At 69.5% G+C, this 56330-nt stretch carries 51 protein-coding genes, 3 tRNA genes and 3 pseudogenes (1 of these 57 running past the window's edge); 22 read left to right on the forward strand and 35 right to left on the reverse strand.

Going from position 1 to position 56330, the window contains the following annotated elements:
- A pseudogene (locus GSI01S_RS14945) lies at positions 1 to 538 on the reverse strand (polysaccharide biosynthesis protein); the annotation flags it as partial.
- A 41-nt stretch (positions 539 to 579) separates the two neighbouring features.
- Between GSI01S_RS14945 and GSI01S_RS14950 the strand changes: the two are divergent.
- From GSI01S_RS14950 to GSI01S_RS14960, 3 genes are all read left to right on the forward strand, one after another.
- The gene (locus GSI01S_RS14950) at positions 580 to 1494 is read left to right on the forward strand and encodes an HpcH/HpaI aldolase/citrate lyase family protein (RefSeq protein ID WP_006897435.1); all 915 of its coding nucleotides are present in this window, start codon (positions 580 to 582) and stop codon (positions 1492 to 1494) included.
- Positions 1495 to 1509: 15 nt separating this feature from the next.
- Positions 1510 to 3246, forward strand: a complete 1737-nt coding sequence (locus GSI01S_RS14955; RefSeq protein ID WP_006897436.1) for an MmpA family trehalose lipid delivery protein — start codon at positions 1510 to 1512, stop codon at positions 3244 to 3246.
- 302 nt (positions 3247 to 3548) lie between these two features.
- The gene (locus GSI01S_RS14960) at positions 3549 to 4199 is read left to right on the forward strand and encodes a ScbR family autoregulator-binding transcription factor (protein WP_006897438.1); all 651 of its coding nucleotides are present in this window, start codon (positions 3549 to 3551) and stop codon (positions 4197 to 4199) included.
- Position 4200: 1 nt separating this feature from the next.
- Here GSI01S_RS14960 and GSI01S_RS14965 read toward each other — a convergent pair whose 3' ends face one another.
- Complete coding sequence (locus GSI01S_RS14965) at positions 4201 to 5331, reverse strand: glycosyltransferase family 4 protein (protein ID WP_039867800.1); 1131 nt, start codon at positions 5329 to 5331, stop codon at positions 4201 to 4203.
- A gap of 28 nt (positions 5332 to 5359) precedes the next feature.
- On the opposite strand from GSI01S_RS14965, the gene GSI01S_RS14970 reads away from it, so the two are divergent.
- The gene (locus tag GSI01S_RS14970; protein ID WP_006897440.1) at positions 5360 to 6127 is read left to right on the forward strand and encodes a class I SAM-dependent methyltransferase; all 768 of its coding nucleotides are present in this window, start codon (positions 5360 to 5362) and stop codon (positions 6125 to 6127) included.
- A gap of 198 nt (positions 6128 to 6325) precedes the next feature.
- Here GSI01S_RS14970 and GSI01S_RS14975 read toward each other — a convergent pair whose 3' ends face one another.
- From GSI01S_RS14975 to tgt, 4 genes are all read right to left on the reverse strand, one after another.
- Positions 6326 to 6820 (reverse strand): hypothetical protein, encoded by a 495-nt coding sequence (locus tag GSI01S_RS14975; protein ID WP_006897441.1) that lies wholly within the window; start codon positions 6818 to 6820, stop codon positions 6326 to 6328.
- A 33-nt stretch (positions 6821 to 6853) separates the two neighbouring features.
- Complete coding sequence (locus tag GSI01S_RS14980) at positions 6854 to 9436, reverse strand: ABC transporter permease (RefSeq protein WP_006897442.1); 2583 nt, start codon at positions 9434 to 9436, stop codon at positions 6854 to 6856.
- Between the two features lie 4 nt (positions 9437 to 9440).
- Positions 9441 to 10259: an ABC transporter ATP-binding protein gene (locus GSI01S_RS14985; protein ID WP_051999670.1), complete on the reverse strand. Its 819-nt coding sequence runs from the start codon at positions 10257 to 10259 to the stop codon at positions 9441 to 9443.
- A gap of 90 nt (positions 10260 to 10349) precedes the next feature.
- Positions 10350 to 11615, reverse strand: coding sequence for a tRNA guanosine(34) transglycosylase Tgt (gene tgt / locus GSI01S_RS14990; protein WP_006897444.1), 1266 nt, complete (start codon positions 11613 to 11615; stop codon positions 10350 to 10352).
- Between the two features lie 44 nt (positions 11616 to 11659).
- On the opposite strand from tgt, the gene GSI01S_RS14995 reads away from it, so the two are divergent.
- Positions 11660 to 12118 carry a hypothetical protein gene (locus tag GSI01S_RS14995; RefSeq protein WP_006897445.1) on the forward strand — a complete coding sequence of 153 codons (459 nt, stop codon included), beginning with the start codon at positions 11660 to 11662 and terminating at the stop codon, positions 12116 to 12118.
- A gap of 137 nt (positions 12119 to 12255) precedes the next feature.
- Here the strand turns inward: GSI01S_RS14995 and GSI01S_RS15000 are convergent, their stop codons facing one another.
- Entirely contained in the window at positions 12256 to 13572 is a 1317-nt protein-coding gene (locus tag GSI01S_RS15000; RefSeq protein WP_006897446.1) for a UDP-N-acetylmuramoyl-tripeptide--D-alanyl-D-alanine ligase, read from the reverse strand.
- A 39-nt stretch (positions 13573 to 13611) separates the two neighbouring features.
- On the opposite strand from GSI01S_RS15000, the gene GSI01S_RS15005 reads away from it, so the two are divergent.
- On the forward strand, positions 13612 to 14685 hold the full coding sequence (locus GSI01S_RS15005; protein ID WP_006897447.1) for a D-alanine--D-alanine ligase family protein: 1074 nt from the start codon (positions 13612 to 13614) through the stop codon (positions 14683 to 14685).
- A gap of 3 nt (positions 14686 to 14688) precedes the next feature.
- Here GSI01S_RS15005 and GSI01S_RS15010 read toward each other — a convergent pair whose 3' ends face one another.
- From GSI01S_RS15010 to GSI01S_RS15030, 5 genes are all read right to left on the reverse strand, one after another.
- Positions 14689 to 15315, reverse strand: coding sequence for a PepSY domain-containing protein (locus GSI01S_RS15010; protein ID WP_006897448.1), 627 nt, complete (start codon positions 15313 to 15315; stop codon positions 14689 to 14691).
- Positions 15316 to 15428: 113 nt separating this feature from the next.
- Positions 15429 to 15516 (reverse strand) — tRNA-Ser (locus GSI01S_RS15015).
- A 67-nt stretch (positions 15517 to 15583) separates the two neighbouring features.
- Positions 15584 to 15913, reverse strand: coding sequence for a hypothetical protein (locus GSI01S_RS15020; RefSeq protein WP_006897449.1), 330 nt, complete (start codon positions 15911 to 15913; stop codon positions 15584 to 15586).
- Between the two features lie 103 nt (positions 15914 to 16016).
- Positions 16017 to 16520 carry a nucleoside deaminase gene (locus tag GSI01S_RS15025; RefSeq protein WP_006897450.1) on the reverse strand — a complete coding sequence of 168 codons (504 nt, stop codon included), beginning with the start codon at positions 16518 to 16520 and terminating at the stop codon, positions 16017 to 16019.
- 8 nt (positions 16521 to 16528) lie between these two features.
- Entirely contained in the window at positions 16529 to 17050 is a 522-nt protein-coding gene (locus GSI01S_RS15030; protein ID WP_006897451.1) for a tRNA adenosine deaminase-associated protein, read from the reverse strand.
- 69 nt (positions 17051 to 17119) lie between these two features.
- Between GSI01S_RS15030 and GSI01S_RS15035 the strand changes: the two genes are divergently transcribed.
- Complete coding sequence (locus tag GSI01S_RS15035; protein ID WP_006897452.1) at positions 17120 to 18073, forward strand: prephenate dehydrogenase; 954 nt, start codon at positions 17120 to 17122, stop codon at positions 18071 to 18073.
- Between the two features lie 10 nt (positions 18074 to 18083).
- Here GSI01S_RS15035 and GSI01S_RS15040 read toward each other — a convergent pair whose 3' ends face one another.
- From GSI01S_RS15040 to GSI01S_RS15065, 6 genes are all read right to left on the reverse strand, one after another.
- Entirely contained in the window at positions 18084 to 18680 is a 597-nt protein-coding gene (locus GSI01S_RS15040) for a putative glycolipid-binding domain-containing protein (protein WP_006897453.1), read from the reverse strand.
- Between the two features lie 15 nt (positions 18681 to 18695).
- A complete protein-coding gene (locus tag GSI01S_RS15045; protein ID WP_006897454.1) occupies positions 18696 to 19388 on the reverse strand; it encodes a hypothetical protein in 693 nt (230 codons plus the stop codon).
- Between the two features lie 111 nt (positions 19389 to 19499).
- Positions 19500 to 19781 (reverse strand): muconolactone Delta-isomerase, encoded by a 282-nt coding sequence (gene catC, locus GSI01S_RS15050; protein WP_006897455.1) that lies wholly within the window; start codon positions 19779 to 19781, stop codon positions 19500 to 19502.
- A 4-nt stretch (positions 19782 to 19785) separates the two neighbouring features.
- Positions 19786 to 20643 carry a catechol 1,2-dioxygenase gene (gene catA, locus GSI01S_RS15055; protein WP_006897456.1) on the reverse strand — a complete coding sequence of 286 codons (858 nt, stop codon included), beginning with the start codon at positions 20641 to 20643 and terminating at the stop codon, positions 19786 to 19788.
- 58 nt (positions 20644 to 20701) lie between these two features.
- Positions 20702 to 21805, reverse strand: coding sequence for a mandelate racemase/muconate lactonizing enzyme family protein (locus GSI01S_RS15060; RefSeq protein WP_006897457.1), 1104 nt, complete (start codon positions 21803 to 21805; stop codon positions 20702 to 20704).
- Positions 21802 to 22725, reverse strand: coding sequence for a LysR family transcriptional regulator (locus GSI01S_RS15065; protein ID WP_006897458.1), 924 nt, complete (start codon positions 22723 to 22725; stop codon positions 21802 to 21804). Before GSI01S_RS15065 ends, GSI01S_RS15060 begins: the two co-directional genes overlap by 4 nt.
- 246 nt (positions 22726 to 22971) lie before the next feature.
- Between GSI01S_RS15065 and benA the strand changes: the two genes are divergently transcribed.
- The 4 genes and pseudogenes from benA to GSI01S_RS15080 all read left to right on the forward strand — a co-directional run bounded on the left by benA (position 22972) and on the right by GSI01S_RS15080 (position 30427).
- Positions 22972 to 24390, forward strand: a complete 1419-nt coding sequence (benA, locus tag GSI01S_RS15070) for a benzoate 1,2-dioxygenase large subunit (RefSeq protein WP_006897459.1) — start codon at positions 22972 to 22974, stop codon at positions 24388 to 24390.
- A 44-nt stretch (positions 24391 to 24434) separates the two neighbouring features.
- Positions 24435 to 24969 (forward strand): annotated as a pseudogene (gene benB, locus GSI01S_RS19860) (benzoate 1,2-dioxygenase small subunit).
- A gap of 9 nt (positions 24970 to 24978) precedes the next feature.
- Positions 24979 to 27771, forward strand: a complete 2793-nt coding sequence (benC, locus tag GSI01S_RS15075; protein ID WP_006897460.1) for a benzoate 1,2-dioxygenase electron transfer component BenC — start codon at positions 24979 to 24981, stop codon at positions 27769 to 27771.
- An 82-nt stretch (positions 27772 to 27853) separates the two neighbouring features.
- Positions 27854 to 30427 carry a helix-turn-helix transcriptional regulator gene (locus GSI01S_RS15080; protein WP_006897461.1) on the forward strand — a complete coding sequence of 858 codons (2574 nt, stop codon included), beginning with the start codon at positions 27854 to 27856 and terminating at the stop codon, positions 30425 to 30427.
- Between the two features lie 12 nt (positions 30428 to 30439).
- On the opposite strand, the gene pcaD is transcribed toward GSI01S_RS15080, so the two are convergent.
- Positions 30440 to 31210: a 3-oxoadipate enol-lactonase gene (pcaD, locus tag GSI01S_RS15085; RefSeq protein ID WP_006897462.1), complete on the reverse strand. Its 771-nt coding sequence runs from the start codon at positions 31208 to 31210 to the stop codon at positions 30440 to 30442.
- Complete coding sequence (locus tag GSI01S_RS15090) at positions 31207 to 32448, reverse strand: acetyl-CoA C-acetyltransferase (protein ID WP_006897463.1); 1242 nt, start codon at positions 32446 to 32448, stop codon at positions 31207 to 31209. Before GSI01S_RS15090 ends, pcaD begins: the two co-directional genes overlap by 4 nt.
- Positions 32449 to 32525: 77 nt before the next feature.
- Here GSI01S_RS15090 and GSI01S_RS15095 point away from each other — a divergent pair, with 77 nt between their 5' ends.
- Positions 32526 to 33410, forward strand: coding sequence for a LysR substrate-binding domain-containing protein (locus GSI01S_RS15095; protein ID WP_006897464.1), 885 nt, complete (start codon positions 32526 to 32528; stop codon positions 33408 to 33410).
- A 117-nt stretch (positions 33411 to 33527) separates the two neighbouring features.
- Here GSI01S_RS15095 and GSI01S_RS15100 read toward each other — a convergent pair.
- Together GSI01S_RS15100 and GSI01S_RS15105 are read right to left on the reverse strand one after the other, a co-directional pair.
- Positions 33528 to 33600 (reverse strand) — tRNA-Arg (locus tag GSI01S_RS15100).
- A gap of 57 nt (positions 33601 to 33657) precedes the next feature.
- Positions 33658 to 33746 (reverse strand) — tRNA-Ser (locus tag GSI01S_RS15105).
- A 112-nt stretch (positions 33747 to 33858) separates the two neighbouring features.
- On the opposite strand from GSI01S_RS15105, the gene hisC reads away from it, so the two are divergent.
- Positions 33859 to 34929, forward strand: a complete 1071-nt coding sequence (gene hisC / locus GSI01S_RS15110; protein WP_039867811.1) for a histidinol-phosphate transaminase — start codon at positions 33859 to 33861, stop codon at positions 34927 to 34929.
- On the opposite strand, the gene GSI01S_RS15115 is transcribed toward hisC, so the two are convergent.
- Positions 34921 to 35901 carry an alpha/beta hydrolase gene (locus tag GSI01S_RS15115; RefSeq protein WP_006897466.1) on the reverse strand — a complete coding sequence of 327 codons (981 nt, stop codon included), beginning with the start codon at positions 35899 to 35901 and terminating at the stop codon, positions 34921 to 34923. The two genes, hisC and GSI01S_RS15115, sit on opposite strands and share 9 nt — an antisense overlap.
- Positions 35902 to 36001: 100 nt before the next feature.
- Here GSI01S_RS15115 and GSI01S_RS15120 point away from each other — a divergent pair, with 100 nt between their 5' ends.
- Positions 36002 to 36451, forward strand: a complete 450-nt coding sequence (locus tag GSI01S_RS15120; protein WP_006897467.1) for an acyl-CoA thioesterase — start codon at positions 36002 to 36004, stop codon at positions 36449 to 36451.
- Positions 36452 to 36454: 3 nt separating this feature from the next.
- Here the strand turns inward: GSI01S_RS15120 and GSI01S_RS15125 are convergent, their stop codons facing one another.
- From GSI01S_RS15125 to GSI01S_RS15150, 6 genes are read right to left on the reverse strand one after another with little or no spacing between them, the layout of a single operon-like run.
- A complete protein-coding gene (locus tag GSI01S_RS15125) occupies positions 36455 to 37657 on the reverse strand; it encodes a hypothetical protein (protein WP_006897468.1) in 1203 nt (400 codons plus the stop codon).
- 10 nt (positions 37658 to 37667) lie between these two features.
- Positions 37668 to 38795, reverse strand: coding sequence for an acyltransferase family protein (locus GSI01S_RS15130; RefSeq protein ID WP_006897469.1), 1128 nt, complete (start codon positions 38793 to 38795; stop codon positions 37668 to 37670).
- Positions 38796 to 38800: 5 nt separating this feature from the next.
- Positions 38801 to 39412 carry a response regulator transcription factor gene (locus GSI01S_RS15135; protein ID WP_006897470.1) on the reverse strand — a complete coding sequence of 204 codons (612 nt, stop codon included), beginning with the start codon at positions 39410 to 39412 and terminating at the stop codon, positions 38801 to 38803.
- 23 nt (positions 39413 to 39435) lie between these two features.
- Positions 39436 to 40548, reverse strand: coding sequence for a sensor histidine kinase (locus GSI01S_RS15140; protein ID WP_006897471.1), 1113 nt, complete (start codon positions 40546 to 40548; stop codon positions 39436 to 39438).
- A gap of 34 nt (positions 40549 to 40582) precedes the next feature.
- Entirely contained in the window at positions 40583 to 41359 is a 777-nt protein-coding gene (locus tag GSI01S_RS15145) for an ABC transporter permease (protein WP_006897472.1), read from the reverse strand.
- A 26-nt stretch (positions 41360 to 41385) separates the two neighbouring features.
- A complete protein-coding gene (locus GSI01S_RS15150) occupies positions 41386 to 42324 on the reverse strand; it encodes an ABC transporter ATP-binding protein (RefSeq protein WP_006897473.1) in 939 nt (312 codons plus the stop codon).
- 210 nt (positions 42325 to 42534) lie between these two features.
- Here GSI01S_RS15150 and GSI01S_RS15155 point away from each other — a divergent pair, with 210 nt between their 5' ends.
- The 3 genes from GSI01S_RS15155 (at position 42535) to GSI01S_RS15165 (ending at position 45880) form a co-directional block, all read left to right on the forward strand.
- Positions 42535 to 43812 (forward strand): sigma-54-dependent transcriptional regulator family protein, encoded by a 1278-nt coding sequence (locus GSI01S_RS15155; RefSeq protein ID WP_006897474.1) that lies wholly within the window; start codon positions 42535 to 42537, stop codon positions 43810 to 43812.
- Between the two features lie 110 nt (positions 43813 to 43922).
- Complete coding sequence (exaC, locus tag GSI01S_RS15160; RefSeq protein WP_006897475.1) at positions 43923 to 45446, forward strand: acetaldehyde dehydrogenase ExaC; 1524 nt, start codon at positions 43923 to 43925, stop codon at positions 45444 to 45446.
- Positions 45447 to 45457: 11 nt separating this feature from the next.
- Positions 45458 to 45880 carry a DUF779 domain-containing protein gene (locus tag GSI01S_RS15165; RefSeq protein ID WP_006897476.1) on the forward strand — a complete coding sequence of 141 codons (423 nt, stop codon included), beginning with the start codon at positions 45458 to 45460 and terminating at the stop codon, positions 45878 to 45880.
- 77 nt (positions 45881 to 45957) lie between these two features.
- Here GSI01S_RS15165 and GSI01S_RS15170 read toward each other — a convergent pair whose 3' ends face one another.
- Together GSI01S_RS15170 and GSI01S_RS15175 are read right to left on the reverse strand one after the other, a co-directional pair.
- Positions 45958 to 46980, reverse strand: coding sequence for a YeiH family protein (locus GSI01S_RS15170; RefSeq protein WP_006897477.1), 1023 nt, complete (start codon positions 46978 to 46980; stop codon positions 45958 to 45960).
- A gap of 94 nt (positions 46981 to 47074) precedes the next feature.
- Entirely contained in the window at positions 47075 to 47710 is a 636-nt protein-coding gene (locus tag GSI01S_RS15175) for a TetR/AcrR family transcriptional regulator (protein ID WP_231650119.1), read from the reverse strand.
- Between the two features lie 69 nt (positions 47711 to 47779).
- Between GSI01S_RS15175 and GSI01S_RS15180 the strand changes: the two genes are divergently transcribed.
- Genes GSI01S_RS15180 through GSI01S_RS15195 form a run of 4 tightly spaced genes read left to right on the forward strand, consistent with a single transcriptional unit; the run spans position 47780 to position 52302 of the window.
- A complete protein-coding gene (locus GSI01S_RS15180; protein ID WP_006897479.1) occupies positions 47780 to 49096 on the forward strand; it encodes an oxygenase MpaB family protein in 1317 nt (438 codons plus the stop codon).
- Positions 49097 to 49137: 41 nt separating this feature from the next.
- Positions 49138 to 50037: a LysR family transcriptional regulator gene (locus tag GSI01S_RS15185; RefSeq protein WP_006897480.1), complete on the forward strand. Its 900-nt coding sequence runs from the start codon at positions 49138 to 49140 to the stop codon at positions 50035 to 50037.
- Positions 50038 to 50041: 4 nt separating this feature from the next.
- Positions 50042 to 50659 carry a class I SAM-dependent DNA methyltransferase gene (locus GSI01S_RS15190; RefSeq protein ID WP_006897481.1) on the forward strand — a complete coding sequence of 206 codons (618 nt, stop codon included), beginning with the start codon at positions 50042 to 50044 and terminating at the stop codon, positions 50657 to 50659.
- On the forward strand, positions 50656 to 52302 hold the full coding sequence (locus GSI01S_RS15195) for an FUSC family protein (protein ID WP_006897482.1): 1647 nt from the start codon (positions 50656 to 50658) through the stop codon (positions 52300 to 52302). The genes GSI01S_RS15190 and GSI01S_RS15195 overlap by 4 nt, the downstream gene beginning before the upstream one ends.
- A 182-nt stretch (positions 52303 to 52484) precedes the next feature.
- On the opposite strand, the gene GSI01S_RS15200 is transcribed toward GSI01S_RS15195, so the two are convergent.
- Complete coding sequence (locus tag GSI01S_RS15200) at positions 52485 to 53387, reverse strand: D-isomer specific 2-hydroxyacid dehydrogenase family protein (protein ID WP_039867826.1); 903 nt, start codon at positions 53385 to 53387, stop codon at positions 52485 to 52487.
- A gap of 133 nt (positions 53388 to 53520) precedes the next feature.
- On the opposite strand from GSI01S_RS15200, the gene GSI01S_RS15205 reads away from it, so the two are divergent.
- Complete coding sequence (locus GSI01S_RS15205; protein WP_006897484.1) at positions 53521 to 54933, forward strand: serine/threonine protein kinase; 1413 nt, start codon at positions 53521 to 53523, stop codon at positions 54931 to 54933.
- Positions 54934 to 54949: 16 nt separating this feature from the next.
- On the opposite strand, the gene GSI01S_RS15210 is transcribed toward GSI01S_RS15205, so the two are convergent.
- The 3 genes and pseudogenes from GSI01S_RS15210 to GSI01S_RS20545 all read right to left on the reverse strand — a co-directional run.
- Positions 54950 to 55705: a LysR family transcriptional regulator substrate-binding protein gene (locus tag GSI01S_RS15210; RefSeq protein WP_006897485.1), complete on the reverse strand. Its 756-nt coding sequence runs from the start codon at positions 55703 to 55705 to the stop codon at positions 54950 to 54952.
- A 26-nt stretch (positions 55706 to 55731) separates the two neighbouring features.
- The gene (locus GSI01S_RS20540; protein ID WP_439644241.1) at positions 55732 to 56298 is read right to left on the reverse strand and encodes a TIGR03086 family metal-binding protein; all 567 of its coding nucleotides are present in this window, start codon (positions 56296 to 56298) and stop codon (positions 55732 to 55734) included.
- A pseudogene (locus GSI01S_RS20545) lies at positions 56278 to 56330 on the reverse strand (cysteine hydrolase family protein) (its annotated part continues 577 nt past the right edge of the window); the annotation flags it as partial. The gene GSI01S_RS20540 and the pseudogene GSI01S_RS20545, both read right to left, overlap by 21 nt.

A 56330-nucleotide genomic window follows, 5' to 3' on the forward strand; every position in this document is an offset into this window, starting at 1 on the left:
CCGCGTACACCGCGCCCACCACGGGCACCGACCGCAGGAGCCCGACGCCGGCGAGCACCGCGCCGAGCAACCGGAACCGCCCCGCCCCCTGAAGCAGCCCCTGGCCGCCAGAGACAACCGCGAGCGGTGCGGCACCGGCGAGCGCTGCCGCGGTGGGTCCGAGATCGGTGTGCGCGATCCGCATCATCGCGGCCACCGCGAACACCGACACCAGGGCGACGACGCCGAAGACCACGCCGATCAGCGCCCACAGCCGCCGCGACGGCGTCCCCCGCACCACCTCGCGCGCCACCACCGCCTGCAGAGCCAGCGCCGGCACCGAGGCGATGAGCATGGCCGCGTTGAGAACCGAGAACTCGCCGAAGGCGTCCGGCCCCAGCACCCGGCTCGCCGGAACCTGCACCACGTACGCCAGCAGATTGGCCAGGAGAGAACCCGCGGTGACCCAGCCGACCGACCGCACGGTGGACCCGCGGCGGGGCGTGGCGGCGTCGACCATGCTGACCAGTGTGCCCGGCCGCTGCGCGATAGACTGCATCGGCAGTATCCGTAGCTGATCGAGACGAGCGCTAAGAGTCGATGTACGACACCGAACCATTCAACGAGCCCGACCCCTCCGATGTCGGGTCCCGCATCGACCCGGTACTGGCCCGCAGTTGGCTCCTGGTGAACGGGGCGCAGTACGACCGGTTCGAGGCCGCCTCGCGCTCCCGCGCCGACATCGTCATCCTCGACATCGAGGACGCCGTCGCACCGAAAGACAAGGACTCCGCCCGCGACAACGTGGTCCGCTGGCTCGCCGACGGTCACTCCGACTGGGTTCGCATCAACGGCTTCGGAACCCCGTGGTGGGCGGCGGATCTCGCCGCGCTGGCCGGGACGTCCATCGGCGGGATCATGCTGGCGATGGTGGAATCGGTCGATCACGTGACCGAGACGGCCCAGCGTGTCCCGGGCGTGCCGATCGTCGCGCTGGTCGAGACCGCCCGGGGCCTGGAACGGATCAACGAGATCGCCTCGGCCAAGGGCACCTTCCGCCTGGCGTTCGGCATCGGCGACTTCCGCCGCGACACCGGTTTCGGTGAGCAGCCGACCACGCTGGCCTATGCGCGGTCACGGTTCACCATCGCGGCCAAGGCCGCCAACCTGCCGTCGGCCATCGACGGCCCGACCGTCGGTTCCAGCGCCCTGAAGCTGTCGGAGGCGACGGCCGTCAGCGCGGAGTTCGGGATGACGGGCAAGATCTGCCTCACCCCCGACCAGTGCGCGTCGGTCAACGAGGGGCTGTCGCCGTCGCACGACGAGATCAAGTGGGCGCGTGAGTTCTTCACCGAGTTCGAGGCGGACGGCGGCGAGATCCGCAACGGCTCCGACCTGCCTCGGATCGCCCGTGCCACCAAGATTCTGGAACTGGCCCGCGCATACGAGATCGTCCCGAGCGACTACGGGATCAACGACCACATGCCCGCACCGACCGACACGTACCACTTCTGATCCGACGGCAGTGCGGTGACCGCCACCTCCACGCGCACGCCCGCGCAGACCGGGGCGGCGGTCTACGCGGTCAGCGCTCTGCTCACCGCCCTGATCTGCGCGCCCCTGGTCGGGAACCACCTGCTCTACCGGGACGCGGTCGCGACTCCGCAGTCGCCGCTGACGGCCGCCGCGCTCGGCATCGACGGCACGGCGCCGCGAGCGGTCCCGCAGGACGCGCTGCTCGCCCTCGGCTCGCGTCTCGTGGACGGCGGCCTCCTGGTGGCCGGCCTGACGATCCTGGCCGTCTTCGCGGCCGGAGCGGGCTACGGGCGGCTGGCCCGCAGGCTCGTCCCGCGCGCCGCCACCGCCGGTGCGGTGGCCGCCGCCGTCGTCGGGATCTGGAATCCCTACGTGGCAGAGCGCCTGCTGCAAGGGCATTGGAGTCTGCTGGCCGGCTACGCCGCCCTCGGGTGGACGGTGTGCGCGGTGCTCGACCTGGCCGACGGCCGGCGGTCGTGGCGCCAATGGGCCGGTCTCGCCGGGATATTCGCGGCAGCCGGCCTGACGCCCACCGGTTCGCTTCTGGCCGGGATCGTGGCGGTGGCCACCGCGGCGGCGGTGCGGCTGCCGATCCGGACGGCGGGACTCGCCGCGGGATGCTGGCTCATCACCGCCTCTCCCTGGCTGGTGGCCTCCGCGGTCGCGTCGGACGTCGGGTCCTCCGGCGGCGCCGCGGTGTTCGCGCTGCGTGCCGAGCCGGGGCTCGGGCTGCTCGGCACCGCCCTCGGGCTCGGCGGCATCTGGAACGCCGACGCCGTCCCCGCCAGCCGCACCACCCCCTGGGCCCTGGTCGCGACACTGATGCTGCTGGCGGTGGTGGCGGTCGGCACCGGCGCCCTGGTCCGGATGCGCCGGGAACTGAGCCCCGCGGTCGCCGGGCAGGCACTCCTGGCGGCGGTCGCGATCGCGGCGGTGGTGGTCGCTGCGACACCGCCCGGACTGGCGGTGATGGACGTCCTGTTGGCGCATGTGCCCGGTGCCGGGCTGCTGCGCGACACGCAGAAATACCTCGCGCTCGCCGTCCCGTTCGTCGCGGTCGCGGCGGCGGCCGCCGTGACCGCACTGCGCGCACTCGTACCGGCCGGCTTCGCCGCAGCGGCGGTGATCGCACTGATCGTGGCACCGCTCCCCGACCTCGCCTGGGGTGTGGGCGGCAAGATCCGGCCGGTGATCTACCCCGACGACTATGCCCGGGTGACGGCGCTCGTCGGCCACGACACGGACGGCGCCCGCGGCTCAGTGGCCCTGTGGCCCGGCGACGCCGTGCGACGGCTGTCGTGGGCCCGGGGGCCGTCGCTGTCTCCGCTCCCGCGCATGCTGGACGCACCGGTGATCGGTTCGGGCGAATTGACCGTGGACGGGACGACGGTGGACTCCCCCACCGGCCGGACGGCGCAGGTCCTCGACGTTCTCCGAGACGGAGGCGACCCGCAGCGGTTGGCACGGCTCGGCGTCGGCTGGGTGGTGGCCGAGGAGTCGGACCCGCCCGCCCGGCTGGCCGCAACCGCTCCGGCCTACTCGGGCGAGCATCTGACCGTGTACCGGATTCCCGGTGCCGTGGCCGCGCCCGTTCCGGCGACCGCCGCGCGGGCGGCGGCATTCGCGGCCCTGGTCCTCTGGATCTGTTCGGTGGCCGCCGGTCTCGCCGCGGCCGTCGTCCGTCGAAGGGCCCCGGAGACCGAGGAAGACGAAGCGGCTCAACGGAAGTGACGCGGCGAGCACGCCGCAGAAACACGCCAGTGCGCCACCCTCGCGTTCGGATCGAGCGCGGGGGTCGCGCACTGGCGTCGGTGCACCCGGTCCGGCACGTCGCTGAAGCACCCCTCGGTCAGTCGGCGGAAATCCTCCGTGTCCCAGCCGATGTCGCAGCTCCAGTTGTCGTGTCCGGCTAAACCGGTCCACCGGTATGTAACCGTATACTCTGAAGTAATATCGCGCAAGCGCGCTCGGTTACCATATGTGCCGAATACGACCACATCAGAGCGCATTTCTCATACACCGAGGGGGCGGCGATGGCCCAGCAGGCCAGGGCTGTGGAGACACGTCGTCAGATCGTGGTCGCCGCCGCGAATCTCTTCAGTCGCGTCGGCTACGAACGGGCGCGACTGAACGACATCGTCGGCGAATCCGGCCTCACCCGCGGCGCGATCTACTTCCACTTCCAGTCGAAGGACGACCTCGCGGCGATCGTCGTCGACGAATTCCAGGCCACCTCGATGAGGGCGGTCGGAACCATCGCGCAGACCGACACCTACGGCATGCGACAGCTCGTGATGCTGTGCCGGGAGATGGGCCGCCTGCTGGTGGACGACCCGGTGGTCCGCGCGGGCATCCGCCTCATCATCGAACTGCATTCCGGCGAGGCCCCGATCCCCGTGTACCTCGCGTGGATCGAAGCGATCAAGTACTTCGTCACGAAGGCCGTCGAAGACGGCGACGTGCCGCCGGACACCGACGCCGAGGAGGCCGCCGTATTCGTCACCGAGTCGTTCGTCGGCGCCCACGTCCTCTCCTACGCTGTGTCGGGCCACGACGATCTGCCCGCACGCATCGACCGGCTCGCCGACTACCTGGTGACGGCGCTGATGCCCGACGAACGCATCGCCGCGCGCTCCGATCTGCTCGGGGCACGCTGGACTCCGCAGACCGAACCCGGCGCCTGAGTCAGCCGCACACCTCGTCGAAGACCGCCGCGAACCCGTCCGCGGTTCCCGCCCAGGAGAACTGCTCTGCACGGTCCCGTGCGGCCTCCCCCAACGCGCGCCGCCGATCCGGGTCGGCCGCGAGGGCCGCGGCGGCCCGGGCGAGTTGGACGGCGTCGTCCACCAACACGCCGGTGACCCCGTCGACGATGGAGTCGGCCAGCCCCGCCGAACTGCGATAGCCGATCGTCGGAACCGCGTGCTGTGCGGCTTCGATCACCGCCAGCCCCCATCCCTCCTTCCGCGACGGCATCAGATGGACGTCGGCGGCGGCGAGCAACTCGTGCTTGCGCCGATCGCTCACGTGCCCGTGAAAGCTGACCTGGTCGACGACTCCCAGAGACTGCGCCTGCGCGCGCAGCCGGCCCGCCCACCATCCGTCCCCGACGACGTCCAGGTGCACGTCCGCGCCCGCGGCGGACAGCGTGGCCACCACCTCGAGCGCGTCCTCGATCTGCTTGTGCGGCACCAGCCTCGAGACGGCGATCAGGCGGAGACCGCCCGACCGCCCGGTCACATCGATACCGTTCGGCACCGGGTCGACTCCGCCGCGCACGACGGTGATGCGGTGCCGGTCCACACCGAGACCGGTGAGTTCGGTCGCGGATGGTTCGGAGACCGTGATGTAGCGGTTCCGGCGGTGGATCCGCGGCGCGATCCTCGACTCGATCCACCAACCCACCCGGGCCAGGACCGGCCCCGCCACCGGCCACTGCTCCCGATGACAGTGGTGGACCAGGACCACGGTCGGCGCGGGAGCGACGAGGCGCGCGAAGAAGGGAACGCCGTTCTGGGTGTCGACGACGACGTCGGGCCGATACCCGGCCAGCCGTCCCCGTCCCCAGCGGGCCGCGGCGACGGTGGCCAGAGCCCGCGGGTACACGGTGAGCCGACCGCCCGCGCGGACGATGCGCACCCCGTCGACCGTCTGCTTCCTCGCAGCACCGGGATAGTGGGCGGTGAGCAGGGTGACGCGCGAACCCCGGGCGGCGAACTCGGCGCCCACGCGTTCGAGGTAGCGTTCGCTGCCCCCGCCCTGGGGATGGCCGGTGTCACGCCAGCACAGCAGCAGGACATCGGTCGGGACGCTCATTCGTTCCAGCGTATGCGAACCTGGCTGCATGCCGCGTTCCCGGTTCCCCGCTCCCGCCGCCGCCTTCGGTCGGCACGCCACGATCCGTCGTTCGGTGCGGCTCCTCGACGCCTTCCGGTACGAGCAGTCCGACCCGGCCCGGTTCTATTCGGCGCTCGCACACGACACCGCCGTGATGATCGACTCTCTCCACCCCGGCCCGCTGCGGGGCGCCACCGTGCTCGACGTCGGGGGCGGGCCCGGGTTCTTCGCCGACGCCTTCCGCGATCGCGGTGCCGCCTATCTGTCGGTGGAACCGGACGCGGGAGAGATGGCGGCCGCCGGGATCGACCAACGGTCGGCGGTCCGCGCGCAGGGCGAGCATCTCCCGTTCCGGACCGGAAGCGTCGATGTCTGCTACTCGTCGAACGTCGCCGAGCACACTCGGACCCCGTGGGCGATGGCCGACGAGATGGTCCGGGTCACCCGGCCGGGCGGAACGATCGTCCTCAGCTACACCCTCTGGTGGGGTCCGTTCGGCGGCCACGAGATGGGACTGACTCACTACCTCGGCGGCCACCGCGCCGCGCGCTGGTACACGCGGCGCACCGGTCACCTGCCGAAGAACCTCTACGGAGTGTCGCTGTTTCCGATCACCGCTGCCGCGGGACTGCGCTGGGCACGATCCACAGCCGACGCCGAACTGCTGGCCGCCATTCCGCGCTATCTCCCCAGGTTCGCATGGCCAGTTGTGCACATCCCCGTGGTCCGCGAGGCGGCAGCGACCAACCTGGTCCTCGTGCTCCGGAAAAACTGAGGTCAGGGGCGGTTTCGGGACACGCTTCCCACACCTGAATCCATCCACAATGTGGAAATTACATGTGTGTAATTCATGCACATTGTGGATGAAGGTTGTGGATAACTGTGGATAACATATCCCGAACAGGTGTTTGAGCACAATACGAAACGAGGCACGCCGCGTAACGCGGCGTGCCTCGCAGGCAGACGGACCGGTCTAGCGCGGCAACCGTCCCGCGCAGCGGAGCGGACCGCCGCGGCTGGTGCTCGACGAGATCATGTCGTCGCCCTGCAGAATCGTGCACGTGACCGGACCGCGCACCACGATCGCTGTCATCTCGACCTCGCGGTCGGGCACGACCGTCTTGGCCGACCACGGAGTCCCCGTCGCGGCGACCACCACCCGACCGCCGGAATCGCGATAGGCCAGAGCCACCACGTCGCCGTCTCCGGTGAGCTGATAGGTGACCGAGCCGGGCTCCACCCGCGGGGTGGTCCGGGTCGGCGTCGGCTTCGGCGACGAGATCGTCTCACTCTCCTCGCTGGTGGTCGTGACGGTGGTCGGCGTCGCCGAGGGCCGGTCGGTTCCCGAGTTCGGCGAACCCGACCGGAACACGAGGAAACCGACGGCCGCCAGGACGATCACCGCGAGGACGACGATCAACGACAGGACCACCGTGCGGCCGCGGCCCGAGGGCGAGGGGCTAGTCATGCCGACCACCGTATACCCGGTGCGAGAAGCCCCTCATTCTGCGGTGATGGCCTCGAGCGGGCGGGTGCGAGCGGCGGTCACCGCAGGCCACAGCGCTGCGATCACCCCGACCACCGCGGCTCCGACCAGCGTCCCGCCGATCAGCGCCCACGGGATCACCACGCCTTCCAGACCCCAGTACGCCAGCGTCCGCACCAGCGGGATGCCGATCGCGAGACCCAGCACGGTGCCCAGCAGCGCCCCGAACACCGCGATGTACGTCGACTCGAGGTAGATCGTGCGGCGCACCTGCGCCCGGCTCATGCCCACCGCACGCAGCATGCCGATCTCCTGTCTGCGCTCCACCACCGACAGCGCGAGCGTGTTCACGATGCCGAGCACCGCGATCACCAGTGACAGGGCCAGCAGCGCGTACAGCGTCGCCATCATCTGGTCGATCTGCGAGGAGATCGAGTTCTTGAACTGATCGCGATCCTGCACCTGGGCGGTGAGGTACTCAGCGGTGGCGTCCTCGAGTTGCTTACGCAGGTCGGCCGCCCTCACCCCGGGCTTCGCGGTCACCAGCACCGGGCCCGCGATCCGCTTCATCGCGACCGGCATGAGCTGCTCGTACGTCGGCCAGCCCACCATCGACGACGCGATCGCCTGGTTGTCCTCGAAGATCCCCGTCACCTCGGTGGCGACCTCGTCGCCGGTACCGCTGGTGAAGGTGACCGTCTGCCCCAGTTTCCAACCGTTGTCGCGCGCTTGCGAGGAACTGATGAGGAGCCCGTCGTCCGGCAGATCCAGGCTGCCCTCGAGCACGTTGATGGACGCGACGTCACCGATCGAACCACCGTACGGGGAGGTCACGTAGGTGTCCTTCCCGTCGTAGCGGGCCTCGCCGTATGCCTGCGCGACCACCTTGTCCGCTCCCGGAGCCTCCTTGACCGCGTCCACCACCGAGAGCGGCAGCGGCATGTTGTTGGTGCCGGTGACGATGAAGTCGGCGCGGATGCCCTTGTCGACCGACGAGTCGACGGTGCCCTTGAACGACCATCCGAGAGTGCCGATCACCACCACGAGCATCAGGCCGAGGGTGAGTGCGAACGCGGTGGCCGCGGTACGCCGGGGGTTGCGGACCGCGTTGGTCCTGGCCAGTTTGCCGACGGTGCCGAAGGGCTTCTGGAAGAGGGCGCCGAACGCGCCCACGACGGGCTGGGAGATGGCGGGTGCCCCCAGCACCACGGCGATCACCGCAAGGAGCGCCCCGATTCCGACGATGGTGGCCGAGCCGGCCCCCTCCCCGAGTCCGCCGATCACCAGCGCGATGACGCCGAGGACACCGAAGACGGCCGCCAGCAGGGTCCGGACGCGGAGCGAGCCGGCGCCGGGTTCCACGGTGCTCTCGCGCATGGCCTCCACCGGCGGGATGCGCGAGGCTCGGCGTGCCGGAATCCATGCGCTGAGCAGGGTGACGACGACTCCGACGAACACCGCGGAGATGATCGCGGCCGCGCCGACCTGGATGCCGTTGGACGGCAGGCCCTGCGATTGGGTGTACGCGAGCAGGCCTGCGGCGATCGCGACACCCAGCGCCAGACCGATCAGCCCGCCGATGACGCCGACGATCAGCGCTTCGAGCAGCACCGACCGGGAGACGTTCTCCCGGCTCGCGCCGATCGCGCGCAGCAGCGCGAGCTCACGGTTCCGCTGGGCGACGATCATCGAGAAGGTGTTGTAGATGATGAAGGTGCCGACCAGCAGGCCGATCGCGGCGAAAGCCAGCAGGATGGCCCGGAAGATCGTCAGGAACTGCTGGATGCTCTCCTTCTGGTCCTCGCGCACCTGTTCGCCGGTGCGGACCTTGTACAGCTGATCGAAGTCGGTCTTCCCCGATCGGGCGACCACGTCGGCCAGATGGGCGTGGACGGCGTCGCGCAGTTGGTCGTCGGACACCCCGGGACGGGCCGCGAGGTCGACGGTCGAGACGTACTTGCCATCCGAGAACAGCTTGGCGGCGGTCGCCTGGTCGAAGAGCACCCCGACATAACCGCCGGTGGACGACGGCATGTCGGTGAGACCGACCACGGTGACGTCCATCGGCGGGGCCAGCCCGGCTCCGACGACCACCTTCGTCCGGCTCCCGACCTTGAGCCCGCCCTTGTCGGCGGCCTGGGAGTTGACCGCGATCTCATCGGACTTCTCCGGTGCGCGGCCCTCGCTGAACTTCATGTCCTCGCCGACCGCCTCGTCGGGCGGGAGGTAGCTCATGCCGACGCTCGGCGCTCCGCCGGTCTGGACGGCCCGGCCGGACGAATCGGCGAGCGTCACCGGCCCGGAGTTCGAGGCGGCCACCCGTTCGATTCCGAGCTTCTGCTCGTTCTTCTTCAGATCGTCGACGATCGTCACGGGCACGCCGGGTGCTTCGTTGCCCGCCGCGGTGATCTCGACCGCGACTCCCTGCGCGACGTTGTCGAAGATCGAGTTGAAAGCGGTGGCCACGGTCGAGGTGAAGATGACCGCGCCCGCGACGAAGCTGGTGCCCAGCACCACCGAGAACACCGTCAGGATCAACCTGATCTTGTGAGACGCAAGGCTTCTCAGAGAAACCTTGCGCATGACGTTGGCAGCCATCGGTTCAGTTCACCTCGCCGGATCCGGCGGGACGCGTCGACTGCCCGTGGTCGTCCTGTCCCGGTGCCGAGTCGTCGAGATTGCGCATCACCTCGAAGACGTCGTCGGCGGACGGGCGCTGCAGTTCCCGGACGATCTGGCCGTCGGCCAGGAAGACGACGCGGTCGGCGTACGACGCCGCGCGCGGATCGTGGGTCACGATCACCACGGTCTGGTTGAACTCGTCGGTCGCGGCGCGCAGGATGGCGAGCACTTCACCGGACGAGCGGGAGTCGAGGTTGCCGGTGGGTTCGTCGCCGAAGATGATGTCCGGACGTCCGACGAGTGCGCGGGCGCAGGCCACGCGCTGCTGCTGGCCGCCGGAGAGTTCACTGGGACGGTGGTTCAGTCGCGGCCGGATGCCGAGGCGGTCGATCACCGTGTCGAACCACGGGCGGTCGACCTCGCGGCCGGCGATCCCCTGCGGCAGGGTGATGTTCTCCTCGGCCGTCAGCGTCGGCACCAGGTTGAACGCCTGGAAGACGAATCCGATGCGGTCGCGCCGCAACTTGGTCATCTCCTTGTCGGACAGACCGGCCAGACCGACGTCACCGATGTGCACCTCGCCCTCGGTGACCGTGTCGAGTCCGGCCAGGCAGTGCATCAGGGTCGACTTGCCGGAGCCCGACGGCCCCATGATCGCGGTGAACTCTCCCGCACGGAATCCGATTGACACGCCCCGAAGCGCGTGCACGGCGGTGTCGCCGCTGCCGTACGTCTTCACCACATCGTCCGCACGCGCCGCGATCATTGCATGCTTGCCTGCCGGTGCTGTTTCTGTCATGCAGACAAAGGTGTCAGAATTGCGCCGCCCGCGCATCAGGGACCACCCGGAATCACCGCCTCGCCCGACGATTCGCCGCGCGATCCGGACCTATCGGGCTTCGGCCTGCCGGGTTCCAGCGTAGTAGCGGCGCAGGAACTCGTCGCGGTACTCGACGTAGTCGCCTTCGTCGATCGCGCGCCGGGCGCGATCGACCAGGGTGATCGTGAACGAGAGGTTGTGCAGGGTCGCGAGCGTGGACGCCAGACCTTCCTTCGCCTTGAACAGATGGTGCAGGTAGGCACGGGTGTACTGCGTCGAGTAGTTGTCCAGCTCTTCATCGAGGGACCGGAAGTCGTTGCGGTACTTGGCATTCGTGATGTTGTACCGGCCGTCGAACGAGTAGATCGCACCGTTGCGCGCCACCCGGGTCGGCGAGACGCAGTCGAAGGTGTCGGCGCCGTTCTCGATGGCGGTGAAGATGTCGTCCGGCTCGCTGATCCCGAGCAGATGCCGCGGGGCGTCGTCCGGGAGCTCGTCGGTGACCCATCCGACGATGGTGCCGAGATTGGCCTTCTCCAGCGCGCCGCCGATGCCGTAACCGCCGAAACCCTTGCCGCCGTTCTCACGATCGATGCGGCTCAGCTCGACGAGGTCGCGAGTCGCCTTCCGCCGCAGGTCCTCGTACTGCGCCCCCTGCACCACACCCCACAGCGCCTGCTGCGGACGATGCGAGCGCTCGACGGAGAGCCGGTTGTGTTCGGCGAGGCACCGAATGGCCCACTGCCGAGTGCGTTCGAGTGACCGCTCCTGGTACCCGCGCGTATTCATCAGCGTGGTGAGCTCGTCGAAGGCGAAGATGATGTCGGCGCCGAGCCGGTGCTGGATCTGCATCGACACCTCGGGGGTGAACCGGTGCATCGACCCGTCGAGGTGCGATTTGAAGGTGACTCCGTCGTCGTCGACGTTGGCCAGCCGCTCCTTGCCGTCGGCGATCTTGTGGTCGTCCTGCTCGCCGACCAGGTCCATCGCGATGACCTTCTTGAAGCCCGCGCCCAGCGACATCACCTGGAAGCCGCCGCTGTCGGTGTACGTGGGTCCGGGCCAGTTCATGAACCGGCCGAGACCGCCGGCCTGATCGACGATCTCCGGCCCCGGCTGCAGATAGAGGTGATAGGCGTTGGCGAGCACGGCCTGCGCGCCGAGCGCGGCGACCGACTCCGGCAGGACCGTCTTGACGGTGGCCTTGGTTCCCACCGGGATGAACGCAGGGGTCTGGATCTCGCCGTGCGGTGTGGTGATGGTCCCGGTGCGCCCGGTGGTGCCTTCGAGGCGGGTTCGCGGAGCGAAGTGGCTGGTGGTCACGCAGGCCATCATCCCAGCCGTGCGCTCGGCCGCTCAAATTCGTTAGCGTTGTGCCCATGACTCGCACGATGAAACTGGCCGCGACCGCACTCCTCGTCTGTTCGATCGCCCTGGCCGCCACCGCCTGCGGTTCGGAGAACGAGGCGTCGTCCGGCGCCGACAAGTCCGGGGCCTCCGCGGTCACCGGTTCCAGCGACACCAGCGTCCCGGTGGTCGGCGGACCGAAGCCCCAGAGCACCGCCGCCACGGACGAGAGCACCGGCGAGGCGACGTCGTCGTCCGGGGACAAGACCTGCGGCCCCACCAAGGGGCCCGACGGCGCCCTCCAGATCCACATCGTCGCGGGCGACCTGTCGTGCTCGTCCGCCAAGGACATCGCGAAGCAGTACGGACCCCTGATCGCGACCGGCGCACCGCAGACCGTGTCGGGCTGGGACTGCGGACCGTCGACGACCGTCGGCGAACTCGCCCGCTGCACCAAGGGCGGCCAGGCCTTCGCGCTGATGCCCAACTGAGGCTCGCAGGCCAACACGCGCAGTCGAGCGCGCAGTAGACCGCTCAGTAAACGCGACATTCGGCGACAGAACCCCCGTCCGGGACGGGGGTTCTGTCGCCGAATGTCGCGTTTGTGTGTGGTGACGCGGTGCGACGCTCAGCCGAGCGCCTGCACCACTCGTTCGAGGGCGGCGACCCGGCTGCCCTTGACCAGCACGGCGTCGCCGCTGCGGAGTCCGCTCAGGGCGTCGACGGCGCCCTCGATGCCCGAGACGTGCGCCACGCCGTCGCCGTAGGCGGGCTCGTCCACCGCGATCACCGTCACGCCCAGTTCACGGGCCCGCTCGGCGACGGCGCGGTGGGCGGCGTCGCTGTCGTCTCCGAGTTCGGCCATCGTGCCGAGCACCGCGAACCGGCGTCCGGCCTCGACGCGCGCCAGTGCCGACAGGCCCGCCGCCATCGACGTCGGGTTGGCGTTGTAGGCGTCGTTGATGACGACGACTCCCGCGGCCGTGGTGCTCATCTCCATCCGCAGTCCGGACAGACCCGCGCGCAGCAGACCGTCGGCGATCCGCTCGACCGACACCCCCACGCCGCCGCCGGCAGCGGCCGCGGCCAGGGCGTTGCCGACCTGGTGCTCGCCGCGTGCCCCGAGCCGCACCGGCACGCTGCCCCACGGGCTGTGCAGAGTGAAGGCCGCACGCAACTGGTCGTCGAGCACGATGTCGGTGGCGCGCACGTCCGCGGCGGGATCGACACCGTAGGTCACGACCCGCGCGCTGGTCCGCGACGCCATCGCCGCGACCACCGGGTGGTCGGCATTGAGAACGGCGAGCCCGTCGGCAGGCAGAGCCTCGACGAGTTCACCCTTCGCCCGTGCCACATCCTCGATGCTGCCGAACATCTCCAGATGCACCGCCTCGACGCGGGTGAGCACTCCGACCGTCGGGGAGGCGATGGAGCACAGCTGTGCGATGTGACCGACACCGCGCGCGCCCATCTCCAGGACGACGGCCTCGGTGTCGTCGGGTGCGCCGAGCAGGGTCAGCGGCAGCCCGAGTTCGTTGTTGAACGACTTCTCGCTCGCGGCGGTGCGGAAGGTGGTCGACAGCACGCCGGCGAGCAGGTCCTTGGTCGACGTCTTGCCGACCGAGCCGGTGACGCCGACGACGCTGCCGGTGAGTCCGGCGCGGACGAAGCGACCGAGATCGGCGAGCGCCTCGGCGGTGTCCGCGACCTGGACGGCCGTCGCGGCGAGGGCCGGATCCGGCGTCCGATCGGTCAGATACACGGGAGCGCCGGCCTGCACCGCCGCCGGGATGTAGTCGTGGCCGTCACGCGCGGCGACGATCGGCACGAACAGCTGACCGGGCCGCGCGGACCGCGAGTCGATGCTCGCGGAATCGACCGTCACATCCGGTCCGTGAAGGGTGCCGCCGGTCGCGGCGGCGATCTGACTGGCGAGGAGATGCACGACAGACCACGGTACAAGCAAGCACGTATGGTTGCATCCATGAGCACCCCCCTCATCCGCCTGGTCGTCCTCTACGGCGGAGTGTCCGCCGAACACGACGTCTCCCGTGTGAGCGCCGCCCATGTACTGGCCGCCGCGGACCGCTCCAAGTACCGCCTGATCCCGGTCGGCATCGACAAGCGCGGCGGATGGCACCGCAACGACGCCGCGGCCGAAGCCCTGGCCGCCGGCGCGGAACTGCCGAACAGTCTCGACGTCGAAGGCCCCGAGGTGAATCCGCTTCAGGTGCTGGCCGGCCGTCCCGAAGACCTCACCGTGGTGTTCCCGCTGCTGCACGGGCCGCACGGCGAGGACGGCACCGTGCAGGGCATGCTCGAGCTGTTCAAGCTGCCGTACATCGGCTGCGGAGTGCTGGCATCGGCGGTCTGCATGGACAAGGCGATGGCGAAGGAGATCGCCGCTCGCGCGGGCATCCCGCAGTGCAAGTGGATCACCTTCCGCGACGGTGTGGACGACGCCCGCCAGGTGCTGGCCGACGCGACCGAGCAACTCGGTCTGCCGGTGTTCGTGAAGCCGGCGAACATGGGCTCGTCCGTCGGCGTCAGCCGCGCCGACTCGATCGAGGAACTCGACGCGGCGATCAACCACGCCCTCCGTTACGACGACGTGGTCGTCATCGAGGAGACGGTGACCGGCCGCGAGGTCGAGGTGGCCGTCCTCGGCAACGCTGCCCCCGACGCGTCCCTCCCCGGAGAGATCAAGCCCGGCAGTGACTTCTACGACTACGAGGACAAGTACGTCACCGGTGCCGCCGAGCTGATGATTCCCGCACCGCTGTCGGACGAGGCGATCGCGCAGGTGCGCGAGCTGGCCGCCGACGCCTTCGTGGCGTTGCGCTGCGCGGGTCTGGCGCGCGTCGACTTCTTCTACGAGGAGGACGGTCGCGGCTGGCTCCTCAACGAGGTCAACACGATTCCCGGTTTCACCCCCGCATCGATGTACCCCAAGATGTGGGAGGCCACCGGGATCACCTATCCCGACCTGATCGACCGCCTTGTGACGCTGGCGCTCGAAGTGCATCGCCGACGGAGCTCGTTCTCCACCGAGCACTGAGCGTCATCGGTCGGTGCCGATCACCTCACCGGTGGCGGCGTCGACGACCACTTCGGTGTCGTCGCCGGCTGTGCCGACGTTGATCTCGTACACCAGGCGGCCGTTCTCGCGATGGAGCTTCCACTCGGACACCGGTCCGGCGACTCGCGCCTGCGCGGCCCTCATGGCGCGATCGGGTTCGACGGTGACTTCACCCGCCTCGAACCGCTCCGCGCCGGCGTGGGCTGCGTCGTCGCCGTGGAGATCGTCGGTCGTCTTCGCGACCACGCCGCCGTTCGCGGCGTCGATCGTGATGTCGGATTCCTGTGTGCCGGAGGCCAGCTCGATCTCGTACGCGGTCCGGCCGTGCTCGGTCTCGAGCTTGACCGCGGTGGGCGACCCGGTGAACTGCGCGCCGGCGGTCCGCAGTGCGTCGCGCCAGGAGACGGCGGGCGCAGTCGCGGCGAGATCGACACCGCTTCGCGACGGCGCGGCCGACGCCGCCGACGACTGTGACCCGGCGGTCTGGGTGATCGTCTCGGTCTTCGTCTCCGGCGTCGCGTCGTCGGTTCCGCACCCGGCGAGCAGACCTGCGCCCGCGGCCAGTACCGCGGCTGCCGAGAGTCTGATGTTCAGCGCATGTGTGTTCAAGGCGTGTCCTCCCAGAAGAGAAGTCTCGTCACGTGACTCACACCGTACGGACATTCTCCGGGCCGGACATTGGAAAAGGCCCCTGACCTGCTCTGCAGATCAGGGGCCCTCGGCGGTGGCGGAGGGATTTGAACCCCCGGTGCGGGGTTACCGCACACGACATTTCGAGTGTCGCACCTTCGGCCGCTCGGACACGCCACCGCGAAGAACTGTACCGCAGCCCGTCACCAGCACGAAATCGGCAGGTCAGACCCAGTTTCTCGACGATTCAGTGTCCGGAGCGCTTGTTGACGAGATCGTCGAACTTCTCCTTGGCCGTCTCGACCGCGCCGGTGACCTGCTCGCTGTTCGCGATCTCGGCCAGCTTTCCCTTCGCCGTCTCCACCGCGCTCACGACGTGCTCGTTGCTCGCGATCTCGGACAGCTTGTCCTTGGCCGTCTCCACGGCGCCGGCGACGTGCTCGTTGGCGGCGAACTCGGTCAACGCGGACTTCGCGTTCTCCACGGCACCGGTGACCTGCTCGCTGTTGGCGAATTCGTCGACCTTGCGCACCACCGTGTCGACGACCTCGGTGATCTTGTCGATGGGATCGGACATCTCATTCCCCTTCTCGCGATGTCTGCGCGGGCTGCGCCCACCTCCTCAATCTGCCACAGGCGCACGCGCGCGGCGAGAGCCCGGAAGCGAATTCAGGGATAGTTCAGGGCTGACCCCGACGGCCGGCGAAGAAGTCGCGGACCAGGGCGGCGCACTCGTCCTCACGGACCCCGCCGAGCACCTCCGGGCGGTGCAGCTGCCGCTCATCGCGCAGCACGTCCCAGAGTGACCCGACGGCGCCGGTCTTCGGCTCCCAGGCACCGAAGATCAGCCGCGAGACGCGCGACAGTCCGATCGCGCCGGCGCACATCGTGCACGGCTCCACGGTGACGACCAGGGTGCAGCCCGACAGCCGCCATCCGTCGCCGTGGCGGGCGGTGGCCGCCCGCAGCGCCAGGATCTCGGCATGAGCGGTCGGATCGCCATCGGCTTCGCGGCGGTTGGCGGCACGGGCCAGCTCGCTCCCGTCCGGCCCGAAGACGACTGCCCCGATCGGGACGTCGCGGGAGTCCGCATCCCGTGCCGCTTCGAGTGCGGCGGACATCAGGGCCGCCGCGTCCCGGTCCACCGCTCCCCGATGCGGTCGCGGGCTGGGGTCCACCGGCATGGACCCGGTCAGCGACCGAGCTTGTCGAGTTCCGCGGCGAGCTCGTCGGCGAAGCCGAGGCGCGCGGCGATCATGCCGATCTGCTCGTCGGCGTACAGATCGGTGTCACCGACGATGATGCTGAGCACGGCGTCCGGCAGACCGAGGTCGGCCAGGATCGAGAGGTCGCCCTCCTCCCACGGATCCACGTCGTCGAGCTCGTCGGGATCGATGTCGGGGATGTCGACGTGCAGCGCGTCGAGGGCGTCGGCGGCGATGTCGTACTCCACCGCGGCGGTGGCGTCCGAGAGGAGCACGTGGGCTCCGGCGGGAGCCGGCCGGACGATGAGGAAGAACTCGTCGTCCACGTCCAGGAGGCCGAACACGGCTCCGGTGGCCCGCAGTTCCCGCAGCTGCAGTTCGGCGTCGTCGAGACTGTCGAGAGCGGACGGCTTCAGCGTCGTGAGCTTCCACCCCGACTCCTCGCGGACGACCGCGACAGCGAATCCTTCGACCTCGTCGTATTCGCTCTGCGCACCGGGCTTCGCCATGACCGCCACCGTAGTCGGTTTTCGGGACTCTCCCAAGTCGAACCGACCCCGATGTGCCACGCTGGAACCGTGTCTGCTGCACCGTCTCGCCCCGTCTGCATCCTCGGTCTCGGCCTCATCGGCGGGTCCCTGCTCCGCCGCCTCTCCGACACGGGCGGTCCCGCGTTCGGCTACAACCGCTCGGCGGGCACCGTCGAGGCCGCGGTGGCCGACGGCTACGACGCCTCCACGGACCTGTCCGCGGTCCTCGAGCGCGCCCGGAACGACGACGCGATCGTCGTTCTGGCGACTCCCTTCACCGCACTCGAACCGATGATCACCTCGGTCCGGGACCTGGCGCCGGACTGTCTTCTCACCGATGTGGTGAGCGTGAAGGAGCAGGTCTCCGACCTCGTCCGACGGCTCCATCCGCGGGCCCGGTACGTCGGCGGGCATCCGATGACCGGCACCACCGAGTCGGGTTGGCCGGCCACCGACCCGGCGCTCTTCGAGGGCGCGATGTGGATGGTCGCGACGCACGACGACACCGTCGCCGACGACTGGCTCGACGTCGCGGGGATCGCCCTGGCCGCAGGCTCGTACGTGGTGCCCGCCGCGGACGACGCGCACGACCGCGCGGCGGCGGCGATCTCCCACAACCCGCATCTGACCGCCGCGGTGACCGCTACGGTCGGCGCGGGTGAGAGCGACCTCGCGCTCCGGCTGGCCGCAGGCAGCTTCCGGGACGGCACTCGGGTGGCGGGTACCGCCCCCGACCTGCAGCGGGCGATGCTCGAAGCCAACTCGGTGGCCCTGCTCAACACGCTGAGCGAGACGATCGACCGGTTGATCACCGCGCGCGACGCACTGCGCGAGCACGGCGACGTCGCGGTGATCGTCGACGACGGCCACCGCGCGCGGCGCAAGTACGAGCGGATCGCCGGATCGCCGCCGGAGCCGATCACCGGCGTCCGGATCGGCGATGCCCGGTGGCAGGAGGAGCTGCGCAGGCAGGCCCACCTGGCCCGGGTGTGGATGGGCTGAGCGGCCCGGATCAGATCAGCGTCGCGATACCCGCGTAGTCGCGCACGATGCCTGCGTCGTCGACCGTCAGATCGCGACGTCCCTTGGGACCGATCACCGTGACGCGGCCTTCCGGGCCGCCGACGTAGCTCTTCTGCACCGAGTCGATCTCACAGTCGGGCAGCCGGAGCCTGACGACCGGGACGTCGTCGCGGCGGACGCCGTCGGCGATCCCGAAGCGCCGGATCGGCAGTCCCTTGAAGAAGGGCGAGAGCTCCAAGTCGATCATCTCGGCCCCGTCGAAGTCGCTGCGCACGGTGCTGGTCGGCGACTGGACCATCCAACGACCGTCCATGTCACGGCTGATGTCGAGCGAGCTCTCGCCGCCGGCGCGCAGCAGGCGCACCGACAGCCGCCGCGTCACCCCGCTGTCGTTGGTGACGAGTTCGTACGATGCGGAGTAGGCCTCGGTGGTGTCGGTGGCGGCGGCCACGATGCGGCCGTACGCGCGGACCCGGGCACCGCTCAGATTCAGCCGCACTTGCTCGAACCGATCGCCGTCGGCGCTACGCCAGGTCAGCATCGCTTTCACGCCGGCATCGGCGGACGACGCGTCGAAGGAAGTCATTCTCTAACGGTAGCGTCATCCCTCGTATCGACAGGTGAGCATGCCCGAAGACTGCGCGTCCTGCGTCGTCTGACGGTCGACCACCTTGCCGTCGACCGTGATGCTGCACGATGCCGGATCGGTGTCCGAGAGGATCACGCTGACCCGCAGCAGCGCGTTCTGGCTGCCGCGCACGGTGTGCCGCCACGTGCCGCCGGCGTTGCGTTCGATCTTCACCGACGTGTCGTCGACGTACAGGATGGTCGCGCGCCCGGAGTCGACCTGGTACTCCACCGTCGCGGCGCCGGAGTGGACCGGCGGCTGCGCGCTGTCGGGATCGCGCGGCACCGACTGTTCGGGTTGGTCGGGCAGGCCCTGCAGATAGGGATCGTCGGTCGACTGCGCGGCGGGCGGATCGGCTCGCCGCACCGGGCCGTCGTCGCCGGTCGGAAACATCCGGAAGGCGAGCGCCAGGCACAGCACCCCGACGGCGACGACGGCGACGCCGACGGCGAGACCGCGACGTCGATCCGGAGGTGGCTGCGGCGCGGGCGCGGGTGGGGTGGGATCGGGCGGCGCGGCCGCGGGCTGCGGCCCGGCGAGAGCGCGTTCCCGGTCGTCGTAGGTGAACAACGGAGCGCCGTGCTCGCTGTAGCCGAGCGGTGGGTACGACTGCCCGGGAGCCAGCGGCGGCCGGTATCCCGGCGCCGGCTGCGATGACCGGTCCACGGCGGCTCCTCCCGACGACGTCCTCCCTTCGATGGTGCCAGAGGCGACGGCCCGGGCACGCCGACGGCCCGGATCCCCGATCGAGAATCCGGGCAGTCGCGGCCGGATCGGTCAGGCCTTGACGTCGGACGGATGCGTCGCCAGCGGAGTCACCGTGATGTCCATGTACGGGAACAGCGGCAGCCCCGACAGGATCTCGTGCAACTCGTCGTTCGACTCGACGTCGAAGATCGAGTAATTGGAGTACTCGCCGACGATGCGCCAGATCTGCGGCCACTTGCCCGACCGCTGAAGCTCCTGCGAGTACGCCTTCTCCCGCGCGACGGTCTCCTCACGGACCGTCAGGTCCATGTCGTGCGGAATCCGCACATCCATCCGGACGTGGAACAGCATCGGCTCAGCCCTCCACCGGATCGAGCACGAAGCCGTAATCGATCGTGTAGCCGCCGTGACCGTCCGGCTTCGGGTCGAGAATCAGTTCCGGCTTCACGGCGTCGGCGATGTCGTCGCCGTTGTGCGGATCGCCCGGGAAGTACAGCTGGGCGGTCAGCAGTTCGTGCCCCGGAGCCGAGACCTTGACGTGCAGGTGAGCCGGGCGCCACGCGTGCCAGCCGGCGGCGGCGATCAGCTTGCCGCACGAGCCGTCCGTCGGGATCTGGTAGGGGGCGGGACGGATCGTGGTGATCTTGAACTTGCCGTCGGGGCCGGTCGAGAAGGTGCCGCGCAGATTCCACTCCGGGATGCCCGGGGCGAACTGCGAGTAGTAGCCGTCGGCGTCGGCGTGCCACAGCTCCACCTTGCCCTGCAGCGGGGTGCCGTCGGTGGAGGTGATCTGCGCCTCCCAGACCAGCGGATCGCCCGCCTCGCCGTCGCGCATCGGGATGGTGCCCTCGGCGCCCTGCTCGGGCGCATCCGGGACGTAGTACGGCCCTTCGATCGAGCCCTTGTTGCCATGGCGGTGCGCGGTGTTGACGTCCTCGACGACGTGCTCCACCCACACGTCCAGGAACAGCGGCCACTCGCCGTCGAGGCCCACCTGGATCATCCACGCCTTGAGGGCGTTGTACTCGTCGTAGGTGACCTGGTTGTCGCGGATCGTCTGGTGGACCCCGGCCAGCACCTGGCGGGCGAGCTTGTCGACGCGCTCGGGGCTGACGTTCTTGACGGCGTCGTACGGCGACTTGTCCTGCTGGAAGCGCTCGGTGGCGGATGCGCCTGACGCCGCGGCGGACGGGCTGTGCTCGGTGGTGGTCATGACTGTCTCCTTTGATCTTCAGTTCGTCGTCTCGCCCATGGGCTGTGCGAGGAGTCGTTCACTTGTCGGTGCGGTAGCGGTCGAGTTTGTCGGGGTCGATGTCGATTCCGAGTCCGGCGCGGGATGAGGTCTGCAGGCAGCCGTCACGGATCTGGAGCGGTTCGGCGAGCAGGTCGTCGCTCATGTCGAGGAAGTTCGACAGTTCGCCCGCATAGCGCGAGGTCGCTTCGAACGCCGCACCGAAGGCCAGCGCGCAGGCCGTGCCTATCTGGCCGTCGATCTGATTGCCCATCACCATCTCCAGGCCGAGGCCCTCCGCCAGGTGATGCACACGCCGCGACTGCGTGAATCCGGTGCGGGCGGTCTTGATGTTGATCGCCGTGGCCGATCCCGCGAGGATCTCGCGAGTCACGTCGGCCGGCGTGGGCACCGATTCGTCCGCGATGAACGGGATGTCGAGCTTGCCGACCAGCCAGCGACGCCCGAGGACGTCGTCGGCGGGGCAGAGTTCCTCGGCGAACAGCAGGTCGAGGTCGGCCATCTCCTTCATGGCGCGGGCCGATTCGGCGGCGGTCCAGCCGCGATTGCCGTCGATGTACAGCTCGACGCTGTCGCCGAAGTGTTCGCGCAGCGCCCGGACGACGGCGATGTCGAGCTCGGCCGGGCGCCGCCCGACCTTCACCTTGAACGTCGAGATACCGTGCCGCTCGCGCACCTTCTGAGCTTCGGCGACCATCTTCGCCGGGTCGTCGAAGCCGAGCATGTGGCTCACCCGCATGCGGTCGGTGTATCCGCCGAGAAGTTCGGAGACCGGCTGCCCGAGGGTCTTGCCCAAGGCGTCCCACAGGGCCATGTCGATCGCCGACTTGGCGGTGGGATTGCCGACGGTCCGTGCCAGCCTCGCCCCCACCTGTTCGCGTTCGAGCAGGGTGAGACCGTGCAGTTGTTCGGCGAAGACGTCCTCGATGACGGCGACGATGCCGCGCTGGGTCTCACCGTAGGTGTAGGGCCGCGGCGGCGCCTCGGCGACGCCGATCACCCCGTCGTCGGTGTGCACGCGGACCAGGACGTGCTCGGCCGCGTGCACCTCGCCCGAGGCGAAGTGAAGGGGTTTGAGGTAGGGAATCGAGAAGGGAATCGATTCCACCCGGGTGATCTTCAACGTATCTCTCCCATCGAGGAGTCCAGGGCCCGCGCGGACGCGGACGCGAATGCAGCGGCGGCGACGGCGGCCACGGCGTCGACCACCGGGTTGTCGTCGCCCGCGCGCCGGGCGAGAGCCACCGGCATGGTTCCGGTGTCGGGCAGGTCGCGCACCACGACGTTCTCCAGCGGCAGTGCGCGGACGGAGGCGGGCAGCAGGGCCACGCCGAGTCCGGCGGCGACCAGCGCCAGGAGCACCGGGGTACCGGAGGCGTCGTGGGCGCGGTGCGGGACGAAGCCCGCGGTGCGGCAGGTGCGGACGGCGGCCTCGTTGACCGCCGAGTCGCGGCTGTCGTACATGACGAACGATTCGCTGCGCAGATCGTCCACCGAGACCACCGGTTCCACCGCGAGACGGTGGTCGGAGGCGACCGCCAGGACGAGTGGCTCCACGTCGATCGTCCGGACCTCGATCCCCTCTCCGACCACCGGCGGCCGGAGTACGCCGAGGTCGATGGCGCCGTCGCGGAGCCGATCGCACTGGTCGGGGGTCAGCAGATCGGAGACGATCCGCAACTCCACGTGCGGCAGTTCGCTGCGGACGGCCCGGGCGATGCGCGGCAGATGCGAGAACACGGCGATGCCGGTGAGTCCCAGGCGGACCACACCGCTGCGGCCGGCCGCGACGCGCTGCACGCCGTCGACGGCCGCGTCGATGCCCACCAGAATCCGGTCCACCTCGCCCTTGAGGAACTCACCCGCCGCGGTCAGCGTCACCTGACGGGTGGTGCGGGCGAACAGCGAGACCCCCAGCTCGGCCTCCAGTTGGCGGATCGCGTACGACAACGCCGGCTGCGCGATGTGCAACCGGTCCGCCGCCCGCCCGAAATGACAGGTGTCGGCGACGGCGGCGAAATATCGCAGATGCCGTAGCTCCATGTCGCGCTCCTGTCGGTGTGTCGATTCACCGGCCGGGACGCATCGTCATAGTCGCCCCGCTGTGTGATCCGGATCATCCGTACGACCACGGTAAGCAGAAGATCCATACGACACCAGGACTCATTTTCGCCTTATTGATCTCTCCTGTTTATGAATCGACGCCTGGGTCAACACTGGGGTTTCTACTGGTGTGAGCGCCATCACGAAATGGGACCGTCGACGGACCACGCACACAGGAGGTTCTCAATGACTGCGACCAGTTCTCGCCCCAGCGCGTCGATTCCCGGTACGGCGATCACCGCGGACACCCGCGAGCACGTCCGCGAAGTACTCCGGGACGCCGTCATCGACGACCGCGAGGCCGGGGTGTTCCGCGCCAACCGCCGGATCTTCACCGACGAGGACATCTTCGAACTGGAGATGCGGCACATCTTCGAGGGGAACTGGATCTACCTCGCGCACGAGAGCCAGGTCGCGAACCCGGGCGACTACTTCACCACTTACATCGGCCGCCAGCCGGTGGTCATCACCCACGGCCGCGACGGCGAACTCAACTGCCTGATCAACGCCTGCGCGCACCGCGGAGCGATGATCTGCCGCCGCAAGACCGACAACCGGATGACGCTCACCTGCCCGTTCCACGGCTGGACCTTCCGCAACGACGGCACCCTGCTCAAGGTGAAGGACCCCGACGGCGCCGGATACCCGTCCACCTTCGACTGCGAGGGATCGCACAACCTCACCAAGGTCGCGCGGTTCGACAGCTATCGCGGGTTCCTCTTCGGCAGCCTCAACGCCGACGTCCTCCCGCTCGAGGAACACCTGGGCGACACCCGCCGGGTGATCGACATGCTCGTCGACCAGTCGCCTGACGGCCTGGAGGTGCTGCGCGGCGCGTCGACCTACACCTACGACGGCAACTGGAAGGTCCAGGCGGAGAACGGCGCCGACGGCTACCACGTGACCGCGACGCACTGGAACTACGCCGCCACCACCTCCCGGCGCACCACCGGGGAGTCGAAGAACGACGCGAAGGTGCTCGACGCCGGCGGATGGGGCAAGTCCGGCGGCGGCTACTGGTCGTACCCGCACGGTCACCTGTGCCTGTGGACCTGGGCGGCCAACCCGCAGGACCGGCCGCTGTGGGACCGGATGGACGAACTCAAGGCCCAGTTCGGCGAGGCCAAGGGCGAGTTCATGGTGAAGGGCTCACGCAATCTGTGCCTGTATCCGAATGTCTACCTGATGGACCAGTTCTCCACCCAGATCCGGCACTTCCGCCCGATCGCACCGGACAAGACCGAGGTCACGATCTACTGCATCGCGCCGAAGGGTGAGAGCGACGCCGCCCGTGCCCACCGCATCCGCCAGTACGAGGACTTCTTCAACGCGTCGGGAATGGCGACGCCGGACGACCTCGAGGAGTTCCGGTCGTGTCAGCTGACCTTCCGCGCGACCGCCGCGCCCTGGAACGACATGAGCCGCGGCGCCGAGCATTGGCTCACCGGTCCGGACGAGGTCGCCACCGCGCTCGACATGCCGAACGTGATCTCCGCCGGCCTGAAGAACGAGGACGAGGGGCTCTACCCCGTGCAGCACGGCTACTGGCTCGAGACCATGCGCCGCGCCGTCGACGCCGAGGACGTCGAGACCGCCGTCGGCTGAGCGCGATCGGACCACCACTTCGTACCCGAGATCGGACAGGACTCATGACTACCGCCCAGACCACTCCGGCCGACACCGACGGCCGCAAGCTCATCACCCAGAACGCCATCGAACAGTTCCTCTACCGCGAGGCCCGTTACCTCGACGACCGCGAGTTCGAGAAGTGGCTCGACTGCTACGCCGACGACGTCGTCTACTGGATGCCGTCGTGGGCCGACGACGATCGCCTCACCGAAGACCCCCGACGGGAGATCTCGCTCATCTACTACGGCAACAAGGGCGGGCTCGAGGACCGGGTGTTCCGGATCCGTACCGAACGGTCGTCGGCGACGTCGCTTCCCGAGCCGCGCACCAGCCACAACATCACCAACGTGGAGGTGATCGAACGGCGCGGCGACATGGTTGACGTCCGGTTCAACTGGCACACCATGTACTTCCGCTATCACACCGTCGACCCGTACTACGGCACGTCGTTCTACACGATCGACTTCTCCGGCGAGGCACCGCTGATCCGCCGCAAGACCCGTGGTCCTCAAGAACGACTACATCCACCACGTGGTGGACGTCTACCACTTCTAGGGGCTCACCATGACTGTCACTTCCGGCCCCGCATCCGGACGCGCCGCGGCACCCGCCGAGGCGCCGACGCACCGCGTCGCGCTCGCCTTCGAGGACGGGGTCACCAAGTTCATCGACTGCCGCGAGGACCAGACGGTGGCAGACGCGTCGTACCGGCAGCGGATCAACATTCCGCTCGACTGCCGCGACGGCGCCTGCGGCACCTGCAAGGCCATGTGCGAATCGGGCGACTACGACGGCGGCACGTACATCGACGACGCCCTGTCGCCCGCGGAGTCGGCCGACGGCTACGCCCTGCCGTGCTGCATGAAGCCGCGGTCGGACCTGGTGCTGCAGATCGCGGCCACGTCGGACGTCGCCAAGACCCAGGCCGCCGAGTTCAGCGCCACCGTGGTCGGGCTCGAGCGCCTCTCGCCCACCACGATGCGCCTGTCCGTCGAGATCCCGAACCGCTCCGAGCTGGCGTTCCTGCCCGGTCAGTACGTCAACATCGACGTTCCGGGCACGGACGACGGCAGCGGGAGTCCGGTGCGCCGCTCGTATTCCTTCGCCAACGGACCGCACGAGGACACTCTCGTCTTCCTGGTGAAGCTGACTCCCGGCGGCGCGATGTCGACCTATCTCACCGACCGGGCGTCGACCGGCGATCTGCTGACGCTGCGCGGGCCGCACGGATCGTTCTTCCTGCGCGAATCGATGCGGCCGGCACTGCTGCTCGCCGGCGGCACGGGCCTCGCGCCGATCCTCGCGATCCTGCGGAAGCTGCGCCACGACGGCAGCGCGCGCCGCATCCATCTCATCTACGGCGTCTCCACCGACGACGACCTCGTGGAGACCGAGACGCTCGACCGGATGCAGTCGGAGGTCGCCGGATTCACCTGGGACCACTGCGTCTCCGATCCCGGCAGCAGCGCCGCGAACAAGGGCTACGTCACCTCGCTGATCGCTCCCCGTCACCTCTACGGCGGCGACGTCGCGACCTACCTGTGCGGGCCGCCGCCGATGGTCGAATCGGTGCGCAGACACTTCGTCGAGGCGGGGATCGAACTGACCGGGTTCTACTACGAGAAGTTCGCCCTCGCTGCGGGCCCGTCGCCCGCCGAGCCGGTGACCGACGCAGTCGCGGCATCGGCGTCGGCGAACGCCGAGGCGCCCGTCGACGTGCCGATCGCGCCCGCCCTCGACGCCCGCGCCGTCGCGGGGCAGCCGGTGCTTCCGGCGATCAGCCTGCCCGGTCTCGAACCGCGGTCCGCGCCGGGCGCGGACGAGTCCCGGGCCCGCATCGCCGGGCAGCGGATCTGGCCGGAGCCGACCGCCGCCGAACCGTCTGCTCTGCTCGACGCCGACACCGGAGTCCTGGAACCCGGTGCGGCCAGGTCGATCGCCGGGCAGGAGGTGTTCCCCGGCTCGGCTGCCGCCCCCGTGGCGGACGTCGACGTGGCCGCCGAATCGGTGGCGACCCAGCCCGGGACCACGGCGGACGAGCCCGCGAGCATTGCACCCGCAGAGGTCCCGACGGTCGGTTCCGAGGGTTATGAGATCGGCGAAGAGCATCCCGAGATCCACGAATCCGATGCGCTCTTCGAAGCCCGAGCCGCGCTGGAACTCGGTGCTCTCGAGTTGATGATCGGCCGGATGACCTCGCAGCAACTCGCCGGGTATCGCCTCCTCGCGGAGGCCACCGTCCCGTACGTGGACGGCGATCGCTTCGTCGACTCAGCCGAGTACACGGCCACCAACGCCGCTTTCCACGACTACCTGTTCCACGTCACCGGCAACACCCACCTGCTGGAGGCGTACACCGCGCTCGGGGTCAAGGGCCGGATGAGCGAAGTACTGCGGACCGCCACCTGGTGCCATCCCCTGTGCACCCAGGACCATCTCGACATCGTCGCCGCGTTCGAAGCCGGAGACCGCGACACCGCCCGCGCCCTCATCAGCGCACACGGCGAACGATCCAAGCAGACGATGCGGCGAGCGATGGCCGACGAACTCGCCGCTCGCAAGCCACGGTTCGTGACTCCGGGACGGTTCGCCGGGAAGGTCGTCGTCGTGACGGGCGCCGGGCAGGGCATCGGCGAGGCCACGGCCCGCCGGATCAGCGCCGAGGGCGGACGCGTGGTGGTGGCCGACCGGTCCGAGTACGCGCGCACGGTCGCGTCTGATCTGTCGGCGAGCGGACCCGGCGCGATCGCGGTGAACGCCGATCTGGAGTCGTATGCCGGCGCCGCGGAGGTGATCGATCGCGCGCTGGCCGCCTACGGGCGGGTGGACGTGCTGGTCAACAACGTGGGCGGCGCCATCAACTTCAAACCCTTCACCGAGTTCACCGACGAGGAGATCCGCGCCGAGGTGGACCGTTCGTTGATGACCACGCTCTACGCTTGCCGCGCGGTGCTGCCCACGATGGTGGAGCGAGGCGGCGGCGTCATCGTCAACGTCTCCTCGGCGGCCACCCGGGGCATCCATCGGATTCCGTACTCCGCGGCCAAGGGCGGGGTCAACGCGATCACCGCCTCCCTGGCGATGGAGTACGCACCGGCCGGTGTGCGAGTGGTGGCCACTGCCCCCGGCGGAACCGACGCCCCGCCGCGCCGTGTTTCACGGGGAACACCGGTGCCGGCCGACGACACGCAGCGCGAATGGTTCCAGGCACACATCGACCAGACGCTCGACGCCTCCCTGATGAACAGGTACGGAACCCTCGACGAACAGGCCGCGGCGATCTGCTTCCTGGCCTCCGACGAGGCCTCGTACATCACCGGTTCGGTGCTTCCGGTCGCCGGCGGCGACCAGGGGTGAGCCCCATGCGTGCCCGTCGTTCGCGGCAGTCGACCGCGAGCGACGCCACGCGTCCGCCCCGACAGGAATAACCTCGACAACCATGATCATCGAGGCCGCCTGCGTCGGCCGGGAGAACGAACTGTCGGAGCTGACCGGCCGCGTCGCCGACGCCGCCGGTCCCGGCTTCGTGCTGATCACAGCCCCGCACGGTGCCGGGAAGTCGACGTTGCTGCGGCGCCTGTCGGAGATCCTGCGGGGTCGCCGGGTCCGGGTCGCCGCCGCACCCGAGCTCGGCGATCCGGCCGAGCTCTTCGGTGACGACCCCGCAGCGCTGCTGATCGACGACGCCGATCATGCGGACGACGCGGCTCTGCGCCGGCTCGGGCGGCTCGCCGCCGCGCGTCCGCAGGCCCACGTCACGGTGATCCTGGCCGCGGAGCGGTCCACGCCCGCCATCGCCGACCTGCTGCCGGACACCTTGCGACTTCCAGGTCTGGACCGCAGCGCCGTGGCGGAGATCGCCGCGGCCCGCGGGCGGTCGGTGCACCCGTCTCTTCTCGACGAACTGACCAGGCACACGATGGGCCGACCGCGCGAGATCGTCGAACTGCTCGACGAGTTGCCCGACCGTCTGTGGTCGCGGGCCGACGCAGCCCTGCCCGCACCGGCCCGTGAGGTGGAACGGGTCCAGACCGCCCTGGCGGCGTGCCGACCGGAGACGCGGCGGCTCATCGAGGCGATCGCGATTCTGAACGATCCGGACTCACTCGGCACGGCCGTGGAACTCTCGGCGGTCGGCGACGTGCTGTCCGCCGTCGACGAGGCGGTCGGAACCGGGCTCGTGGAGCCGGCCGCCGCCGTCGGTCCGGCCGCCTCGGCCCTGGCCGTGCCGACTCCGGTCACCCGTGCCGCGGTACTCGAAGTGCTGGGGCCCAAGCGGACTGGGTTGCTGCACCGCCGAGCCTCGGAGCTGGTGGCGGATCCGGCACGCAGACTGCATCATCGCGTCGCCGCCGCACCGGTGCCGGACGCCGAACTCGCGGACGAGGTCGCCGCACTGGCGGCCGATCGGGGCGGCGCGGGCGAATGGGCGGAGGCCGCCGAGCTCTACCGTGAGGCCGGGCGGCTGACCGACGAGCCGCTCCGGCATGCCGAACGAGTGACGCTCTCGGTGGACGCGCTCTTGGCCGACGGTGACTGCCTCACCGCCGGTTCCATGGTGCCGACGGTGGAGAGCCTTCGCGAGACTCCGCTGCGCAATGCGACACTCGCTTATCTGGCGATCCTGCGCGGACGATCGGCCGAGGCCCGGATCCGGCTCGACAGAGCGTGGGGCATCGTCAGCGTGGAGCGCGAACCCGCGATCGCGGCCCTCATCGCGCAGCGTTACGTACTGCACTGCCTGGTCCGCTGTCAGGGCGAGCGCCTCGTCGGCTGGGCGGACCGCGCGATCGACATGGCCGGAACCGCCTCGCCCGCCGGTGTGGAGGCCGCCGCGATCCGCGGGCTCGGCCTGGCATGGTCCGGCCGCACGGCCGACGCCGTCGCGTCGTACGACGCGCTGGGCCGCGACGTCCGGTTCGGAGCGCAGACGCAGCGGGTCGCCATCGGCCACGGCTGGCTGCAGCTGGGGCTGGACGAGGTGGACTCCGCGCGCACCAGTCTCGAGACGGCGGTGTCGATGGCGAATCTGGGCGGCTCCAAACGCATCACGCTGTGGGCACTGGGCTGGCTGGCCCGTCTGCGGTTCGTGACCGGCGACTGGGACGGGGCACTGCTCACCGTCGCGCAGTCGCGCGAGCTCGCGACCACCAGCGGCATCACCCTCGCCACCCCGCTCGCCGACTGGACCGCGGCTCAGGTCCACTGCCTCCGAGGCGACCGGGAGGCCGCGGACGCCGCGGTCGCGCATTCGGCCCGACTGGCGGGCGACTACGAGATCATGCAGATTCCGCTGCTGCTGGCACAGGCGCAGATCGCCGAGGCGGCCGCCGATTACAACAAGGTCACCCGAGTTCTCTCCCCGCTGAGGCTCCTCGCCGAGGACACTCCGGCTCTCACCGAACCGGGCTGGTGGCCGTGGGTGGACGTGCTGGCCAACGCGCTGGTACTCGACGGCCGGCTCGAGGCCGCCGACAGTCTGCTCCGCCCGCACGAGGAACTGGCCGACCTGCGCGGGCATCGTTCGGCCGGTGCCCGGCTCCGCTACGCCCGCGGCCGCTATCTCGGTGCCATCGGCGACATCGCCTCCGCGCGAAGGAAGTTCGAGGAGGCCCTCGAGCTTCTCGACGGTCTGCCCCTGCGGCACGACCAAGCGCGCGTCAACTTCGCCTACGGGCAGACTCTCCGCCGGGCGGGCAAGCGGCGCGCCGCCGATGCGGTGATGGGCAACGCCCGCGACATCTACCGGTCGCTCGGAGCCACGGCGTACGTCGACCGCTGCGACCGCGAGTTGAAGGCCGGCGGCCTGCACGCGGTTCGCGGCGACCGCAGTTCTGCGGAGCTGACACCGCAGGAGGAGTCGGTGACCGCGCTGGTGGCCTCCGGGATGAGCAACCGGGAGGTGGCCGCCGAGCTCTACATCTCACCGAAGACGGTGCAGTACCACCTGACCCGCATCTACGCGAAACTCGGCGTCCGGTCGCGTTCGGAGCTGGCCGCGCTGCGCCGGTGATCTCGGCAGCGGCTACTGCGCCAGCAGATGGTCCAGCAATGCCGGATTCACGATCTGCGGTTGCTGAGCACAGGCCAGGTGGGCCGACTCGGGAACCACCAGCAGCCGACCGTCCTGGACGCCGTCGACGATCTCGGCCAGGACCGACGGTCCGGTCGCGGTGTCGTCGCGGCCGGCGATCGCCAGGGTCGGCGCGGAGATCGACGGCAGATCGGCGCGCTGATCCATCGCGGCGATCGCCTCGCAGCAGCCCGCGTACCCCTCTGCGGGCGTGCCCGCGACCATCGCCTCGTAGTAGCGCTTCCGCTCGGCGTCGGCGGACAGGTACTCGGGGGTGAACCAGCGGCTCACCACCGCCTCGGCGATCGGCGCGACACCGTCCGCACGCACGGCGGCCGCCCGTTCCGCGTACGACTCGGCGTTGGCCAGCCGGGCCCCGGTGCACAGCAGCGCCAGGCGCCGAACGCGGTGCGGTGCGCGGACCGCGACCCGCATCGCGGTCATGCCGCCGAGCGAGAGCCCCACCAGGTGGGCGCGGTCGACGCCGAAACCGTCGAGGAGCGCCAGCACGTCATCGGCGAGGTCGTCGATGCTGTACGGCCCGTCCGGCACCGGGCTCTGCCCGTGACCGCGGGTGTCGTAGCGGATCACCATGAAGTGCTGTTCCAGATCGGCGATCTGCGCGTCCCACATCCGGTGCGTGGAGCCGAGCGAGTTGGAGAGCACGACGGCGGGTCCGTCGGGCCGGCCGCTGACCACCGCGTGGACGTCGACGGCGCTCATCGGATCGCCTCGAACACGGCCGCGAGTCCCTGGCCACCGCCGATGCACATCGTGACCAGCACGTTTCGGGCGCGTTGTCGCCTCGCCTCATGGGCAGCGGTGACCACCAGCCGCGCGCCGGTCGCTCCGATCGGGTGGCCCAGCGAGATGCCCGAGCCGTTGGGATTGAGCCGCTCGTCGCCGGGCTCGACTCCCCATTCGGCCAGGACGGCCAGCACCTGCGCGGCGAAGGCCTCGTTGAGTTCGATGAGGTCGATGTCGTCGAGTGTCAGTCCGGCGCGCGCGAGTGCCTTGGCGGTGGCACCGACCGGCCCGATCCCCATCTCCTCGGGTGCGCATCCGGTGACGGCCCACGAACGCAGTGCGAGCATCGGATCGAGATCGCGCCGCTCCGCTTCGGCGAGTGTGGTGACCACCATCATCGCGGCGCCGTCGTTCTGGCCCGAGGCGTTTCCGGCGGTGACGGTCGAGTCGGGGTCGACGGCCAGGCGGATCGGCCGCAGTCGGGCCAGCGATTCGGCCGTGGTGCCGGGACGTGGATGCTCGTCCCGGTCGACGACGACGTCGGGGTCGCGGCGGCCGCCCGGGACGGTGACCGGAACGATCTCGTCGGTGAATCGGCCGGCCTCGATGGCGGCGAGGGCACGGCGATGCGATTCGGCGGACAGCCGATCCTGTTGCTCTCGGGTGAGTCCGTAGCGGGCGCGCAGATTCTCGGCGGTCTCGATCATCCCTCCCGGTACCGGATGCGACTGCCCGCCCGCCGTCAACCGAGCACGATCGAGGCGATCGCGCAGTTCCACGCCACCCTGCCCGACCCCGGTGCGCAGGCCGAGCGCGTAGTGCTCGACGGTGGACATCGACTCGGCGCCGCCCGCGACGATCAGATCGGCCCCTCCCCCGGCGATCTGCGCCGCCCCGGACAGGACGGCCTGCAGACCCGAGCCGCAGCGGCGGTCGAGCTGCATTCCGGGCACCCCGGCGCCGAGTCCGGCGTCGAGGGCGGCGATCCGGCCGAGAGCCGGCGACTCGCCGCTCGGATATCCCTGTCCCAGCACGACGTCGTCGACCTCGTTCTCTCCGAGACCGGTCCGGGCGACGAGCTCGCTGAGCAGATCCGTCGCGAGGCGGTCGACCGTCAGCTTCGCCAGCGCTCCGCCCATGCGGCCGACCGGTGTCCGCAGCGGGGAACAGATCACGATGTCGTCGTGGGTGCGAATGCCGGACGCAGTAGCCATGCGTCCAGCCTAGAAAGCCGAGACCCATATCGTGAAGTACATGTTCTACGATCGCTGAAACAGGAGGGGTATCAATCATGGAACTGCGGCATCTCCGGTATTTTCGCGTGGTCGCCGAGGAGCTGCACTTCCGTCGCGCCGCCGAACGTCTGCACATCGCGCAGCCGCCGCTGTCTTCGCAGATCAGACAGCTCGAAGAAGAGCTCGGCGTCCAGTTGCTGACCCGATCGACCCGTCGCGTGGAACTGACTCCGGCCGGGGAGGTGTATCTGGACCGGGTCCGCGAGATCCTCGACGCCGTCGATGCGGCCGGCGAGCAGGCGCACCGGGTGGCCGAGGGCATGCAGGGCGCGTTGACGATCGGGTGCGTCGGATCGGCCACCTATTCACTCTTCCCGCGTCTGGTGCGAGCGCTGCGCGACGAACTGCCCGGCGTCGATGTGAGCGTGCGCGGCGAGATGCTGGCCCCCGACCAGGTGACGGCGCTCGAGGCCGGCCGGATCGATCTGGCGCTCCTGCGGCCCCCGGTCACCAGTGCGCGCGTGGTGGTGGAGCCGGTGCGCCACGATCGACTGATCGCGCTGGTTCCCGACAGTCACCGGCTCGCCGGATGCGGCGAGGTGGATCTGGCCGACCTGCGCGACGACGACTTCGTGATGCACGCGGGCCACGGCCGCTCGGCGCTCAACGGACTGGTCACCGGCCTGTGCGCCGACGCCGGGTTCGTTCCGCGGATCCGGCACGAGGTGACCGAGACCTCGACTCTCGTCACGCTCGTGGCCGCCGGGCTCGGAGTGTCGGTGGTTCCCGAGCCGACGTCGGCTCTCGACATCGCCGGAGTCCGGTACCTTCCGCTGCGCCCCGAGGCAGGAATCGATCTGTCCGCGGCATGGATTCCCGAGCCGGCGTCTCCCGTCGTCGAGCGTGCGCTGACGGTCCTGCGGCGGATCGCCGCGGAGTGAGCCGGTACGAGGGCGCTGACGGTCCGCCCAATGGCGCCGGTTCGTCGTTCTAGGAACTTGTGCCGTATTCCACCGACGAGAAGGTCCCCGTCGCGAACGACGGGGACCTTCTCGGAGTGCGCCCGTAGGGATTCGAACCCCAAACCTTCTGATCCGTAGTCAGATGCTCTATCCGTTGAGCTACGGGCGCGTAGTGGATCTTGCGATCCGCACTTCTTCAATTGTACCGGGTGCGTGTCCCGGTCGGCGGAGGCGAGAGGATTTGAACCTCCGGTTCCACTTTCATGGAACAACTCATTAGCAGTGAGTCCCATTCGGCCGCTCTGGCACGCCTCCCTGGTGGAGTCCTTTCGGGCCGCCGGGGCAAAACATTACACAGAGGGAGCGTCGGGACGCAAATCGCCGACCGGATGAGCATCGACCCGCAGGTCAGACGTACATTTGAGGGGTGAGCATGCGAATCCGCCCCGATCTGGACACCCTGCCCGTCTACGTCCCCGGCAAGACCTTTCCGGGCGCGATCAAGCTCGCCAGCAATGAGGTGACCGACCCCCCGCTCCCCGGCGTGGCCGCTGCCATCGCCGAGGCCGCAGCGACGGCCAACCGCTACCCCGACAACGGGATGGTGGAGCTCACCGACGAACTGGCCAAGAGCCTGGGCGTGACCCCCGCGGAGATCCAGGTCGGCTGCGGATCGGTGATCCTCTGCCAGAACCTGATCACCGTCACCGCCGGCCCGGGCGACGAGGTGCTGTTCGGCTGGCGCTCGTTCGAGATGTACCCGGTGGCGACGCGCGTCGTCGGCGCCACCCCGGTCCAGATCCCGCTCACCGGCGACGCCGTGCACGACCTCGCAGCCATGGCGGGCGCGATCACCGACCGGACGCGCCTGATCTTCGTGTGCAACCCCAACAACCCGACCGGCACGGTGGTCGAGGCGCAGGCGCTGCGCGACTTCCTGGCCGCCGTGCCGTCAGACATCGTCGTCGCGCTCGACGAGGCCTACTTCGAGTACATGCGGCTGACCGGACCGTTCGCGTACGATGCCCTCGAACTGCGGCGCGAGTTCCCGAACCTGGTGGTCCTGCGCACCTTCTCGAAGGCGTACGGACTCGCCGGCCTGCGGGTCGGATACGCGGTCGGCGATCCGGAGGTGATCACCGCGCTCAACAAGGTGCACGTGCCGTTCACCGTCAGCAGTGTGGCCCAGTCCGCGGCCGTCGCCTCCCTGCGCGCACAGGACGAGCTGCTGGCACGGACCGACGCGGTGGTCGCCGAACGTGAACGCGTCACGGCACGACTGCGCGAGCTCGGCTACCGGGTACCCGATTCACAGGCGAACTTCGTGTGGCTGATGCTCGGCGACGACTCCATGCCGTTCGCGACCGAGTGCGCCGAGTCCGGGGTGATCGTCCGACCGTTCGCGGGCGACGGGGTGCGGGTCACCGTCACCCATCCCGCAGAGAACGACGCCTTCCTCACCTTCGCGGAGAAGTACGCCGGCGCGCGGTCAGAGTGAGGGCGCGATGGCGTTCCACGCCTCGGGCAGGTCGCGCTTCCAGTAGTCCCAGCTGTGCGTGCCGATCAGGCGGAATCCCGAGGTGAAGGGGATGTCGTTGGCGCGCAGCAGTGTCGCGAACTCGAGCGAGCAGCGGTTCGCGCCCACCTCCAGCGCCGAACCGGCAGCGATCTGCGCGTTCTCCGGGCCGTCCTTGGGGTCACGCTTGGCGGCCAGGTCGAGCGGTCCCACCGCACCCGAACCGGACGAGATGTACAACGCCTTCCCGCGCAGGGCGTCCAGCTTGTGGGCGGGATCGTGCTGCACCCAGTCCTTGGAGCCGGGCGCACCCCACATGTTGTCGGCGTTGGCGCCGCTCTTCGCGACGGTCGCGCGGACGTAGGCCTCGTTGGCCTGACCCGACACACGCGGGCAGCCGCTCATCGAGGCGACACCGCGGTACAGCTTGGGGTGGCGGGTGGCGAGGGCGAACGCCGACTGGCCGCCCATGGACAGACCCATCACCGCATTACGTCCGGACCCGCTGAACTTCGCGTCGATCACGGGCGGCAGCTCCTGCGTCAGGAAGGTCTCCCACTGAGGCTTGCCGAGCTTCTTGTCCGGCTTCTCCCAGTTGGTGTAGAAGCTGCCCGCTCCACCGGCAGGCAGGACGACGTTGACGTTGCGCCCGGCGAAGAACGACTCGGCGCCGCCCTTGGTGATCCAGTCGCTGACCTTGTCTCCGCCGTCCGCGCCGTCGAGCAGGTACACGGTGGGCCGCGGACCGGAGCCGCCGGGGCTGAGAACCGTGACCGGCACCGAGCCGTTCATCGCCGCCGACTTGACGGTGAGGTCCACCCGGTGAATGCTCCGAACCTTCTCCGCGACCACGTGCGCCCCCTTGGGAGCGGCGTTGACCGGTGCGGTCGACACCGACGCCAGCATGGCCGCAGCCGCGACGACAGACCCGGCGGTGACCAGCTTCAGTGACATACGATCGCACCACATGGTCGCCCAGCGTACCCGGCGAAAGTGTCGACCGTGTGAACGTCGATGCCGAGCAGCGTGCTGGGCCGGCACTAGGATCGGCGACATGACCGAGACCTCGACGCTGCCGGACGGCCGTCGCCACGCCTTCACCGCGCAGGTCCCCGTCAGGTGGTCGGACATGGACGCCTTCGGTCACGTCAACCATGCGCGGATGGTGACCCTCATGGAGGAGGCACGTATCCAGTGGCTCCTGAGCGCCGGGGACGACTACGCACCGCACATCAAGAGCGCGATGATCGTCCACGTCGACATCCGGTACCGAGCACAGCTGCACCACGACGATTCGCCGCTCCGGATCGGGATGTGGATCAAGGGTTTCCGATCGGTCGACTTCACGATCGGCTACGAGATCGCCGGCGCCGCCGCGCCCGCGGGGGCGCGCCCGGCGTGCGTCGCAACCACTCAGATGGCCGTCGTCGACATCGAGAAGCACAGTCTGCGGCGCCTGACCGCCGCCGAGAAGGACCGTCTGCGCGAGTGGACCCGCTCCTGAGACTCAGGGCTCGTACTTCTCCGGAAGCTGCGCGGGTGCCGCCGTGCCGAGCTGAGCGATGTTGCCCTGCAGGACGTCCCGGTAGATGCGCAGCTGTTCTTCGCCGCTGCGCACCTGCTGCGACAGCCTGCGGGAATGGTCCGCGGACAGTTCGCGGTCGCCGGAGCGCGAGAGCAGATGGTCGATGCGCGCGTCGATGGTGGTGGCACGGTCGAACTCGTTGAGCAGCCGCAACTCGACAGCCGCGGACTCGACGGTCGCACAGATGTCGATGAGAGCGTGGACGCGGTCGATCAGTTCGGTCCACACCGGCCGCAACGCCTCTTCGCGCTCTCTGATGTGGGCGACGAAGCCGGGATCGAAACCGCCGTTGTCCCGAGCGCGGTCGAGATCGACGCGCAACGCCCGCAGCGCCACGACGTCGGAGGCGATCTCGGCGAGTTCGGCGTGCAGGTTCACCTGCACCCGCTGCATCTCGAAGTGGTCCGACAGCCAGGCCGGGTTGGTCCGGATGCGGTCGTAGTAGTGGCCGGCGACGAACAGGAGTGCCTCGTAGCCGTCGGCGAAGCTCGAACCGCGCGACGAGTCCTGCGTGGTGGGCATGGTTCCGAAGACTTCGTCGGCCCAGTGCTCCACCTGCCTGCGTCCGGCGCGCCCGGCGACCTTGTCGACGATTCCCGCCACTTTGTCCAGGGCATCGGTGCCGGCCCAGCGGGCACCCGAGGTGGACAGGTTCGCCACCGGTGTGCAGAGCAGCCCGGCGAAGAGTTGCTCGCGCTCATCGACCTCGAGGTAGACGTTCTCGCGGCGTTCTCGGCGAATGGCCCGCATACCCGACGGAAAGACGCCCTTGCCGGTGACGACCGCGCGGTGCGCCTCGTCGCGCCGGCGGGTGAGCCCGGCCATCCGGGACCGGATGATCGGGACCACGACGCCCGGCAGCATCGTCGACGCCAGTTTGCGCTCGGCGTGCACGATTCCGCGCTGCACGCGCCGCAGTTCACTGAATCCCGACTGCGGAACCGGCATCGGCAGTCCCTGCGAGACGCGGCGGACCACCGTCGCCCGCGCGGTGGGCACGAGATAGCCGGCAGCGATGAGAATGCACGCGGTGTCGGACAGTTCCGCAGGCTGCCCGGGCACCCGCGCATCCGTCGTCCACTGACGGAGATCGGCTGCCGTGACAGCACGCTGCGGTGAGGTCATGGCGCCGATTCTACCCGCGGACCCCGACAGATCGCGTGGGAGAATCCCGCCACAGCGGGGCGGTGAGGCGATGCAGCGACCACGCGACGGGCACGCTGATGACACTGGTCACGACGAAGGCCGCGAGGGTGGATCCGGTGAAGACCGAGTACCCGAGAAGATCCATCGTGAACTCCAGCACCATCACGTGGACCAGGAAGAACTCGTAGGAGATCTCGCCGAACCACACCATCGGCCGACTGCCGCACACCCGGGACCACGCGTCGTCGCCGGGGCCGATCGCCAGGGGACCGACCAGACCCAGGGCCACCACCAGGTAGAGCGTGTGTTTGACGACCGTCGCTCCGGCGTCGGCCGGCACGATCGTCGGCTCTCCGGCGACCGCGCCGCCGCTGATCAGGAACGCACCGACCGCGACAGCGACGCTCGGGATCGCGGGCCACCGCGTCACCGTCCGGGCCAGGACGGCGAGCACCATCCCGCCGACGAACCAGCTCGCGAAGGCGGGCGGCCACATTCGCGCGGTGGGGTCGACGCCGTCGGACCCGTGCACCACCACCGTCCACAACGGCGAGACCAGCAGCAGCCCGCCCAGGCACACGAGCAGCAGGTCGGGCCGCCACCGATCGCGGCACACCAGATGCGCGATCGGCCACGCCACCAGCGGCAGCGCGATGTAATAGGCCACCTCCGCCGCCATGCTCCACATCTGGGTGAGGCCGGTGTGCAGGTGTCCGAGCCCGTACACCTGGGTGAATGTGAGGTTCCGCAGCAGGTCCGACCACCCCTGACCGAAGTCGGACGTGTCCGTGCGCACCAGGAAGATCGCGTACACCGCCAGCACCGTGACCCAGTAGGCGGGCACGATCCGCCGCACCCGATGCCATGTGTAGCGCCGCAGCCCCGGATACTCGGCCGGCGCTCCGGATTGCGTCTCCTGCAACGCCCGCACCCAGGGCGCGAACAGCAGGTAGCCGGAGAGGACGAAGAAGAGCGCGACGCCGACCTCGAAACGAGACAGCAACCGACCCACGTAGTCGTCGGTGTAGTGGCCGGTCCAGTACGCGGCGTGCGTGAGGCAGACCGACAGCGCGGCGACGGTCCGGACACCGGTCAGTGCGGGGACGCGGCGTCGCACCGGGGTCAGATCCAGCCCCGATCGCGTGCGATCCGCGCGGCCTCGGCCCGCGTCGACGCGCCGGTCTTGCCGATGGCCGACGACAGGTGATTGCGCACGGTGCCCGCCGAGAGGTGCACCTGCGACGCGATGGTCGCGACGGTCGCACCCGAGAGCGCGGCGGTGAGAACCTCGGTCTCGCGCGGAGTGAGCGGATTGTCACCGCTGGTGAGGCTCTCGGTGGCCAGCGTCGGATCGATGACGCGGAGCCCGGCGTGGACGCGTCGCACGGCGTCGGCCAGTTCGGCGGCGGGGGTGTCCTTGACGACGAATCCGGACGCACCGGCGTCCACCGCGCGGCGCAGGTATCCGGGCCGGCCGAAGGTGGTGACCACCAGCGAGCGGACTCCGGGCAGTTCCCGCGTGATGCGGGAGGCCGCCTCGATGCCGTCGGCCCCGGGCATCTCGATGTCGAGCAGGCACACCTGGGCGCCGCTGGACCGCGCCGCGTCCACCACCTCGTCTCCCCGGCCCACCTGCGCGACCACCGCGAGGTCGGGCTCGAGATCGAGCAACGCCGCGAGCGCACCGCGGACCAGTGCCTGGTCGTCGGCCAGCAGCAGTCGGATGGTCTCCACCGGTCCCCCTCTCGGAGAAGAACCTACCGTCCCTCGTCCACGCTCGCGGTCACCGTGGTGCCGGTGGCATCGGAATCGACCGTCAGGCGTCCGCCGCCGGCATCGACCCGTTCAGCGAGCCCGCGCAGGCCGTTCCCGAAGGTCAACAGCGGCGAGCCGTGACCGTTGTCGGCGACGGTCAGGCTGTGATCGGTGAGCGTCACGACGCATCGGGTGGCTCCGCTGTGGCGGACCACGTTCGTCACCGACTCGCGCAGCACCCATGCGAACAGCGCCGCGTGCGGACCGTCGTAGGCGTCCGGATCCGGCAGGTCGGCGTCGATCTCCGCCGCCGTCAGCGCGATCTCCGCGGCCGCGACCACACTCGGCAGTTCCGGCGCACGCAGGTTGCCGACCGTCGACCGGACCTCGGCGAGCGCCTGCCGGGCGAGCGCGTTCAGTTCCGCCATCTCCTGCTTCGCCCGCGCCGGATCGAGATCGACGAGCCGGCCCGCGAGCTCGGACTTCACCGAGATCACGGTCAGCGAGTGCCCCAGGATGTCGTGCACGTCGCGGGCCACGCGTTCGCGTTCGGCGACCACCGCGAGCTGCCCGTTCAGCTCCCGCTGGCGTTCGGCGGCGAGTTCCCGGTCGCGCTCGCCGTCGCGCATCACGCGCGAGAACCCCATCGTGATGCCGACGACCAGCAGGACGATCAGGAAGCCGCTGTCGAGCTCCCACCCGAACAATTCCGGTACGACCACCGCCGAGACGAGGACCGCCGCCACCCCGGCCAGCGAATACCCCACCCGCCACGGTGCCGCGAAGGCGACCGCCGCCATCACGAACGGCGCCAAGGAGAACGCGTCCGCGCGCAGCAGCGGCATCAGTCCGATCATCAGAACCGCGAGCAGGGCGATCGCGGCGTTGCGCGCCGGCGCGGAGCGGGGATCGCAGTCGAACATCGAGTACACGCACAGCAGCAGATAGACGACGACGAACACCGCGATGATCGCCAGGGCCAGAGCTTTCATCAGCCATCGCGCGTCGGCGGTGATGATCCCGGCGATCGGATACCCCATGAACAGCAGCCACACGGCCGCGAACAGCCAGCGCCCGCTCCGCCACGGTGAGGTGGGGGCGGGCGCTGCGGTCATCGGTTCCTCCAAACTGGTCCCGGCACGGCGCGAACTACTGCCTGCGCGTGCTGCGGTTGTAGAAGTAGCTTGCCGCAACGGCGAATGCGATGGCCCAGAAGGCGATGTTCGCGATGATCACCCACAGGGAGATCGGGGTGCCGTAGACGGTGACCCCGTGGTCGAGCGGGTACCGCGCCAGCGAGACGACGCCGAACATCGGGGTGAACTCGGCGATCCGCAGCATGGTTCCGTTCAGGGGGACGAAGACGTTGCCCGCGAAGGCCAGCAGCGCGAGCACGCCGCCGAGGGCCTGCATGGCGCCGTCGGACTTCAGAATGCTGCCCAGGGCCAGCCCCAGCGCCGCGAAGACGGCCGAGCCGAGCCACGCCAACACCAGGCACACCGCCCAGACTCCGACCGGGGCGGTGGCTCCGGAGATCGCGCCGACCACGGCCAGCAGCACCACCGGCAGTGCGCTCATGGTCAACGCGAGCGCGACCTTGGTCGAGACGTAACCGGCGGGCCGCAGCGGGGTCATCATCAGTGTGCGCGTCCAGCCGGCCTGCTGCTCGATGGAGACCGCGGCGGCGTTCGACGCCGCCGCCAGGACCGCGCCGTACAACGCCATGCCGACCAGGACGTAGAAGGCGACGTTGCCGCTGCCGACCGTCTCGGAACTCTTCTGGGTGGCGCCGAAGACGAGGTACAGGAGGGCGGGCATCGCGACCGTGAAGATCATCGCTCGCCGGTTCCGCAGAACGCGGCGGATGTCGTTACGGAGATAGACGGTCGACACGCTGCTCGCAGCGAGGGTGGAATTGAGACTCATGGCAATGCCTTTCAGGTCTCGGCGCGTCAGGCGCCGGTGGTCAGCGCGACGAACGCGTCTTCGAGGTTGTGGCTGGCGATCTCGAGGTCGCGGGCACGGGTGCTGGTCAGCAGGTGGCGGGCGAGGACGTCGGAGTTCTCGAGAGACAGATAGATCCGGCCGCCGCGCCGTTCGGTGATCTCCAGGTCCGGGAACACCCGTTGGAGACCGGGCACCGCGTCGTCGTCGAGGACGGCCGAGACGATGCGACGGCTGGCCCGGGCGCGGATGTCGGCGGTGGAGCCGTCCGCGACCACCCGGCCGCTCGCCATCATCACGATGCGGTCGGCGAAGGAGTCCGCCTCCTCCAGATAGTGGGTGGCGAACAGGACGGTGCGGCCGTGCTGGGCGTCGGCTCGCATGGCGGCCCAGAAGGTCCTGCGCGACTCCACGTCCATCCCGGCGGTCGGCTCGTCGAGGACGATAAGGTCGGGATCGGGCAGCAACGCCAGCGCGAACTTGAGTCGCTGCTGCTCACCGCCCGAGCACCGGGAGACCTTGCGAGCGCCGAGATCGGCGATGTCGGCACGGCGCATCACCTCGGGGATGTCGGCGGTGCGCCCGTGAAGCGCGGCGACCGTGGAGACGGTCTCGGCGACGGTGAAGTCGTCGAGCAGTCCGCCGGTCTGCATGACCGCGGCGATCCGGCCGGCGCGCGCCGCCTCGCGCGGATCGCGGCCGAAGACCCTCACCTCGCCGGAGTCGGGTGTGGTGAGGCCGAGGATCATGTCGATGGTGGTCGTCTTGCCCGCACCGTTGGGTCCGAGGAAGGCCACCACCTCGCCGGGCTGGATCTGAAGGTCGATGCCGTCGACGGCCTGGACGGTCTCGCCCTTCGAGCCGCGGAACCGCTTCGACAGATCGGAGATGGCGATGGCCGGAACCGTCGACGCGGTTCGCGCTGGGGTGAGATGTCGCTGTGTCATGACATTCACTCTCCCGCCGGGGGACGCCGGTCACCCAGAGCGGATGTCATCGGTTCGCCATGACGTTTGTCATGGGCCCGGCACAACGCTTCGCGATCGCGGCAATCGGTGTAGCCCGGGCCGCCGACGGGGCCGGTCGTTGCCCGGGTCACACCGTGCAGGCACAATCGAAGGACGAGGACCTGCGAAAACAGTCGGGAGTTGAACGCGATGAGAGACGGCGCCGGCGTGTCGACTCGCGTCCGCCGTGCCTACGAGCAGTTCCTCGCCGGTGTCTCACCCGCCGACGACTCCGTGCGCTCGCTGGTCCGGGAATCGTGGGAGCGGTCCCGCAGCCGAGGAGTGGATCCCGGTGAGGTGGAACCCGGCCACGACGCCGGTGCCCCCATGTCGGGTGATGCCTTCGACGCCTACCGCTCGTCGCATCGGCTGGCGGCCGTGCGGCCGCTGGTGCAGTCGCTGATGCTCGACGACATCGCCGATTCCGGCGTGGTGGTCGCGCTCACCGACAACCAGGGCCGGCTCCTGTGGGTGGAGGGCGACCACGGCGCCCGTGACGCCGCGGCCCGCATCAACTTCGTCGAGGGCTCGGTGTGGAGCGAGGACACCGTCGGCACCAATGCGCCCGGACTCGCCCTGACGATGAATCGCGGTGTGCAGATCATCGGTCCGGAGCATTTCTCCGGTCCCGTCCAGAACTGGAACTGCGCCGCGGCCCCGGTGCATGATCCGGTGTCGGGCGAGCTGCTCGGCGTCGTCGACGTCACCGGCGGACCCGCGGCCGCGGCACCGTTCGCTCTCGCGGCGGTCCGATCGGTGGTCGCCGCGGTGGAGCGGGAACTGCAATCACGCGCCGTCGACCTCGCCGCACCCGAGACCTTCGTCCGACCCGACACGCGCCCCCGGCTGACCGTGCTGACCGACGGCCCCGCCCACTGGCACGATGCCGCGGGCGCCGCCCGACCGCTGTCACCGCGGCACGCGGAGATCCTGCTCCTGCTGCAGAGCTACCCCGAAGGCCTGGGCACCGAGCAACTCGCGACGATGCTCTCGGACGAGGGGCTCGGCGCGGTCACCGTGCGCGCCGAGATCTCGCGGCTGCGGCGCGACCTCGGCGATGTGATCGCCGCCCGCCCGTACCGGCTCACCGTCGACGCCGGCTCCGACGTCGACGAGTTGCGCGGGCTCATCGCCGCGGGCGATCTGACCGCGGCGGTCCGGGCGTTGGGGCGCGGCGGACTGCTGGCCGAGTCCCTCGCCCCCGGCGTGGTGGAACTGTTCGACGAAGTGCGCGAAGACCTGCGATCGCGCATGTTCGGCACCGGCGACCTCGTCGCACTGAACGCGTGGGTCGCCTCGCCGCACGGCCGGGACGACATCACCGCGTGGAACGCGCTCGCCCAGCGGCTCCCCGCCGGACATCCGCAGCGGGCGGTCGCACAGGGGCGGGTCCGGCTGCTCGATCGGCGGTTCGGAGTGCGGCGCTGAGGGCGCCGGGCGCACCCCGCGCCGCGATGCAACGCGACTGCAACCACATCACCCCTAGTGTGTGATTCACCTCACCGATTGAAGTGAATCCACGAAGGAGTGCAAGCATCATGACCGTCTTCGCAAAGCCCGGAGCCGACGGCTCGCTGATGAGCTACCAGTCCCGCTACGACAACTGGATCGGCGGCAAGTGGGTTCCGCCGGTGAAGGGTCAGTACTTCGAGAACCCGTCGCCCGTCGACGGCAAGACCTTCTGCGAGGTGGCCCGCTCCACCGCCGAGGACATCGATCTGGCGCTCGACGCCGCGCACGCCGCCGCACCGGCGTGGGGCAAGACGTCGGTCGCCGAGCGCGCCGCCGTCCTGAACAAGATCGCCGATCGCATGGAGGAGAACCTCGAGGCGATCGCCGTCGCCGAGTCGTGGGAGAACGGAAAGGCCGTCCGCGAGACACTCGCCGCCGACATCCCGTTGGCGATCGACCACTTCCGCTACTTCGCCGGCGCCATCCGCGCCCAGGAGGGCGGCATCTCCGAGATCGACAAGGACACCGTCGCCTACCACTTCCACGAGCCGCTGGGCGTCGTCGGTCAGATCATCCCGTGGAACTTCCCGATCCTGATGGCGACCTGGAAGCTGGCCCCGGCCCTGGCCGCGGGCAACGCGATCGTCATGAAGCCGGCCGAGCAGACCCCGGCGTCGATCCTGTACGTGATGAGCCTGATCGGCGATCTGCTGCCGGACGGCGTCGTGAACATCGTGAACGGTTTCGGCGTCGAGGCGGGCAAACCGCTCGCCTCGAGCAACCGCATCCGCAAGATCGCCTTCACCGGCGAGACCACCACCGGCCGCCTCATCATGCAGTACGCGTCGGAGAACCTGATCCCGGTGACCCTGGAACTGGGCGGCAAGAGCCCGAACATCTTCTTCGAGGACGTGATGGCCTCCGACGACGGCTTCCTCGACCGCGCACTCGAGGGCTTCTCGATGTTCGCCCTGAACCAGGGCGAGGTGTGCACGTGCCCGAGCCGCGCGCTGGTGCAGAGCAGCATCTACGACGATTTCCTCGAGCGCGCCGTCGCCCGGGTCGCCGCCATCAAGCAGGGCAACCCGCTCGACACCGACACCATGATGGGCGCCCAGGCGAGCAACGATCAGTGGGAGAAGATCAAGTCGTACCTGGAGATCGGCAAGCAGGAGGGCGCCAAGGTGCTCACCGGCGGCGAGCCCGCCGATCTGGGCGGCGACCTCTCCGGTGGCTTCTACATCCAGCCGACCGTCTTCGGCGGCAAGAACGACATGCGGATCTTCCAGGAGGAGATCTTCGGACCGGTCCTGTCGGTGACCTCGTTCACCGATTACGACGACGCGCTCTCCATCGCCAACGACACGCTGTACGGCCTGGGCGCCGGCGTGTGGAGCCGCAACGGCGCCGTCGCCTACCGCGCGGGCCGCGACATCCAGGCCGGCCGGGTGTGGACCAACACCTACCACGACTACCCGGCGCACGCCGCCTTCGGCGGCTACAAGCAGTCGGGCGTCGGCCGCGAGAACCATCTGATGATGCTCAGCCACTACCAGCAGACCAAGAACCTGCTGGTCGGCTACGCGCAGAGCGCCAAGGGCTTCTTCTAAGCCGGCGTGCGATGAACGAGCCTGCAACCGTCGCGCGCGTGGTTGCCACCGACTCCGCCGTGGAGCTCCTGACCAAGCTGTCGGAGCTTCACGGCGGGCTCATGATCCATCAGTCGGGCGGATGCTGCGACGGCTCCGCTCCGATGTGCTACCCGGTCGGCGAGTATCGGGTCGGCCAGCGCGACGTGCTCGTCGGCGAGGTCGAACTGCCCGAACCGCTGCCCGCGGTGCGCATCTGGATCAACGGCGACCAATTCGAACTGTGGAAGCACACGCAGCTGATCCTCGATGTGGTGCCCGGCCGCGGAGCCGGATTCTCCCTCGAAGCCCCCGAGGGCGTCCGGTTCCTGTCCCGATCGCGGGTGTTCACCGATGAGGAGAACGCCGCACTCGCGGATTCGCCGCCCCTGACCGGGGCAGACCTGGGCGTGTAGCGGCGACCCGCAGAATTTTTGGCTCCCGGAACGGTCTGAGAGACCGTTCCGGGAGCCAAAGTTTTCCCGATCGGAGCTCACCCGGCGAGCAGCACCCCGCCGAGTGCCACACCGGCCACCAGGACGGTGGTCAGCGCCGCCTGGACGAAGGGACGCCATCCCACCCTGCGCATGACCTCCATGCGGACGCCGAGTCCGAGAGCCGCCATCGCGATCGTCAGCAGCACCACCTGCGCCTCGTGCCCCACGGAGATGACCGCCGAGGGCAGCACTCCGGTGGACCGCAGGATCGCGCACGCGACGAATCCCACCACGAACAGCGGAACGATGGGAGGCCGCTTGCCCGCTACCCCGGTGGCGCGGCGCTGACGGATGCTCAGCACGGTGACGACCGGCGCGAGCATCATCACGCGGGCCAGCTTCACCACCACCGCGACGGTGAGCGCGCCTCCGCCGATCATCCCGCCGGCGGCCACCACCTGCGCCACCTCGTGGATCGAGCCGCCGGCCCACAGCCCCGCGACCTCGTCCGAGAGCCCCATCGCGTGGGAGAGCAGCGGGATCGCCGGAATCATCAGCGTTCCGAAGATGACGACGGTGCCGACCGCGGTGGCGGTGTCCTCGTCGTCGGCCTCCACCACGCCGTCGACCGCCGCGACCGCCGCCGCACCGCAGATCGACATGCCGCAGGCGATCAACAGCCGGCGGGCGAACGGAATGCCCAGCGCCCGTCCGATGAGCAGACCCCCGACGATGCCGCCGACGACGATCGCGACGACCACCAGAATCATCCCGAATCCGAGTCCGAGCACATCACCGAGAACCAATTGCAGCCCCAGCAGCGCGACACCGATGCGCAGCAGCGTCTTCGACGCCAGCGTCAGTCCGGGCGCCGCGGCGGCAGGCAGCCGGACCACGTTGGCGACCACCGCGCCGATCACGATGGCCAGCAGGAGCGGACTGACCGCAGGCAGGAGCATGGTGATGCCGGTGGCGGCGAGGGCGACCGCGCCGCAGATCAGCAGCCCCGGAACCACGGCGCGGGGATCGGGCCGGTCGCCTCTCCCGGACTTTCCGGCACGATGCAGTGTCTGAGTCATACCTCCACGGTCGGCGAACCGGAGGCGATCGGGAACCCGGAGATCCGATATGCAGACATATCAAATCGATATGGTCATGACCCCGTCCGTCTCGCTAAAGACTGGCCTCCCGGCCGAGCCGGGAGGCGAGCTTCTGCAGCATCAGCAGCCCGGCGCCCATCCGGTCGGCGAACTCCAGCAGCCGGTCGACGGCGGCCGAGTCGGGATTCTCCAGCCGGAAGGCCAGCAGCTCCCGGGCACCCGCGTGCATCACGCGCGCCGTCAGTTCCGGATCGAGCTGGTCGAGCCCGATGTCGGCGACGACCTCCGCCAGGTACTTCCGCACCCGCTCCTGCGACACTTCGAGCCGCCGGCCGAACTCGGCAGGCGCCCCCAGCGGGGGCGACAGAAACAGCCGCCAGCTCGCCGGATTCTCGTCGATCGCCTCGATCAGCCGCGCGAGCACCGCACGCAGTTGCTCGAGTCCGGCGAGACCCTCCGCGCTCGCGACAGCGGCCGCGAAGTCGGCCTGGTCTCGGTCGCCCTCGCGATCGACCAGCGCGACGAACAGTCCGGTGACGTCGCCGAACTGCTGATAGATCAGCGTCCGGTGCACTCCGGCCTCGTCGGCGATGCGGGCGGGGGTCGCGGCGTGAAAGCCCTCGCGGTCGACGATCGCGAGAGCGACGTCGAGAATCTGCTCACGCCGGGCCGCACCGCTCATCCGCCGACGCACGTTCTCCGAAGTCACCCTTGACATCGTAGTTCACACATTGTTAGTTAGTAACTAACAATGTGTTAGTTACCCCGGAGGGCCGCCGTGACCACCTATTACCCCGATCTCGCCGACGTGGTCCGCCGACAAGCCGACGCCCTGCCCGAGGTGTACGGCGACGTCGACTTCAGCGGCGTTCCCTACCGGTTCACCACTGACCCGGACGTCGAATCGGCACTACCGGCGTGGGTGGGCGGCCGGTCCCGCTACCTGTCGGACGAGCGAATCGTGGAGCTGATGACCACGTCGACGATGCTCGGCGACGTGGTCGCCGACAGGTATGCGGCGCTCGCGGCCGACCACAGCGTCTCGGAGCTGATCTCGATGCTCCGCACGGCGTGCCGCGAGGGGATCGACGCCGTCGAAGACGCGCCTTCCGAACTGGCGTCGTTCCTGGAAGCGATGGAGACCACCCCCGACTGGATCGATCTGGACCTGGTCGCCGAAGGCGCCCGCCTGTCGCGAGTGCCGTCCGCGCTGCTCTCGCCGTTCATCACCCGCGGGGCGTTCATCGCCACCTTCACGAATCTGTACGCCGCACTTCCGATGGTGATGACCGGCGCACTGACCGGCAAACGCGCGGCACGGCGGGTCAACGAGACGACGAGCTTCTTCGCGGTCACCACGCTGCCCGGCGCACTCGACCGCGACGGCGCGGGGTTCGAGGCCGCCGCGATGGTGCGACTGATGCATTCGATGGTGCGGTACAACGCCTTGCGCCGATCCGGAACCTGGGATGTCGACACCTACGGAATCCCGATCCCCCAACTCGATCAGGCACCGGCCGGTCTGATGGGCGCGTTCATCCTCGCCCAGCGCGCATTGCGACAGGGTCGCTCCGAGTTCACCCGGGCCGAGCGGGCGACGGTGGAGTTCCACCGGTACCGCTGCTTCCTGCTCGGGCTTCCCGAGGAACTGGTCCCCGCCACGCCCCGGGGAGTGGTCGACGTGTTCACCGGCCGCGCTGCGCTGCTGCGCGCCGGATTCGACGGCTCGTGCGCGTCACTGGTCTCGTCGACGATGAACGCCTACCTGCGCTCGGGACACACCGCCTTCGACCGTGCCGCCGAATCCGTCGAGCGCAGCTACAGCAAGATCGCGTTCATGATCGCGTTCTGCCAGGGGAATCGCCGTGCCGCGGCACGGATGGGCGTCGAGATCGCCGCCGCCGACTTCGCCAGGATCGCGGTCACCGCACCGTTCATCGTCGGTCGCCTCGCGGCCGCCCAGTACGCGACGCGGATCCCGTTCCTCGCCCCGCACGTCGACCGGTACGCGACGCGGATGGTCGAGCGACGGCTCGCCGACTACGGCAAGCCGGAGTTCCGGACCGACCACACCGAGTACGCCGTCGCGCACTGAACGATGCACGACCGCCGGCGCGACCGGGGTACTGTCCAGCCGTGGACTTGCGATCGATCGACCTGGGGGCGCTCGAGTTGCTCGTCGGAGTCGACGACCACGGCAGTCTGAGCGCGGCGGCCCGCGCGTTGCACGTCGCACAGCCCAATGCGTCACGGGCCATCGGGCGGCTGGAACGCCTGCTCGGCGTCCGTCTGCTCGATCGGGTCACCACCGGCTCCCGCCTCACCCCGGATGGGACCGTGCTGGTGCATTGGGCCCGACGCACCGTCGACGATGCGCGCGCACTGCTGGATGTGGCGGCCGGGCTGCTCAGCGATACCGCCGCCGAGGTGACCGTCGACGCCTCGATGACGGTCGCCGAACACCTGATGCCCCTGTGGCTCGGGACATTCCGCACCGACCATCCCGAGACCACCGTGCACCTGCGGGTCCGCAACTCCAGCGCGGTGTTCGAGGCCGTCGCCTCGGGCGCCTGCGACGTCGGCTTCGTCGAGAGCCCGTCGATTCCGTCCGGACTGCACAGCGCGGTGGTCGCGCGCGACCGCCTCGTGCTCGTCGTTCCGCCCGGCCACAAATGGTCGCGCCGTCGGCGCCCCATCGACATCGCCGAACTCGCCGCGACGCCGCTGCTGGTCCGCGAACCCGGATCGGGCACGCGCACGACACTGGAGGTGGCGTTGACCGGATACGACATCGCCCCGCCGATCCTCGAACTCGGCAGCAGCGCCGCGATCCGCACCGCGGTGGCCGGCGGGGTCGGCCCCGCCGTGCTCAGCACCCTCGCCGTCCAGGAGTCCGCGCGCAGCGGCGAGTTGCGCGTGATCGATGTGGACGGGCTCGATCTGACCCGGGAACTGCGCGCCGTGTGGCGACCGCCACGCACTCTCCAGGGCCCCGCGGCCGAACTCGTCCGGATCGCCCGCCGGTCGGCACAATAGATCCGTGACCGCCGACCAGCCCGGCTACGACGCCCTCGCCGACCTCTACGACAGAACGTTTCCGGATCCGTTTCAGACGGCGCTCGAGCGCCGGGCCGTCGACGCCTTCGCGGACATGGTGCTCGAGTCGCGGCCGGATGCGGGGGTCGTCGACGTCGGCTGCGGCACGGGCGGTGTCTCCGCGCATCTCGCCGGACGCGGGCTCAGCGTGTGCGGCGTCGATCCGAGCGCCGGAATGCTGGCGGTGGCCCGACGGAGGCACCCGCAGCTGACGCTCCGGACGGACGACGCCCGGCTGGTCACCGTCGACCTGTCACGGGTGGGCGGCGTCGTGGCGCGGCACAGCCTGATCCACGTACCTCCGGACGAGGTGCGCGAGATCCTCGTCGATTGGTCGGCACGACTGTCCGCCGGCGCCGTGGTGCTCATCTCGACGCAGGCCGCCGACGAGCCCGGTGTGCACGAATTCGATCACGCCGTCGCAAAGGCGTGGCGCTGGCATCCGGACGCGCTCGCCGACGCGGTCGTCGCGGCCGGCTTCGCGGAGATCTGGCGCACGGTGAGCCGAGCGGACGCCGACCACCGCTTCCCCGACGTCCATCTGGCGGCGCGGCGCCCATGACCGATCACGCTCCGGTCCCGCCGTCGCGACCGTCGGTCCGCGCACTACTCCTGTCGCGGCCGTCCACCCGTGGACGCTGGGCTCCGGCACTGCGCGGAGGGCTGGCCTTCCTGCTGCCCGCGCTGACGCTGTACGGGCTGGGATTCGAGCGAAACGCGGTCCTCGCCGCACTGGGCTCGTTCGCGCTGATGTACGGCGAACGTCGCCCGTACCGGATCAGGTGGCGGGTGAACCTCACCACGGGTCTGCTGCTGGTCGCCTCCGCGGCCCTGTTCGGCGCGCTCGGCTCATGGCTGGGTCCGGGTGGATCGACGGCTCGCGAGATGACGATGGTCGGCGCGCTCGCGGCGCTCACCGCCGTCTCGGTGTTCGGGGTGAACACCCTGCGTCTGGGGCCTCCCGGTCCGTTCTTCCTGGTCTTGGTCGGAGGTGTCGCCGTGGTCGTCTGCCGCGCCGGCGGCTCCCCCGCGACGGTGGCCCTGTGTACGGCCGCGGGCGCGGCCGCCGCGTTCATCGTCAGCATGTCGCCCGGACTGTGGCGCCCACACGGACCCGAGATCGCCGCCACCGAGACCGCACTGGCCGAGGGCGAGCGCTTCCTCGCCGACAACCGCGAGCCCTCCCGCAGGCACAGTGTCGCGGCGTCGACGCTGAACGCGTGGTCGGTGCTGCACGACGCGGCGCAGATCGACGGCGATCTCGCACATCGTCTCTGGCTCACTCATCACCGCGTTCACGGCGCCGAGGCCGGCGCTCTGATGGCGCCGCTCCCCCGTCCCAGCATCGTGCACCGCCTCAGATTCGGAGCGCGCCTCGACAGCCACGCGACAGTGACGGCCACCCGGGCGACGGTGGCGACGCTCCTCGCGGGCGGGGTCTCGGTCCTCGCCGGCCTGGGACGCCCCGACTGGGCGATCATGGGCGCGGTCCTGGTGCTGCAGTTGGGGCCCGACCGTGTCCGCGGCGCGGTGCGTGGTGTGCACCGCGTGCTCGGAACGCTCGGCGGTCTGGCGATCTTCGCCGTGCTGCACACACTCGATCTGCACGTCGCCGCGCTGATCGTGGTGCTGGCCGTGCTGAACATCATGATCGAGCTGACCGTCACCACCAACTACGCGCTCGCGGTCACCTTCATCACGCCGCTCGCGCTGCTGATGGGAGCGCCGACTCAGCCGCTCGGCGAGCAGATGCTCTCACGCGTCATCGAGACCCTGTTGGGCGTCGCGTTCGCGGTGGCGACGATGTGGCTGCTGTTCCCGCGGATCCACCGCAGCACCCTCCGCTCCGCGGACGAGGCGGCCAGGGCGGCGTGTTCCGATGTGTTGAACCGGGCGAGCACGGATGTCCCCGCGTCGGCGTCCATGCGCGTGTCGCGGCGCGACCTCCAGTGGCAGTTGCTGGAAGCCGAGCTGGCCGCGACCGACAGCGCGAACGACGAGCCCGCCTGGGCGTACCGCTACTGGCCCGCCCATGCGGCGGTCCGATCCGTGGGCTACGACACGCTCGGCGCCTGCTGGCGCGCCGGCCCCGACACCCTGATCGGCGAGACGATCCGCGCCGACCTCGCCGACCGCGTCACCGCGAGCCGCACGATCGGCCTCACCCCTCCCCCGACTGAGCGAGGCCCTGGACAGGCAGGTTGAGCAGCCTTCATATAGGCCAGTTGAGCGAGCGCAGCGAGTCGAAACCCTCCTGCCCCAGCGACCTCCAACAGGCCAGTTGAGCGACCTCCAACAGGCTGGTCGAGCAGGCTTCCACAGGCTGGTTGAGCGAGCGCAGCGAGTCGAAACCTACCGACCGCCACACCCCACACTCACCGACCCCCTCAGTACCCCGCATCCGGCTCGACCACCGCCAGCAGTTCCTGGCCCGCCTCGAACCGCCGGATGTTCTCCGCGAGGAAGGGCGCCATCTCGCGCGTGAGCCCGGACGCCGGATTGGCCACGTGCGGGGTGATGATGACGTTGGGCAGCGACCAGAGCGGGTCGTCGTCCGCGGGCGGTTCCGGATCGGTGACGTCGAGCGCCGCGCCCGCGATCACTCCCTCCGACAACGCCCGGTGAAGAGCAGCCTGATCGATCAGCGGCCCGCGGGCGATGTTGACGACCCAGCTGTGCGGGTGCAGTCTGCCGAGGGTCTCGTCGTTGAGCAGGTGACGGGTATCCGGAGTGTCGGGTGCGGCGAGCACCACGTGGTCGGTACGCTCCCACACCTCGTCCATTCGGTCGGCGGGCAGCATCAGCTCAGCGCCTTCGACGGCGCGGCCGCTGCGGTTGACGGCGATCACCGAGGCGCCGCACGCCGCCAGACGCGGCGTCAGCTCGCGCCCGATCCCGCCCGCACCGATGATCGCGACCGTCGCACCCCGCAGTGTCCGGACGGCCGGGTCGATCCGTTCCTTCGCCCACCCGTCCCGGACCGCCGTGTTGATCTGCCGCAGCCCGGCCAACAGCAACGCGAGGGCGTGTTCAGCGACGCCCGCTGCGTAGAAGCCCGAGGCGTTGGTCCAGAGTCGACGGCCGTCCAAGACGCCGGCGTCGACGAAGCGTTCGATACCGGCGGTACTGAGCGCCACCCAGCGGACGGCGTCGCCGAGTTGCGGGAAGCCGTCCGGCCCGCCGATCCAGACGAGAGCCTCGGCGTCGTCGAGCCCGGTCACCTCACTTCCGGCTCCGGTCACCGCCTCCGACAGGTGCCGGTCCACAACCGGTTCGATCGCGATCTTCACGAGCGCCTCCTCAATCTCCGGTCCCACGGTAGACCGAATGCTCTGTGCCGATCACGCGTGCCATTCGTTCGATTCACCATCGGCTCGCATGGCACACTTGCCCGGTCGATGCTGCGACCGAAAAGAGCACTTCATGGAGATGACGGAAATCGCCGGGTACAGGATCCTGCGCACTCTCGGCGCCGGCGGGATGGGACAGGTGTTTCTCGTCGAGCATCCCCGTCTGCCGCGTCGTGATGCATTGAAACTGCTCGACGCGGGTGTCTCGCGGAACAGCGAGTTCAAAGCCAGGTTCCAGCGTGAGGCGGATCTTCTGGCCCAACTGTCACACCCGAACATCGTTACGCTGTACGACCGCGGCGAGTACGACGGCCGTCTCTGGGCCACCATGGAGTTCGTCGAAGGCACCGATGCCGGCCAGTTGCTCGAATCGACTGGCCCGCTGTCGCCTACCCGAGTGATGTCTCTAGTCGCGAGCGCAGGGTCAGCGCTCGACTACGCGTGGCGTAAGCAGCGGATCACCCACCGCGACGTGAAGCCCGCGAACATCCTTCTCGCGATCGACGATCACGACACCGTCGAGGCAGTGAAGCTCGCCGACTTCGGCATCGCAAAAGCGGCCGAAGAGACGACGACCTTGACCTCCACCGGAATCACCGTCGGCACCTTGGCGTATATGAGCCCGGAAGCGATTGAGGGCGCGGAAATCGACAACCGATCAGACATCTACTCACTCGGTTGTACCGCGTTCCATTTGTTCTCTGGGCAGGCTCCCTTCACCGGTAAGACTATGACCGCGCTGATGTCGGCTCATTTGAACGGTGAGCCGCCCAGCCTTTCAAAGTTCGCCCCGCATCTGCCGGCGACGTTGGATTCGGTGTTCACTCGAGTCCTGTCGCGAGAGCCCGACTCGCGATACTCGAGTTGTGCCGAATTCGTGGCTGCGTTGTCCGATGCGCTGGATGGCAGAACAACGCCGCTGACCGTTCCGGCCTACGCCCAGACGATTGTCGGAACGCACTCGGTTCCAGGGCGCCATCCGCACCACCGATCGTCGTCGCGCCGGAACCGATGGATCACGGCGGTCTCGGCACTCGCCGCGACCGCGGTCCTCGCAGTCGGTGGAGCCGCCGCGTACGCGTACTTCCAGCAACGGGACGAGACGCCGACAGCTTCGGCACCCATCACACAGACCACGGTCACGACGCACGTCACATCCACGCCATCGACCACCACTGCTCCTGCGATCGCCACGGTCTACGAGCAGGTCACGCCGACCGAGGAGCCCGAACCCGTGACCGTCACGCCCGAACCCGTCGAAGGGCAGGAGTGCGGGTTGGATCAGTTCGGTGACATCTCCGCTGACGGCACACTGTTCTGCAGCGCAGAGAACGGCGCGTGGACCGACCGTACACACCAGTCTCGTCCTGCTGTGACGTACGGTACTGAGTGTTCCGAACCCGGGGCGCGCGCCCGGATCAGCGGTACCGACGCAATCGCAACCTGTGAGTCCGACACTGACGGGACTCTGACCTGGGGCTACTAGACTCCGACCCTCATCGTTACCGCCGACCGCGTCGTGCGGCCTTGCCGAAGCTATTGCCTGCGATCTTGCCCGCCGCCTCGCGGTTCGCCCGCTTGGCGGCAGCCTTCTCCTTCGCGGTCCGCTTGGGCTGCGGCTCCCTGCCGCGCGACGAGTTCGCCCCGCGACCACGGACGAGTCCGACGAATTCGTCGGCGAGCTGGGACGTGGGCGACGGCCAGACCAGTCCCACCCGGCTGACGGGGGCGTCGAGCAGCGGCCGGTAGACGAGGTCGCGGCGATGGTGCAGCCGGGCCAGCGACTGCGGCACGGCGAGCAGTCCGGTGCCGGCCGCCACGAGTTCGATCGCGTCGGCGGTGGTCGCCGGACGGTGGTCGAGCAACGGCCCGGGCCACCGATCCCAGGTGAGGGCGTCGTCGAGGGGCGACAGAAAGGTCTCGTCGGCGACGTCGTCGGCGCGCAACTCGTCCGTCAGGGTCAGGTAGTGGTCCTTCGGAACCACGACCACAGTGGTCTCGACGTACAGATCGATGGTGTGATGGGGTCCGGGATCGACGGCGTCGAGGGCCTCCGGCAAGCGTGTGACGGCCGCGTCGACCGCGCCGTCGGCGAGCAGCCGCACGCTGTCGGACACGCTGCACGCCACCAACTCGAGCGGCACGTCGGCGAACCGTTCGCGCCATTTGCGTTCCCATTTCGCCGGCGTGACGCCGGGGACGTACGCCAGACGGAAGCGGCGGTGCGCGGCGGCGTTCTCGGCCGAGTCGGGAGTCACGGGGAAAGACTATCGGGGCCGGGCGGTCACGCGCCGCGTCCGGCGACGGCGAGCAGCCGGTCGGCGGGGTGATCGGAGGCGGCGGGCAGCGCCGGACCGAACAACCCGAGCGCGCGAAGGTCCTCGATGATGGGCGTGCCCACATCGAGCAGGTGAGCGACCAGTTCCGCCGGGGGCGTCCATTCCACGCCGAGCGCGTCGGCGAGGTCCTTGCTGTGCAGGGTCAGTTCCAGCAGCCGCAAATGCATCAGCGAGGCGCCGGTGCGCCGCCCGGCCCGGTGATCGACCAGCGCGCTCAGATCCGCGTGCTCGGCCGCCTCCCGCAGTCGGTGCTCCTGTTCCCAGAAGCTGCCGACAGCATCGGCGCCGATGTAGTCGACACCGCGGGTAGCCGCCGTGTCCGCCGCGCTGCCGCCGTCGAGCAGGATGGCGTACCGCTGCGCACCGCCCGCGACATGGTCGACGAGCTGTCGGACCGTCCAGTCGCCGCAGCCGCCGGCGCGGTCGAGATCGCCGTCGACCCGCTCCAGCAACTCCACCCACAGCGTCTCCGCGGAACCGAGCAGTTCGTCGCCGGCCAGTGCTGCGACCACCTCGTCGGCGGTGCGCAGTTGCACGCCGATCG

The sequence above is a fragment of the Gordonia sihwensis NBRC 108236 genome (assembly GCF_000333035.1).
Lineage (GTDB): Bacteria > Actinomycetota > Actinomycetes > Mycobacteriales > Mycobacteriaceae > Gordonia > Gordonia sihwensis.

Excerpts from the sequence above, each read along its gene's own strand:
- GSI01S_RS14950 (WP_006897435.1), top strand. The coding sequence starts at position 580 with ATGTACGACACCGAACCATTCAACGAGCCCGACCCCTCCGATGTCGGG.
- GSI01S_RS14960 (WP_006897438.1), top strand. The coding sequence starts at position 3,549 with ATGGCCCAGCAGGCCAGGGCTGTGGAGACACGTCGTCAGATCGTGGTC.
- GSI01S_RS14965 (WP_039867800.1), bottom strand. The coding sequence starts at position 5,331 with ATGAGCGTCCCGACCGATGTCCTGCTGCTGTGCTGGCGTGACACCGGC.
- GSI01S_RS14970 (WP_006897440.1), top strand. The coding sequence starts at position 5,360 with ATGCCGCGTTCCCGGTTCCCCGCTCCCGCCGCCGCCTTCGGTCGGCAC.
- GSI01S_RS14975 (WP_006897441.1), bottom strand. The coding sequence starts at position 6,820 with ATGACTAGCCCCTCGCCCTCGGGCCGCGGCCGCACGGTGGTCCTGTCG.
- GSI01S_RS14980 (WP_006897442.1), bottom strand. The coding sequence starts at position 9,436 with ATGGCTGCCAACGTCATGCGCAAGGTTTCTCTGAGAAGCCTTGCGTCT.
- GSI01S_RS14985 (WP_051999670.1), bottom strand. The coding sequence starts at position 10,259 with ATGACAGAAACAGCACCGGCAGGCAAGCATGCAATGATCGCGGCGCGT.
- tgt (WP_006897444.1), bottom strand. The coding sequence starts at position 11,615 with ATGATGGCCTGCGTGACCACCAGCCACTTCGCTCCGCGAACCCGCCTC.
- GSI01S_RS14995 (WP_006897445.1), top strand. The coding sequence starts at position 11,660 with ATGACTCGCACGATGAAACTGGCCGCGACCGCACTCCTCGTCTGTTCG.
- GSI01S_RS15005 (WP_006897447.1), top strand. The coding sequence starts at position 13,612 with ATGAGCACCCCCCTCATCCGCCTGGTCGTCCTCTACGGCGGAGTGTCC.
- GSI01S_RS15020 (WP_006897449.1), bottom strand. The coding sequence starts at position 15,913 with ATGTCCGATCCCATCGACAAGATCACCGAGGTCGTCGACACGGTGGTG.
- GSI01S_RS15025 (WP_006897450.1), bottom strand. The coding sequence starts at position 16,520 with ATGCCGGTGGACCCCAGCCCGCGACCGCATCGGGGAGCGGTGGACCGG.
- GSI01S_RS15030 (WP_006897451.1), bottom strand. The coding sequence starts at position 17,050 with ATGGCGAAGCCCGGTGCGCAGAGCGAATACGACGAGGTCGAAGGATTC.
- GSI01S_RS15040 (WP_006897453.1), bottom strand. The coding sequence starts at position 18,680 with ATGACTTCCTTCGACGCGTCGTCCGCCGATGCCGGCGTGAAAGCGATG.
- catC (WP_006897455.1), bottom strand. The coding sequence starts at position 19,781 with ATGCTGTTCCACGTCCGGATGGATGTGCGGATTCCGCACGACATGGAC.
- catA (WP_006897456.1), bottom strand. The coding sequence starts at position 20,643 with ATGACCACCACCGAGCACAGCCCGTCCGCCGCGGCGTCAGGCGCATCC.
- GSI01S_RS15065 (WP_006897458.1), bottom strand. The coding sequence starts at position 22,725 with ATGGAGCTACGGCATCTGCGATATTTCGCCGCCGTCGCCGACACCTGT.
- benA (WP_006897459.1), top strand. The coding sequence starts at position 22,972 with ATGACTGCGACCAGTTCTCGCCCCAGCGCGTCGATTCCCGGTACGGCG.
- benC (WP_006897460.1), top strand. The coding sequence starts at position 24,979 with ATGACTGTCACTTCCGGCCCCGCATCCGGACGCGCCGCGGCACCCGCC.
- GSI01S_RS15080 (WP_006897461.1), top strand. The coding sequence starts at position 27,854 with ATGATCATCGAGGCCGCCTGCGTCGGCCGGGAGAACGAACTGTCGGAG.
- pcaD (WP_006897462.1), bottom strand. The coding sequence starts at position 31,210 with ATGAGCGCCGTCGACGTCCACGCGGTGGTCAGCGGCCGGCCCGACGGA.
- GSI01S_RS15090 (WP_006897463.1), bottom strand. The coding sequence starts at position 32,448 with ATGGCTACTGCGTCCGGCATTCGCACCCACGACGACATCGTGATCTGT.
- GSI01S_RS15095 (WP_006897464.1), top strand. The coding sequence starts at position 32,526 with ATGGAACTGCGGCATCTCCGGTATTTTCGCGTGGTCGCCGAGGAGCTG.
- GSI01S_RS15115 (WP_006897466.1), bottom strand. The coding sequence starts at position 35,901 with ATGTCACTGAAGCTGGTCACCGCCGGGTCTGTCGTCGCGGCTGCGGCC.
- GSI01S_RS15120 (WP_006897467.1), top strand. The coding sequence starts at position 36,002 with ATGACCGAGACCTCGACGCTGCCGGACGGCCGTCGCCACGCCTTCACC.
- GSI01S_RS15125 (WP_006897468.1), bottom strand. The coding sequence starts at position 37,657 with ATGACCTCACCGCAGCGTGCTGTCACGGCAGCCGATCTCCGTCAGTGG.
- GSI01S_RS15140 (WP_006897471.1), bottom strand. The coding sequence starts at position 40,548 with ATGACCGCAGCGCCCGCCCCCACCTCACCGTGGCGGAGCGGGCGCTGG.
- GSI01S_RS15145 (WP_006897472.1), bottom strand. The coding sequence starts at position 41,359 with ATGAGTCTCAATTCCACCCTCGCTGCGAGCAGCGTGTCGACCGTCTAT.
- GSI01S_RS15150 (WP_006897473.1), bottom strand. The coding sequence starts at position 42,324 with ATGACACAGCGACATCTCACCCCAGCGCGAACCGCGTCGACGGTTCCG.
- GSI01S_RS15155 (WP_006897474.1), top strand. The coding sequence starts at position 42,535 with ATGAGAGACGGCGCCGGCGTGTCGACTCGCGTCCGCCGTGCCTACGAG.
- exaC (WP_006897475.1), top strand. The coding sequence starts at position 43,923 with ATGACCGTCTTCGCAAAGCCCGGAGCCGACGGCTCGCTGATGAGCTAC.
- GSI01S_RS15165 (WP_006897476.1), top strand. The coding sequence starts at position 45,458 with ATGAACGAGCCTGCAACCGTCGCGCGCGTGGTTGCCACCGACTCCGCC.
- GSI01S_RS15170 (WP_006897477.1), bottom strand. The coding sequence starts at position 46,980 with ATGACTCAGACACTGCATCGTGCCGGAAAGTCCGGGAGAGGCGACCGG.
- GSI01S_RS15195 (WP_006897482.1), top strand. The coding sequence starts at position 50,656 with ATGACCGATCACGCTCCGGTCCCGCCGTCGCGACCGTCGGTCCGCGCA.
- GSI01S_RS15205 (WP_006897484.1), top strand. The coding sequence starts at position 53,521 with ATGGAGATGACGGAAATCGCCGGGTACAGGATCCTGCGCACTCTCGGC.